This window comes from Pontibacter litorisediminis (assembly GCF_029360645.1).
GTDB classification, from domain to species: domain Bacteria; phylum Bacteroidota; class Bacteroidia; order Cytophagales; family Hymenobacteraceae; genus Pontibacter; species Pontibacter litorisediminis.
Window position 1 is genome coordinate 283,855 of sequence record NZ_JARDUA010000003.1, and the last position, 57,671, is coordinate 341,525.

The window sequence follows — 57,671 nt, forward strand, 5'->3', positions numbered from 1 at the left end:
TAGCAAGTAACTTTGTTACTGTTACAAAAACTGCTGATTTAGAGTGGGTGAAAATCATCCCGGAGCTGCGCACCTTCCTGAAGTCTTATGTAGAGGCAGGTGGCCCGATTTTTACCGAAGGCTTTTCTGCTGCCAAAGCGGAGCCAGTGGCTGCCGGTAACGGGGAAGCATCAGCCGAGGATGCCGAAATCTCTAAGAAGGTGATCGACCTGCTGGAGAACTATGTGCGCCCAGCCGTAGAGCAGGATGGCGGTAACATCACGTTCAAGTCTTACCATGATGGCGTCGTGACAGTACACCTGCAGGGCTCCTGCAGCGGCTGCCCGTCTGCTACCGTAACACTGAAGGCGGGTATCGAGAACCTGCTCAAGCGCATGGTGCCTGAGGTGAAAGAAGTAGTTGCCGACGGCGTGATGGTATAAGCACTCAAACCATAAAGTTTAAACGCAGCAGCCAGCCTCGTTCAGGGGCTGGCTGCTGCGTTTATAGGGTTATTTTCTGATTATTTCCTGGCGGAGGTGTCTGCTTGTGCCTTTGCCATTGCTCTTTGCAACTGGAACCAAGTTATACTTATTAGCCACAGTTCTTCCATCGCTGGCGCGGGTTTTTTAGACCGTGCTGTTTTATACTTGCTTATCTTCCGCTGTTCCTGACATCCTTGTCCGTTACATTGACTGCTGCTGATTTCCTATTCCGCGTAAACAGTGCTTCGTACTTGCCTCTGTTCCAACCTTTGCTGGTGCAAGCGTCCGCTTCTGCCTTTTCTTAACCTCTACTTTTGCAGTTGAAATCAAGCTATCCGCTAGCGCGAGCTTGTAGCTCGTGCGTTCCCTTTTGCTACAGCATCTCGTAGCTTGAACCAAGCTATCTTTGTTAGCTACTGCTGATCCTACAGACTTACAAGCCTACAGTTGCATAGTATGCTTTGGTCCCCTCCAGGCCGGGAGGCCTCATCTTTGGGCATCGCGCTGTGTTCCCTCCTGCGCCAGGGCGCTGCCGCTTGCGCGGCACCGGATCTCACAAGGCGCTCAACCCAAAGACTGGGATCAGCTTTCGATAGCAGCTGCCTCTGCTATGGATAAGTAATGGCCGTGGCTATTGAAGGGGCAGGGGATGAAAGCGCCTGCGCAAATTCCCCTCCTCTGAACTGGCCAGAGTATGAGTTTATAGCTAGCGATCGTTGCTCTGGGGGTAGGTTCCCCGAATAGCCAAAGCGACAGCGTTGCGACTTGTGCAATGGCAGCTAAAGAACCCGATCTCCAAGTATGGGAAGAAAGGGAAACAAAAAAGCCCGGGGCTACTGCCCCGGGCTTTTTTGTTTATGCTACAGTGGTTCTTAGCGAACTTTATGGGCTACCTGCGGCGTAGCTGCAGGCTGCTTGGTGTTTTCTTCCTTGATGGTATCTACCACAATCGGAGTAGCGATAAATAGGGAAGAATAAGTACCGGCCAATACACCGATGATCATCGCCAGTGAGAAGCCGCGCAGTACCTCACCACCGAACAGGAACAGGATAACCACCACCAGGAACAGAGTCAAGGAGGTAATGATCGTGCGGCTGAAGGTGCTGATAAGGGCTGGGTTAACAACTGCTCTGATGCCGGCGCGCGGGTTATCGCTCATGTACTCACGCACACGGTCGAAAATTACCACGGTGTCGTTGATAGAGAAACCGATGATTGTCAGTACCGCTGCGATAAATACTTGGTCCATCTCATAGGAGATGCCTAGCAGGTGCAGGATTGAGAACACCGCTATGATCATCAAGGCATCGTGAAGGAGGGCTACTACGCCACCCAGCGAGAACTGCCACTTACGGAAACGAATCATCACATACAGGAAGATGCCTACCAGCGCAAGCAGGATAGCGATCAGGGCTGTGTTCTGGATGTCATCTGCCATGGTTGCTCCTACTTTAGAGGAGCTCAGGATCTGCGGGTTCAGGTTGCTGTACTGCTGTATGCCTTGCTCCAGCGCAGCCCTTACCTGCTCGTCCGCCTCGATGCTCTCATCATCAGCCATCCAGCTGGTAATCACTTTCACGCGGTTAGAGGCGCCAAACGTTTTCACCTCCGTGCCCGCCTGCTGGAAATCATCCATCAGGTTAGAGCGGATATCAGAAGCCGGAACTGCCTGATCGAACTCAATCACGTAAGAGCGTCCACCAGTAAAGTCTACGCCCAAGTTTGGACCTTTGATAGCCATGGCAACAAAGCCGAAAGCGATAATAGCAATGGAGAAAGCATAGGCAGGCTTTCTGTACTTCATCACGTCAAACTTCACGTTGCGGAACATCTTGTTGGCAAGCGATGAAGAGAAGGATAGCTTACCTGCTTTCTTGAAGGTGCTCTCCACGAACAGCCTTGAAATGAATACTGAGGTAAAGAACGAGGTAATGATACCGATCATCAGGGTAATGGCGAAGCCTTTTACCGGGCCTGAACCGAAGAAGTACAGGATAAAGCCTACGATGAAGGTAGTTACGTTTGCGTCGAAGATCGTAGAGAAAGCCTTGTCGTAACCGGCATTGATCACTTCGCGCATACCCAAGCCTTTGGCAGCCTCTTCACGCATACGCTCAAAAATCAATACGTTCGCGTCCACGGCCATACCCAGGGTAAGCACGATACCGGCGATACCAGGCAGCGTGAGCGCAGCACCAAACTGGGCCAGCACACCAAGTATAAAGAACACGTTGAAGAGCAGGGCAAGGTCAGCGATAAAGCCGCCGCGCGCATAGTAAGCAATCATGAAGATCACCACGATCACCAGGCCGGCGATAGTTGACAGCAAGCCTTGGTTGATGGCCTCCTGGCCCAGGGAAGGACCTACGATAGCCTCTTCCACGATGCGGGTTGGAGCCGGCATTTTACCAGCTTTCAGAATGTTGGCAAGGTCTTGCGCCTCGTCTACGGTAAAGTTACCGGAGATAGAGGAGTTACCGCCCGTGATCTCGCCCTGTACTACCGGGGCAGAGTACACATAGTTATCCAGCACGATAGCCACCTGGCGGCCAACGTTGTCGCCTGTCAGACGAGCCCACTTTCTGGCGCCTGTCGGGTTCATGGTCATGCTGATCTCTGGACGGCCAGCCTGGTCAAAGTCCTGGCGGGCATCGTTGATCACGTCGCCGCTCAGCGGAGCCTTGCCGTCACGACCTTTCTTAATAGCGTACAGCTCAACGAACTCCTGGCCTGCGTCGCCTACAAGCGGCTTCACACCCCACAGGAACTTCATGTTAGGAGGCAGCATAGAGCGCACCTCGGCACTGTGAAACAGCTGGTTGATGGTGGCCGTGTCGCGCACGTTGGCACCGATACCGCCCGGCATGGCTGTGAACAGCGTCGCCAGCACGCTTCCCTGCTGGTCAAGAGCGGCTGTGTCAGCCTTTGCTACAGCGGCAGTGTCGGCTTTCGCAGCAGCGGCAATAGCAGCAGAGTCTGAACCGGCAGCCTGTGCCAGCACGTCTTCCGCTGCGGTGTCAGCAACAGCCGGAGCTGGTGTAGCGGAGGCTGTAGAGGTGCGCAGTTTCAGTTTACCGGCACGCTGCTGGGCGTCCAGGTACTGGCCTACCTGCATCAGGTATGGGTTAAACTCCTGCGGCGTCCATACTTCCCAGAACTCCAGGTTGGCCATGCCCTGCAACAGTTTACGCACACGGTCAGGGTTGTCAACGCCCGGAAGCTCGATCTGGATACGGCCAGTACCTTTCAGGCGCTGGATGTTTGGCTGCGTTACGCCGAAACGGTCGATACGCGTACGCAGGATGTTGAAAGAGCGGTCGATGGCATCGTCCACTTCAGCCTGGATCACATCGATCACCTCCTCGTTAGAGGACTCGTAGCTGATCTTGCCACGGTTAGCAGTATTTGAGAAGATGCGGCTCAGGCGGCCGTTCGGCTCGATTTCGCGGTAAGCCTCGGCAAAAAGCGTAGTGAAACGCTCCTGGCTGTTACGCTGCAATTCCTGCGCGCGGTCCAGTGCCTTCAGGAAGTTCGGATCTTTGCTGTTGCCAGACATAGACTTGATGATCTCCACAGGCGATACTTCCAGTACCACGTGCATACCACCTCTCAGGTCCAGGCCAAGGCCAAGCTCCTTCTCCTTTACCTCCTGGTAGGTCATGCCCATGAACACGGGCTCTTTCCACATGGAGTCGAGGTAAGTTTGCTTCTTTGCCAGGTCTACGTTGCCTTGCGCGTCAGTGGCGTATGCTTCTGCATCGTTCTGCACGCTGCCGGCAACAAAAGAGAATGACAGAAAGTAAAGGCAGAGCGCCGATACGATCAATGTCAGACCGATAATTAACGATTTGTTCCGCATTGTTTAAGTAAAAGTATGAATTGATTGATAATTGGGTACAATGTATGGTTCTCCCTTGGAGCCTACTAAATAACTATAATACAAGTAGGTGCGTTCCGTTACCTGCCGGATATAGCAGCACGGAGGCCTGAAAAGGCTGAGAGAAGAAAATAGGGAGGAGGCAGCCTACGGAGCGTTGGGCTGAATGGTAATAGGGAAAATACGGGCTGTAAAACCGGCGCCAGGGGGCACGGCTGTGTAAGCAGCGGGCAGAAGCGCTATGGCGGCCAGTGCAAAGGCCGGTTGCTGCGGCAACGGGCCCAGGTCCTGCTGCGGCAGGTTAAGCGCTACAAAAGAGGTCGTGCCTTCCAGCGAGACCTTCTGCTTCACGCGTGTTTTTTCGGCACCAGGGGCAGAGGTTAACGCTGTGTTAGCTGGTTGTGCCGCGCCATTGGCCGACGTATACGCCACCACTTCCTGGCCATTGAGCATGAGCGCCCACAGCAGGGTTACCGACATCAAGAGATGCCTTAGGTGGCTGAATATGTCTTTGGCTTTTGGCATGTATAAGCGCAAATATGAAATCTTTTCTGTTAAAAAAGAAATTTTAACGGTTTACATCAATAAATCGCTTCACATCCTGCTTTTTACCGATAAGCAGCAGGATGTCTGACGGGTAAATAATGGTATCGGCCTTAGGCACCCCGATGATGTGCTCCACCTGCGTCGGCTTGCCGTCCTGTATCTCCTCAAAGAAGCGCTTGATCGTGATCAGGTTGAGGTTATACTTCTCGCGGAGCGATATTTTAGCCACGCTGCGGTTGGCGATGTTACGCGGCGCGTTTATCTCTACGATCTCGTAATTGTCCGGCAGCGGCAGGAAGGTACGGATGCTCGGCTGCAGCAGGCGCTCGGCCACGGTTTTGCCTACCTCACCCTCCGGCGACAGGATCTCCTGCACGCCCATTTTCTCCAGGATGCGGCGCTGTTGCTTGTTGGAGGCGCGGGTGATCACCCGCTTCACGTTCAGTTCCTGCAGGTTGGCCGTTGTGATCAGCAGGGCCTCGAAGTCCTCGCCAATAGCTACTACCACGGCGTCCATATCCTGAATGCTTTGGGCCTCCAGGGCGCGGATGTCGGTGGCATCCAGGGCAACGGCGTAGGCTACCTGGTCTTTGATAGACTCCACATGGTCCTCGTCGTTATCAATGGCGATCACCTCGGCGCCGCGCTCTGCCAGCGTGGTGGCAATGGAGTGGCCGAAGATCCCCAGGCCAATTACCGCGAATTTGCTCCTCATGCTTTTATCTTAGCGTTTAGGTATGTGGTGAGCACCTCCAGCCCGCGCTCAAAGTTGGCGTTGTTCGGGATGATGATGTCAGCATCGTTTTTGTAAGGTTTGATGTACTTCTCGTACGTAGGAGCCACGTGGTGGGTATAGCGGTACAGCACGTCGTCCAGGTCATAGCCGCGCTCCACCTTATCGCGCACAATGCGGCGCTGCAGTTTTATGTACTCTTTGGCGTCAATGTATACCTTTAGGTCCAGCAGGTTGGCGATCTCCTCAAAGTAAAATACAAAGATGCCCTCCACCACCACAATCGGGGCAGGCCTGAACTCCAGCTGGCGCGGCACCACATCCGGGTTGTTGAAGGTGTACTCCTGGCGGTAAATGGTTTCGCCGCGGCTCACTTTCAGGATGTCGTGTGCGTAGGCCTCATCATCGATGCAGGACGGCAGGTCGAAATTGATTACTCCGTTCGGGTCTGCGGTTTGGTGCTCGCGCGGTTTGTAGTAGTTGTCCTGAGAGATCAGGCAAACGTCTTCCGGGGCAAACGAGGTAAGCAGCTTGTTCAAAAAAGTGGTTTTTCCTGAAGCACTACCTCCTGTAATCCCGACGATGAATGGCTTTTGCATAGGAAGCTTTGGTTTCAGCCCACAAAATTAAAACATTAGCAGCTACTTGGCTAATGCAGCGCGTTATTTTTATACTTTCAGGGTTTTCAGGAAGCGTACCAGCTCCTGGGTGGCGCGGCCGCGGTGGCTGATGGCGTTCTTTTCCTCGGCGCTCATTTGGGCAAAGGTGCGGTCGTGGCCGTCGGGCACGAACACCGGGTCATAGCCAAAGCCTTTGTCGCCCTTCCACTCCGTTGCTATACTTCCTGTTACGATGCCTTCGAACTGGTGCTGCTGCCCGTCCAGAATCAGGGTGATGCTGGTGCGGAAGCGGGCGCGGCGGTTCTCTTGCCCCTCCAGGCGCTGCAAAAGCTTGTTGATGTTATCGGCATCGGAGCGCTGCGGGCCGGCATAGCGTGCCGAGTATACGCCCGGCTCGCCGTTCAGCGCCTCCACCTCCAGGCCGGTGTCGTCGGCAAAGCAGCTCACGTTATAGTTGTCCCACACATACTCCGCCTTCTGCCGCGAGTTGCCTTCCAGTGTGTCCTGCTCCTCGGCCAGCTCCTCGTTGCAGCCAATGTCCTGCAGGGTCAGTAGTTCATACTTGCCCTCCAGCATCTGGCTTACCTCGGCCAGCTTGTGGCGGTTGTTGGTTGCAAAGCAGAGTTTCTTCATTTTAGTTATTCGTTAATAGTTGTTCGTTGCTGGTAGTAGGATGCTGAGGGTCATTATACTTCGTTTTGGCCAGCCCTAATAACTGGTAACTATCAACCAGCAACTATTTATCTACAGCAAATACGCTGCTACCTCTTATCTACAGCAAATACGCTGCTACCTCATCTTCCTGTAGCACTACCTGCACGCGCTCGCGCAGGGTGGTGGCCAGCGAGTAGCCGGTGTAGGTGGCGGCGATCGGGTAGAGCGGGTGGTGGCGGTCTATAAGGGTGGCCACCTCTACCTTCTTCGGATTCTGTGGCAGAAAGGCGTTTAACGTGTAGGCCAGCGTTTTGCCGGTGTTCAGCACGTCGTCTACCAGCACCACTACCTTATCCCCCAGGTTTATGTTCTCGGGCTGCAGTTGCACGGGCTCCTCTAGCGGCGTGTCTTTGTTAAGCCTTACCTGCAGCAGTTGCACCTGTAGCGGCGAGATCTGCTGCAATTGTGTGGCCAGCTGCTCGGCCAGGGTGTGGCCGTTAGGATAAATGCCGGCCAGCACCAGCGCCTCCTCCTCAAAGTTGCGCTCGTAGATCTCATAGGCGATGCGCTTTACCTTTTGCTCTATCTGACTGCGGTCCAGTATCAGGCTCTGCTGTTTATGTTCTGGTGTCATAGGGGTTTGCTTCTGGCTTTGGTGGCGCGGCAAATCGCGCCGCTAAGGCAAAATTAACAAGATATTTAGATTGGCCGCGGCTTTTGCCGGATGCATAAAATAATTTGGCTCATAGCGTTTTACTTTCAAATAATCTTATTAAATTTGCAGTCCGATTCAGAAATTAAGGTTAAATAACGTTTACGATAATGAAAAAAGGCATTCACCCAGAGTACAGACAGGTGGTTTTCCAGGATATGACCAGTGATTTCAAGTTCATCACTCGTTCTACTATGACTTCTGATGAGACTATCACTATGGAAGATGGTAAAGAGTATCCTGTAATCAAAGTGGAAGTTTCTTCTGCCTCTCACCCGTTCTACACTGGTAAAAACATCTTCGTGGATACTGCTGGTCGTGTGGAGAAATTCAACACGCGTTACAAGAAAAAATAAGCGGTTTATTCCGGTTAAAACGTTTCAAGAGAAGTCTTTCTGTCATTGTGGCAGGAAGACTTTTTCTTTTATCCCCCTCCCCGTAAACAAGCCAAACCTGTCTTTTAGCCTGCTGTTGTACGAACACGCATAACCGTATTGCCTAAATCATAAAATATTGCTGTGTGTGGCGGCTTTTATGCACTATTTTGAAGGAAAGCTTATATTTTTGCACCATGAATATCATCCTTTTTGATGACCCGGTAATCCGGCAGGACCTGTTGCCACTGACCTTTACCAGGCCGGTGGCCGAGGTGCGCGTGGGCATATTGACCATTGCCGAGAAGTGGGCGAAACACTTAGGTGGGCCGGTGGCTTACCTGACGCAGCCATACCTGCAGGCGAAGTATAAAAACGGCAACGGGGAACTGTATATCAATGGCGCTGCTATACCCGACGCTGAGTTGGCTGCCGCCGTGCGTGGGCTGGAACCCGGCCAGGCGCTGTACCATGATAACCTGTTGCTGGCGCTGCACAGCAGCGGGCAAACTTTTGCCACGCCGCAGGAACTGGCAAGCCACTCATCCGCTAGCCGGCAAGCCTATAGCAGCGACTGCACCGTCATCCGGGATGTGTGGAACATTTTCCTGCAGAACGGCAGTCAGATCCGCAGCGATTACGCTCTGGTAACCGACGGGCGCCAAAGCCAGCCGGTGGACGATAAGTACACCATGGTGTATAACGAGGAGAACATCTTTATTGAGGAGGGTGTGAAGATTAGGGCGGCTATACTTAACGCGGAGAACGGGCCCATTTACCTGGGCAAGAACTCGCAGGTGCACGAAGGCGCGGTGATCAAAGGGCCGTTTGCGCTGGGTGAGGAGAGCAACGTGAACGTGGGCGGCAAGATGCGCGGCGACGTGAGCATTGGCCCCTTCTGCAAGGTAGGCGGTGAGGTGGCGGCCTCGGTTATCTTCGGCTATACCAACAAAGGCCACGAAGGCTACCTGGGCAACTCGGTGCTGGGCGAGTGGATAAACATCGGTGCCGACACCAATACCTCGAACCTGAAGAACAATTACGCGGAGGTAAAGATCTGGAACTACGCCAAAGGCGGCTTCAAGAACACCGGCCAGCAGTTCTGTGGCCTTATCATGGGCGACCACAGCAAGTGCGGCATCAACACCATGTTTAACACCGGCACGGTGGTAGGCGTGAGTGCCAACATCTTTGGGCCGGGCTTCCCGCGCAACTTCATCCCTTCGTTCAGTTGGGGTGGCGCGGCCGGCTTCGAAACGTTTCAGATGCGCAAGGTGGTAGAAGTGGCCGAGAAAGTGATGGGCCGCCGTGACAAGCAGCTAGACCAGACGGAGCGAGACATTCTCAACCACATTTTCGAGGAGACCCAGCAGTACCGCGTCTGGGATAAAAAGGCGTAGGCCGCTCTCGTAAAGTATAAAAGGGACAAAAGACCATGGAGTTGCACTGCAATTGCTGTCTTTTGTCCCTTTGTCTTTTATCTTTGTGATAACTATCAACTCATAACCCCAAACGTGCAGTTCTCTCAGATCATAGGTCATCAGGAAGCAAAAGCTTTGTTGCTCAAATCGGTGCAGCAGAACCATGTGGCGCATGCGCAGCTGTTTCTGGGGCAGGAGGGAAGCGCGAACCTGGCCCTGGCGCTGGCCTATGCCACCTACATCAACTGCGAGAACAAGCAGCCCGATGATTCATGTGGAACATGCGGCAGCTGCGTGAAAATGAACAAGCTGGTGCACCCCGACTTTAACTTCGTGATGCCCGTAACGGCTACAAAATCGGTAAGCAAGGATGCCCTGAGCAGCAAGTTCATGAACGAGTGGCGCGAGTTTATACTTGCCAGCCCCTACCAGGGCCTCAACGAGTGGATGCAGCACATCGGGGCAGAGAACAAGCAAGGCATTATCTCGAAGGACGAAAGCCGCCAACTGGTAAAGCTGGTGTCGCTGAAGGCGTTTGAGGGCAACTACAAGATCGTGGTGATCTGGCTGCCCGAGCTCATGCACCCTTCTGCGGCCAACGCTCTGCTGAAGCTGCTGGAGGAGCCGCCTGCCCAGACGCTGTTTCTGCTGGTGGCGCAGTCGGCGGAGAAGCTGCTGGCTACCATTACCTCGCGTACCCAAATCATGCAGGTGCGCAACTTTACCGAGCAGGAGGTGGTGCAATATGTGCAGCAGAAGTATAACCTCGACCCTGACCGTGCCGCGCAGGTGGCGCAGTTGGCCGAGGGCAACCTGAACGCCGCCGCCAAGCTCACCAGCGAGATCAGCAGCGACTACTTCACCTTCTTTACCGACTGGATGCGCCACTGCTACAGCTATAAGTTTAACCACCTGGTGGAGATGAGCGAGGAATTCCAGAAGCTGGGGCGCGAGAACCAGAAGAACTTCCTGCTCTACGCGCTCAACCTGTTCCGGAAGGTGATGCTGTACGGGGTGGATGCCTCGCTGATCGCTTTTCTGCCGCCGGCCGAGCTGGACTTCGTGCAGAAGTTCTCGAAGGTGATAACAGGCAACAACGCCGGCGAACTGGCCGAGGAGCTGAACCAGGCGCATTACCACATCGAGCGGAACGCCAACCCAAAGATGGTGTTCGTGGATAGCTCGCTACAGATTGCCGGCTACCTGCGTAAAGGGTAGCTTAGTTGTTGGTTATTAGTTGCTCGTTATTGGTGTTAATGGGGCTAATGATTTCCCTACCTGGAGGGGGTAAGGAGTGGGTTTAGAGGAACAGTTGCAGTATAAAATCCTCTTGTCATTCTGTTAAGAAACTTGTTGGAAGGGAGGTTAAGCCTTTGCTATTTCCCCCAAGGCTCTTTCAGGGATGACAAAAGCGTAAATATAAGGTTGGTTTGAGGAGGGCTGGAAAGCAGCTTCCGGCCTGACCTTTGACAAGTATAAACAGAGGCACTGCAGAGCAGCCTCACAGTAAAGTATAACATGGCAGAGAACATAACAGACAAGACGATACGCATCGGAACACGGGGCAGCAAACTGGCCCTGTGGCAGGCTAACGCGGCGGCGGAGAAGCTGCAGGCTGTAGGCCTCAAAACAGAGATCGTGATTTTCAGTACCAAAGGCGATCAGATCCTTGATAAATCCCTGGATAAGCTGGGGTCTAAAGGAGTGTTTACAGAGGAGCTGGAGATTGCGCTGCGCAATGGCGAGGTGGAGATAGCCGTGCACAGTGCCAAGGATGTGCAGTCTACCATCCCAGAGGACCTGGAGCTGGTGGCCTTTATGGAGCGCGAGAAGGTGAACGACGTGCTGCTCTCCCTGAACCCGGACTTCCAGCTCGGGCGCGACAGCAAGGCGGTGATCGGAACCTCCTCTACCCGCCGTAAGGCGCTGCTGAAGCAGTACTACCCGAACGTGACAACAGTGGAGTCGAGGGGAAACCTGCAAACACGCCTGCGCAAGCTGGAGGAGCAGGGAATGGACGCCCTGATGCTGGCCTTTGCCGGGGTGCACCGCATGGAGTATGACAACCTGATCGTGTATACTTTTCCGGAGGATGAGTTTGTGCCAGCCGTGGGGCAGGGCAGCGTGGCCATTGAGTGCGCCAAGAACCTGGAGCCCGAGCTGAAAAATGCCCTGAAGCAGGCGCTGAACCATGCCCAGACGCATGTGTGCCTGCTGGCCGAGCGCGCGTTTCTGCGCACCATGGAGGGCGGCTGCAGCATTCCGTCTTTCGCGCTGGCAAGGCTGACTGATGAAGGGGTAAGTATAACCGGTGGTATCGTGAGCCTGGACGGCAAAACGCTGCTGCAGGAGACGCTGGAGGGCCCAACCGGAGCGGCGGCGGAGATGGGTGAGGAACTGGCCAACATCATCCTTGGCCAGGGCGGTGCCGACATCCTTAAAAGTATCAGAGCCGAGAGAGGGGAGTAGGCTCCCTTATTCTTTGGTAACATGAAGGGGCCGCCTGCACAATGCAGGCGGCCCCTTCATGTTGTTTTAAGGAGTAGGTTAAGCCTTGGCAGCCTCGGCCTCTGTTTTTACAGCCTCTTTCGTAAGCGGTGTGTTGTTGTCAGAGCGGGCATAGGCCAGGAAGTCGATCATCTCGCGCTTCACAACCGGTGCTAATAAGTACAGGCCCACCATGTTCGGGATGCTCATGGCAAAAAGCATGGCATCCGAAAAGGCCACCACACTGCTAAGCTGCATGGGAGCTCCCAGCACCACAAAGGCACAGAAAAGTAGCTTAAAGCTGATATCGGCGGCCTTGTTGTGGCCAAACAGGTAAGTCCAGGACTTCAGGCCGTAGTACGACCAGGTGATCATGGTAGAGAAGGCGAAAAGTATAACCGCAGCGGCCAGGATCATCGGGAACCAGTCGATAACGGTGGCGAAGGCCGTGGAGGTAAGCGCGATGCCGTCGCCGGCCGCATTCATTTCATAGGCGCCTGTCACCACAATTACCAGCGCCGTCATGGTGCAGACCACCACCGTGTCGATAAACGGTTCCAGCGAAGCCACGAAACCTTCCGTTACCGGGACATTGGTTTTAACGGCCGAGTGCGCGATAGAGGCCGAGCCGATACCCGCCTCGTTAGAGAACATACCACGGCGAAGGCCTTGGATCATGACACCCACCAGGCCGCCACCTACCGCCGAGGCGGAGAAGGCACCCTCAAAAATCGCCGTAAAGGCAGCCGGAATAAGCGTGAAGTTAGAGATAAGCACAATAATGGCCGCCACGATGTAAATGGCGCACATCAGGGGCACTACTTTCTCGGTTACGCGGGCAATGCTCTTCATGCCGCCCAGTATCACCAGGCCCACCAGCACGGCCATGATCAGGCCGAAGATCCAGGCGTTGCCGTCCCCGAACCAGGAGCCAGCCTCTCCGCCGGTCACGGCGATAAACTGCTGGGTAGCCTGGTTGATCTGGAACATGTTGCCTGCGCCGATCGCGCCGCCAATACACATGATGGCAAAGAAGGCCGCCAGGAATTTGCCAAGGCCAGCCATGCCCCGCTCTTTCATCCCCTTGTTCAGGTAGTGCATCGGGCCTCCGGACACGGTGCCGTCGGCATGGTGGTCCCGGTACTTAACGCCCAGCGTGCAGGATACGAACTTCGACGACATGCCCAGCAAGCCCGCCACAATCATCCAGAACGTGGCGCCCGGTCCTCCAAGTGAAATGGCGATGGCCACACCGGCAATATTGCCAAGCCCCACCGTGCCGGAAACAGCAGCCGTCAGGGCCTGGAAATGGGTTACTTCGCCGGGAGCATTCTCTTGGCTGTACTTGCCTCGCACGATGTCCAGTGCGTACTTAAAGCCTCTGATGTTGATGAACCCGAGGTATAGGGTGAAGAACACGGCACCCAGCAGCAGCCACACCAGGATGAGCGGGATACCGTAGCCGGCAACAGGCAGTTCATAGAAAATAATATCAGAGATAAACTGTGCTGCAGGGCCAATGGCCGCGTCGATTTTTTCGTCTACTGTAGTTGGTGCCTGGGCAAAAAGGGTGCTACAGGCCCCCAGACTGAGCGCTGCAGAGAGTAAGATTCTTTTCATCTAGATAGGTTAGTTGATTAGTCACTTTCCTTAAATTAAACTATTTCTGCTGCCAATGTAAAGTTTTAGCCCGGATTGCCTCTGTCAGTTCATTAAAAGAGCCATATAATGCAATATCTGATGAGCGGCTGTTATAGAAGGCGGTGCTACCTTATACGTGCGGTAAAGCCCGTGCCGGCAGTACCAGTAGCAGAAAAAGGTGCTAAAATATAAACAAGTGCTAAAAAGGCTTAAATTTGGAATCCTGCTGACTACAGCCGGGCATTACAAGAACCCAAACCGACATTAACACAAGAATGAAAATGCTAAAGTATGTAGCCTCCGCTCTGCTACTGGCCCTGCTGCTGCCGCTGGCGGTGCTGGCCCAGAAGCCAAAGGGCAAAGACCAACTCGTGACTATCTCCACGCCGCAGGGCGACATCAGGCTGGTGCTCTTCGACGATACTCCGCAGCACAAGGCCAACTTCCTGAAGCTGGCGAAGGAGGGTTTTTACGATGGCACCACTTTCCATCGTGTGATAGACGGTTTTATGATACAGGGCGGCGACCCCAACACCAAGGACGACAACCCGCGCAACGACGGAGCCGGCAGCCCCGGTTACACGGTTCCGGCGGAGATCAGCGCCACCCATAAACATGTGCGCGGCGCTGTGGCGGCCGCCCGCCAGGACGACCGCGTGAATCCTTCGCGTGCCAGCAGTGGCTCCCAGTTCTACATTGTGGAAAACCATGACGGCACCCCGATGCTGGACGAAGTATACACTGTGTTTGGGCAGGTGGTGGATGGCTTGGACGTGATTGATAAGATTGCCGAACAACCAACCGATGGCCGCGACCGCCCACTGTCAGACATCAAGATGAAGGTGACGGTGGAGGACGTGAAGAAGAAAAAGATCGCCAAGAGGTATAACTACAACTACAATACCCAGACACTGGAGAAAAAATAACACATGAAGCGCATTCTGATTACCGGCTCTAACGGGCTGCTGGGCCAAAAGCTGGCCGAACTACTGCTGCCGAAGCAGGATATTGAGCTGCTGGCCACCAGCCGTGGCGAAAACAAACTGGCCGAGCTTTACCCTACCCTGCCGTTCCGAAGCATGGACGTGACGAACGAGGGGCAGGTGGAGCAGGTGGTGAGCGAGTTCCGCCCCACGCACATCATCCACACCGCCGCCATGACCAACGTGGACCAGTGTGAGAACGACCGTGATGGGGCCCTGCTGCTGAACCGCGATGCCGTGCAGTACCTGGTAAACGCCTGCGAGAAGTATGACGTGCACCTCATCCACGTGAGTACCGACTTTATATTTGACGGCGAGAACGGGCCATACGACGAAGAAGCGGAGGCAAAGCCGGTGAACTTCTATGGTGAGACGAAGCTGATGGCCGAGGAGATCGTGAAGCAGGCAAAATGCAGGTGGGCCATATTACGCACCGTGCTGGTTTACGGCGTGGTGAACGACCAGGGCCGCACCAACATTGTGCTGTGGGTGCGCGACAGCCTGCAGGCGGGCAAAGTGATAAAAGTCGTGACAGACCAGTTCCGGACGCCAACGCTGGCTGAGGACCTGGCCATGGGCTGCTGGCTGGCCGCCGAGCATGATGCCGAAGGCATTTACCACATCTCCGGCTCCGAGATGCTTACCCCATACGACATGGCCATGCAGGTAGCCGATTTCTTTGCCCTGGACAAAGCCCTGATCGATAAAGCAGATAGCAGCACCTTCTCGCAGCCGGCAAAACGGCCACCCCGCACCGGCTTCATTATCCGCAAGGCGGAGACAGAACTGGGCTACCGCCCGCATGCATTTGCGGAGGGCATTCGCCTGGTGGCAGAGCAGGCGGCAAGGCAAAATTAGCTTTGTTGCCATAACATTAAAAATATGTGATTTTTAATGCAGCTATCCAAACCATTACCTATATTGTACGCTTAAATTTCAGCACATTACGACCAAACACCTTTATACAAGACCAACACCTTAATCAAACTAAACTAACTAAACACTTCTACCTTCTTTATGAGTGCTAACAAAGAATCCTGGGGCTCACGCGTCGGCCTGATCCTGGCAATGGCCGGTAATGCCGTAGGCCTCGGAAACTTCCTACGCTTTCCGGTGCAGGCGGTGCAAAATGGCGGCGGCGCCTTCATTATCCCTTACCTTGTCTGTTTTCTGGTGATGGGTATCCCCCTGCTCTGGATCGAGTGGTCTATGGGCCGCTTTGGGGGCAAGTACGGAAACCATTCCACGCCTTACATTGTGGATACCATGGGCAAGCACCGCCTCTGGAAGTACATTGGCGTGTTTGGTATCTGGACCAACATTGCCGTGGCCGCATACTACTGCTACCTGGAGTCCTGGACGCTCTCCTATGTATTTCACTCCATCCGAGGCACGTTCAATGGCCTGGACCAGGAAGGCGTGGCGGCGTTCTTCGACACCTATGTGAGCATCGGCGACTCCACCTTAGGCATCCCCTACGAGGCCGTGGTGTTCTACCTTATCTGTTTGCTGCTCAATACCTGGATCCTGTCTAAGGGCCTGTCGGGCGGCGTGGAGCGTGTAGCCAAAATCGGCATGCCGTTGCTGATCCTGTTCGGCGTATTTCTGGCTTACAAGGGCTTTACCATTACTGCCGGAGAAGCCGGTGCAGTGAACGACAGCTCCGTGGGCCTCAACTTCCTCTGGACTCCGGATTTCGATGAGCTGTGGTCACCAACGGTTTGGTTGGCTGCAGCCGGCCAGATCTTCTTCACCCTGTCGGTAGGCATGGGCACCATCCACTGCTACGCTTCTTATGTAAGGTCCAAAGATGACATCGCCCTGAACGCCATGTCGGCTGGCTGGATGAACGAGTTTGTGGAGGTCGTGCTTGGCGCCTCTATCCTGATTCCTATCTCGATCGGCTACCTGGGTATAGACAGGGTTACCGAGTTGGTGCAGTCCGGTGGCCTGGGGCTTGCGTTTAAAACCCTGCCGTTCCTGTTTACGCAGTGGGGTGAGGTGCTGGGCGCCGTTGCCGGTGTGATGTGGTTTGGCCTGCTGTTCTTTGCCGGCATCACCTCGTCGCTGGCCATGGGTACGCCATGGATCGGCTTTCTGCAGGATGAGTTTCAGTGGAAACGCAAGCCGGCGGCCTGGTCTTTCGGCCTGATCGTGCTGATACTGGGAATGCCTACAGTGCTTTTCTTCCACTATGGCGTGTTTGATGAGTATGACTACTGGGCGGGCACCGTATCGCTGGTTGTGTTCGCTCTGGTGGAGACGATCCTGTTTGCGTGGGTGTTTGGTATGGACAGGGGCTGGCGCGAGATCACATCCGGTGCCGATATCAAAGTGCCTAACTTCTACCGGTATATCATCAAGTTCGTTACGCCGCTGTTGCTGCTGTGGGTGTTTATCGGCTCGCTGGTAACGCCGAAGGGCGGCGATTGGGGCAAGGCTCTTGCCGGGGACTGGGTGCTGGACGATAGCTCCATCATCAACAAGATCAAGAACTCGAACCTGAAGCGCCAACTGGCAGAGGCCACAGACCCAGCCGTGATAAACCAACTGCAGGAAACACTGTTCTTTGTGAATGCCTCGCGTATACTGCTGGTGTCCGTGTTCCTCGGCATTGCGGCACTGGTTTACATTGCGTATAAAAAAAGAGTTAGGGAAGGAAGAATCTAGGAAACTATGAATACAGCTGCACTTGTTGTGATGCTCGGAACCATGCTGTTGGTTACCAGCCTGATGATATACTTTTTCACGCGTGTACTGAACGCGCCACCTAAGCCGGAGCCGGACTCATACCTCGACAACGACGATGAGCCTGGGCGGCAGGTACAACCGTAGACTTTATACATGAACAAATTAAGGCACTGGATACGCAGAAACTTTGGCTTTTCGCAGCGCGAGGTAAATGCGTTTCTGGTGCTACTCACCTTACTGGTGCTGCTTTCGGCGGCACCTTTTCTTTTTAGCAGGGTTTATACGTCGGAACCCGAATTCGTTTCTGCCCGGGACCGCCAACTGCTCGACAGCCTGGTGGCGCAGCTGGAGGAAAGGCAGCCGGAACGCACCAGCAAGTATAGTTTGCCTACCGTGTCGCTGCGGCCTTTTAACCCGAACCAGCTGACGGTGGAGGAGTGGCAGGCCTTCGGCTTACCCAAATGGCTGGCGCAGCGCATTCTTAACTATCGCAGCAAAGTAGGGGACCTTACCTATAAAGCAGAGCTGGGGCGTATCTATGGCCTCCCAGATTCTGTTTTCCAGCGGCTGTACCCTTACATTGATTTACCGGAGGAGCGCCCTGCTAAGTATAAACGCTCTGCGAGTATAGCCACGCGGCCTACACCCCAGCCGGAGTGGCACACCAATAAACGGGAGAAGTTTATACTTGCCCCTTTCAACATCAACACCGCCGACACCACGCAACTGAAGCAGATCAGAGGCATTGGCAGTAAGTTATCGGCACGGATCATAAAGTATAGAAGTGGCTTAGGCGGTTTTCACAGTGTAGAGCAACTGCGAGAGGTATACGGGCTGCAGCCGGAGGTGGTAGACAGCCTGCACAAGTATACCTTTGTGCCCAAGGCCAACACCGTGCAGCAACTAAGCATTAACACCGCCTCCGCCGAGGAACTGCGGGCACATCCCTATGTTTCCTCCAATGTGGCCAGGGCCATTGTAGCCTACCGCGAGCAACATGGCAAGTATAGCCAGTTGGAAGATGTGCGGCAAGTGAAGCTGATAACGGCAGAATTGTATGAGAAGCTGCGCCCATACTTGGCGCTGTAGGAAGGTTGAGCACCTTGAGTTTTAGCGTGGCGACATGCTGGTGTGAATTAGGAGCTAGTGAGACTGGGTTTGTGCGATCATCAACCTAGCCCTTAAACGGGGGCGGGAGTTTCTGTAGCACCGGGTCCAACTACCCCTACCACTCCTTGGCTAAGGAGGGGAGCCTGTAACTGCTTTGGTTAAGGTATAAGCGCTGTGGCTTTGGCTAGGCAGGTGAACCCACTCCTAACCCCTCCGAGGAGGGGAATCTCCGCAGGTGTAATCATCCCCAGCCTCCTTCCAAGGGGGACCTCTGCTAGAGGTAGGTAAAAGTCAATGTGCTATAGTAGCGGCGGCTACCGAAATGATACCTAATCTTTGGGTTGAGCGCCTATGCGAGTTTTTCTGGAGGCGAGGCAGCCCGAGGCACGAGGGCAGGAAAAGCTCCCAGCGCGATGCCCTTATCGAGGGCCCCTACCCCCAAGACGAGCCCGCTCGGGCTGGAGAGCACCAAAGCCAGAGATGCAACAATTTAGGTTGTAAGACTGAGGATGAACAAAGGCTAGTAAGAATAGCTTGCTTCCTGTAGCAGGGGGCAGGGGCTAATAGAGGCACAAGCGGACGCTTGCGCCAGAGAAGTATAAGGTATAGCCACAGCAAGTATGGCTCTGCGAGCCAGTCGAGTCACAGACTCAACACCCTGGCAAGGCACAAGTCCAAAGACTTGCGCCAGAAAGAAAAGGCAAAGGCACAAGCATCAACTTGTGCCTTTGCCTTTGTCTACACTACGACGTAAAAGCCTTTGCCTGAATGAATGTGTAGAAGAAAACAGCATTAGGGTTCTTGGCGACAATATGCATCTCCTCTTTCACCTTATCGGCCAATTCCGCATCCACATAACCGGCATCCAGCAGCTGCGGCAGTCCGCTTAGGAGCAGCTCGGTCCAGAAGCCGATCATCTCGGCACGCTTGGCAGGATTGCGGTTGTCGAGGTGGTAGGTTTTGGTTTCGGTAGTAATGCGCTGGTAGCCTACCGACTGCAGCAGGTTGCCTAGCTTGGCACCCACAAACGGATCGCCGCCCAGGTCATACTGCAGGTCATTGAAGCGCATCCAGTACTGCAGTACGTTCGGCGAGTAAGGCTCCACAAAGAAGCTGGAGTTCAGTACCTCCGTAATCACAATAGGGCTGCCCGGCTTCAGCACGCGCCGCACCTCTGATAGCACCCGCGCCGGCTCCGGTATATGCTCTAGTACCCAGCACAGGAAAGCACCGTCAAAATCAGCCTGAGAGGTAAAGCTCATGTCCATCGCGTTCTCCTTCAGCAGTTCGTAGCGGTCGGTGGCGTAGGGTATCGTGGACAGGTATTTCTGAGCCTGCGCAATTTGCTTCTCAGAGTAGTCGATGCCTGTTAAGTGCAGGTGCGGGAAGCGGCGCAGCAGAATCTCCGACTGGGCTCCTACGCCACAGCCCACTTCCAACAGCTTGGTTACGGTAGAGAAATCGATGTCGGAGTAGATCTTGTTCTCCATGAACCGCGCCTGCTTGTACAGGCGGGTCTGCTCCTCCGGAGAATAGCCGTGCAGGTATTTTTCTTCTGATGATTCTTTTGATGCTGCTACCATGTGTGATGCTACTTTAAGATAATCCGAATACACTTAACCAACTACCGGGGCATAGGTTTAAAGCTGCGCGTTGCTTAGCAGGGCCTTTGCCTTTTCCAGCACCTGTTGCTCGCTTTTGAAGGAAAGCATCCCGGCAGCCTCCGCTATGGGTACCCAGCGCGCCTCGTTCACCTCCCAGTCGTGCTCTGTTATGTTGCCAGAAGTATAGCGCAGCAAAAAGAAGTGCACAAACTTGTGGAAGCGCACCCGCTGTTTGCCTTTGTCGCCTACGTACCAATACTCTATGGTGTCAATCTTTTGGAGGAGCTCGGCGTGAATGCCCGCCTCTTCGCGTACCTCGCGCACAGCCGTGGCCTCCGGCGTCTCCCCGGCATCCACAATGCCTTTGGGCAGCTGCCACCGCTGCTGCGGCCCCACCGATATAAGCGCCACCTCCACGCCCGCTTCTCCCGCACGATAGGCCACCCCACCGGAGGATACCTGGTCTACGGTACTGAGTTTGGGCTTATTGGTGTCTGCTGGAGTAGGCATGGTGCAACGCATTAAAGTATAAACTTTATACTTGATGCACCGGGGCAAAGGTTTACTTTGCCTGCGTTACGGCCGGTTGCGGCTGTGGCTTCTGCTGGTCGTTTAGCCAGAGCAGGGTAGCGTTATAGGCCATGTCGTGCACGCCTACATAGAGCACCAGCTTCACATTGTCGGATTTGCGGCTAAACACCACCTCCGGGTCTGAGGCGCCAAAATAAGGGTCGTCAGCCTGGCCCTGCATGTCTTCCGGTATGGCCTGCTCCTTCACAATATAGGCCATGTCCTCTTTCGAAATGGTGTCGGCGGGAGCAGCCAGAATGTTGTAGGCGCGGATAGAGTGGCTCGGCGGCACCAGGAGGTCGTTTATGCCGTGGGCCAGAAAGATCGGTACCTCTTTGGCCTGGTGAACCTGGGTGCTGGGGCTGCGCTTCTTGCCTTCTTCCTCGGCCGGTGTGCCCGGCAGCGGCTCACCACCCAAAGCGGCTATGATTTGCTTGTTATACTTGCGGTGCGGATAGTACAGGTTAAAGTCGTACCACTCCGGAATATCGAATACAGGCACCCAGGCTGCCACGCCGGCCCACAGTTCGGGGTGGCGGCTGGCTGTCACCAGTGCGGTCATGGCGCCGCCCGAGGAGCCTACCAGGTATACCCGCGAAGAGTCGATATCGGCATGCTGCATGGCATAGTCTACCGCATCCACAATATCCTGCACGGCCATATCAGAGGCCATGGCCTCGGGGTGCTCAAACACACCGCGGTAGTTGGGTTGAATAAAGGCCCAGTCATACTTCTCGGCCCAAAGCGCAAACGGGATGGAGGGCACCTGCAGGTACCCGCTGCTCCAACTGTGCAGCACTACCAGCAGCGGCTTTTTGCGGCTAGACTTAGATTCGTAAAACAGCGCCGGCTCTACCTTTCCGTCCATCGTGGACTTTATCTGCACCACCTCAATGTCCTTCAGTTCCTTTTTCCAGTCTTCCAGACTCTCGTCGCCTACGTTGCCGGGGTACTGTTTGGTAGTGGTATATCCTTCTAAGGGCGCAATGGGAGGGATGGGTTTGTCTCTGTTACAGGCGGCAAATAAAAGGCATAGCAGCAAAGGGAGCAGAAGTTTTGCTGGGCGAAAGTCTATCTTCATCAAAGTTCTTTTATGGGGTACAAAGGTATAATTTGGATGCAATAAGTGAGTTGGCTATACTTCTAGAAAAACTGTATCTCAGTAAAAATGTTGCATCGGGCCATGCAGGAGCGGCAGGAGCAGGAGCAAAAAAGGGTGAGTGATCTGTTATTGCCCTGTATCGGTTTCCTCGTGCCCCAGTGCAAGGCCTGTATTGGCAAGCAGGTAAGCCATGATGGCGGAGTACTCCTCCTGGCTTACCTCATGAAAGTTGTCAGAGGTGTCCCACACCCTGCCGTCGGAGAAGCGGACTTTGTAGTGCGGCTCTGCTTCCACTTCGTTTTTCGCGTTGCGCTTGTACTCATAGTGCGTTATGGACTCGACTTGCTGCATCGTGTACTCCTGCGGGCTGAGCGAGCCGAAATCATCCACCACAATCCGTTCGCCTTTTATCTCTTTGTACCAGCCCAGGCCCAGCACGGATATTACCACTCCGGCAAGCAGGCAGCCCCTGCTCAGGAACCGGACAACCTTATAGCCGTCAAAGCCATACTTCCGGTTGGTGTACTCCAGGTATACCGGGTACTCCTCCTTCAGCATCAGGCGGTAGAGCAGTTCCATTGGCGGCATAAATAACGCAATGCCGAAGCACATGCCCGGCGCCAGCCAGAAAGAGGCTGGCGGGTAAATGGCAAAGTCTGCCTCCCGCCCCCGGAAGTATACTTCCTGCACGTCGTTGCCCAACAGGTAAAAAACATAGCAGATAGCGCCTGTGAAGAAGAAAAGCGGGATAAGGGAGAAGACCTCGTAAATTTTATACTTGTACTCGTTTACCAGCAGCAGCTTATCGTAATCCCTTACGGGTTTCGGCGTGGCGGGGAACAGGAACGGCAGCAGCAGGAATATAACTGCGGATAAAACTGAGGCTAGCATGGGAAAGCTAATAAGTGGCTGCAAGATAATTTCTTCCGTGTAATTTCTCCTTTCCAACTCTGATTAAATCCTACTAACTTGCTTAAATGGCTTAGACTTTCCGAAAGCTTCTTTCGTTAAGGGGGCAGTACATCATGAAAGACATCCTCAAAAACTATAGACGCAGGCTTCTTAACCTCGGCTCCGGCAACAGGGCCCTGGTCTTGCTGCGCCTGTACCGGGAGCTGCACCTGGATGTGGAGGCGCTGGATTTCGTGAACGGCAAGCCGGCTTTTGAGGTGCTGGAGAAGCTGCTGAGCGGCAAGAAAAAGATACTCCTGAGCCCTTATGCCGACAGCCGCCACGCGCCTGTGGCCGCTGTGAGTCGCCGCCTGCGCTTTATCAAGCGCAAGGCCGAGATGATTTTTGAGGAGCGCGGCAGCCGGGAGCTATACTTAGGCTGGCCCTTTGTACACGGCAAGTTTTCCGACGGTACGGCGGTGCGGAGCCCGCTGCTGTTCTTCCCGGTGAAGCTGCAGGTAAACGCAGCGCAGGAGTGGGAGCTGCAGCCCGACGAGGCGCAGCCGCCGCAGTTTAACCAGAGCTTCCTGCTGGCTTACGCGCACTACATGGGCACCCCGCTGGCCGAGGAGCTGTTGGAGCTGGACCTGAGCACCCTGCCGCAGCACCCGCTGGAGTTCCGCACCCAAGTGTACGAACTACTGAAAGAGCAGCAGCTAAGTATAAACGCGGGCCGCGAGTTCTTCGGCGACAAGCTAAAGCGCTTTACAGATTATAAGAAAGCCGATTACGAGGCAGACTATAAACCGGGGCAGCTTGAGCTGGAGCAGGAGGCCGTGCTGGGCATCTTCCCGCAGGCAGCTTCTTATTTACTCACAGATTACGATGCGCTGCTGGAGCAGGGCGAGCTGCAGGAAATGGAGCAGCTGTTCGGCACGCCCGAGGAAAGTATAAACGGGAGCACGCAGGCCCAGCATACCTTCACGACCTTTGCCCTGGATGCGGCGCAGGAGGCGGCGCTGCAGGCGGTAAAGCTGGGGCAGTCGGTGGTGGTGCAGGGGCCGCCGGGCACGGGCAAATCGCAGCTTATCTGTAACCTGGTGTCGGATTTTACGGCCAGGGGCAAGAAGGTGCTGGTGGTGAGCCAGAAACGCGCCGCCCTGGATGTGGTGCATAAGCGGCTCTCGCAGCAGGGGCTGGGCGCTTTCGCTGCCCTCGTGCACGACATCAACGCCGACCGCAAAGCTATTTTCAACCAGCTGCGCGAGCAGATAGACCGGTTGGACGAGTATAAAAAGCAGAACCTAGCGCTCAACAGCATCTACACCGACCGCACTTTTCTGGAAGTGAGCCGCGGCATCAACAAAAACCTGGAGAAGCTACAAGCTTTTAAAACAGCCCTGTTCGACATGAGCCGCTGCGGCTGGTCGCCTAAGGAGCTGTACTTGCGCAGCAGCCTACAGCAGCCGCACATTCCGCTCCATTCATACTTTAAAAACCTGACCGCCGAGACCGTGGCAGAGTTTCTGCCACGCCTGCGCCAGTACTTGCAAAAAGCCATATCCTGGCAAAAGGAGGACTTTGTGTGGAAGGAGCGGCGCAGTATGGAAAGTTATACTTTTCAGGAGCGGCAGGAGCTGGAGCAGGTGATCGCATCTTTGCCAGAAGAGCACGCCAGGCTGCAGCAAAGCATCCATGACCTGAGCGGTTATGCGTTCTCGCTGGAGGAGCTGCCAACCTATACCTCAGCCCTAGAGAAAATAAGCAGGCTGCAGGAGTTGCTGGCGCAGGAGGAAGTGCTGCAGGCGCTTCAGCCCTTGCTGCAGCGGCAGGCGGAGCCCAAAGAGCTGCAGAAGCAGCTGGTGCGGCTAAAGGAGCTATACTTAGTTTGCCCGGCCCCGGACGCAGCCATTGCCACCGAGGACTTGGTTTCGGTGCGAGCGGCTGTGGCCAAGTATGAGGAGCAGCAAAATCAACTGATCAAACGTATTGCTTGGGCTTTCGCCCCCGAGAAGCAGCTGCTGAAAAAGGCGCTGGCCAAGTATAAGCTGGAGCTGAATGAGGCAGGAATGGGGGAGCTGCAGCGGCGCCTGGTGCTGCGCCAGCAGGCGGTAGAGCTCATGCAGGGCATCAACCAACGTATTAAACTGGGCCTGAAGATAACGCAACAGCCCAGTGAGGTGCTGCAGAAGCTAAAGGCCGTGGAGGAGGCCCTGCAGGCCCAGAAACTGCTGCGCCAGCTGCATCAGGAGCAGGTGCTGCACGAGAAGCTGTTAAGCATCGTACAGCTACCGGAGCACCTGCAGGCGCTCACGCAAAGTATAAACGAGGCCGAGGCAAGGTATAAACTGTGGCTGGAATGGCTCACGGAGGGGCAAATCTCAAGGCTAATACAAGACGAAACTTATAAAGAAGCCCTGCTGCAGGAGCTGCCGGAGGTGTTTGAGCACCTGGTGGCTTTTGATGCGCTGCTGACTTCCTTCACCGGGCCCGAGCGCAAGGTAGCCGAGCTGCTGCAGGAACAGGGTATAAAAACGGCAGAGGAGGGCGAGGCGCTCCTGCTCAACAGCCTTTACCTGGCCTGGCTGCACGAGCTGGAGGGGCAGCACCCGGAGCTGCGCATGCCTAGCAACGGCGAGCTACAGCGGCTGGAGGAAGAGCTGCAACTACTGCTGCAGCAAAAGCAGGCGCTGAGCCAGGAAATCGTGCTGTCGCGGCTCCGGGAGCAGGCCTATAAGGACATTGAGGTGAACCGATTGGGAAACCCAGTCACCTACCGCCGCCTGCATGCACAGGTGAGCAAGAAGCGCAGCCTCTACCCGCTCCGCAAGCTTTTTGCCCTGTTCTCCGAAGAAATGCTGGACCTGGTGCCCTGCTGGCTGGCCTCGCCTGAGACGGTGTCGGCGGTGCTGCCGCTGGAGCGGTGCTTTGATTTGGTGATTTTTGACGAGGCCTCGCAGTGCTACTCCGAGACAGGCATTCCCGCCATGCTGCGCGGCAAGCAGGTGGTGGTGGCCGGCGATGCGCAGCAGCTTAAGCCTTCCGATATTTACCGCGCCCGCTGGAACGGCGCGGATGGAGAAGATGAGGTGGAGGAACTGTCGGCAGAATCCTTGCTGGAGCTGTGCGGTTTATACTTGCCGCAGACCATGCTCACGCAGCACTACCGTAGCCGCTATCCGGAACTGATTGAGTTCTCGAACCGCTATTTCTACAAAAACAAGCTGGAGCTGATTCCGGAGCTGCTGGATGCCAACGCGCGCCAGCCGGCCATCACGTTTGTGAAGGTGCATGGGCTGTGGCAGGATAACCAGAACCTGCCGGAGGCGCAGCGGGTGGTGGAGCTGGTGCTACAGTGCCTGCAGGCCGGGCAGGAGGAACTGGGCGTGATCACCTTTAACTATAACCAGCAGATGCTGGTGCAGGACCTGCTGGAGGAAGCGGCCCAGGAGCAAAACATCACCATACCTGCCTCCGTGCTGGTCAAGAACATCGAGAACATCCAGGGCGATGAGAAGGAGGTGATCATTCTATCGGTGGGCTATGCCCCGGACGACAAGGGCCGAATGGCGATGCAGTTCGGTAGCCTGAACCAGAGCGGGGGCGAGAACCGCCTGAATGTGGCCGTTACCCGCGCCAAGCAGCAGGTGGTAGTGGTCAGCAGCATCCGGGCAGAGCAGCTGCAGGTAGAGCACACCACGCACGCCGGACCAAAAGTGCTGAAAGATTACCTGCACTACGCGCAGCAGGTCAGCCGCCGCTATTTCGAGTATGAGCCGAAGCAGGAAAGTATACCGCCGCAGGTGCCGCTGCTCAAGGAAGTGCTGGCCCGGCAGGTGCCGTACCTGAAACCCGAGGTGCCTTTCGCCGACCTCACTTTGGTAAAGGAAGCGGCTTACCAGGGCGTGGTCCTCACCGACGATGACCTGTACTACAGCGCCCTCTCGGTCCGCCACACGCACGCCGATATTCCGCTGCTGCTACGCCAGCGCCACTGGCCGTACAAGCGCGTCTACAGCCGCCAGTTCTGGGAGAAACCCGAGAAAACGGCAGAAGAAGTTAGAAAGGTTAAAAGTTAGAAAGCAAAAGTATAGAACACTTTGCTGGCGAACGAATCGTATCGGGTTGCTTTTGCTTCAGCAAGTATAGATTAGTAGGTGGGCACAAGCGGACGCTTGCGCCAGAAGCTGCTGTTATACTTTCATTATCCGACTCCGTACAGACTTCCTAATCTTCTAACTTTCTAACTGAACTCTCTAACTCCCAGACTCTCTAACCCCTAAACTCCCCAGCCCTTTGCTCTACAAGATCTTCACCGTCTACGTCTATTTTCAAACGCTTTTCTGCGGATGCGGGCCTGACAGGCGCAACGGTGGTTTCGAGAAGCCGGATTTCAAGTATAAACTGGAGCGGATAACACGGCTGGACGGGCAGATGCAGGAAAGCTCCGGCCTTGCCCATGCTTCTGACAGCACTTTCTGGACCCATGGCGACAGCGGCACGCCGGCGGAACTGTACCGGTTTAACTTAGAAGGCGAGCTGCTGCAAACGCTGCCGCTGGAGCTGCAAAACCGCGATTGGGAAGAGCTGGCTGAGAGCGAGGAGCAGCTCTACATCGGCGATTTCGGCAACAACCTGAACAGCCGGCAGGACCTGCAGATCCACATGCTCAACAAACAAGACTATACTTTAGCGGGCACTTTATACTTCTCCTTTGAGGACCAGGAGGCCTTTCCGCCGGACAAGGACAACCAGCATTTTGACCTGGAGGCTTTTTTCTATTACCAGGACTCGCTGTACCTCTTTACCAAAAGTCGCGGCAACAACATGCAGGTAAAGCTTTACACTTTGCCGGCGCGGCCCGGCACCTTTGTGGCGCGGCTGCAGGAGAGGTTGCCTGTCAGTGCCATGGCCACGGGTGCTGCCATCTCACCGGATGGCAAGCAGTTTGCCATACTTGGTTATGGAAAAGTATACCTGTTTGAGGTGCAGGACGGCCACATCAACCTAAGCGGTAGGCATTATTGCCTGAAGGTAGGCAGAACGGGCCAGGCCGAGGCTATACTTTACACCTCAAACAACCAGCTCCTCATCACCAACGAGAACGGCAAGCTTTTCCGGCTCACGCTTCGCAACGACTAAGGCAGCATACCTGCCCGGATACGAAATAGGAACAACCTTTTTCTTGGCGCTTAAGTTAAGTTTTAAAGAATTAGGAAGATAAAACTATGCATACAACAATATTAGTAACAGGCGCCACAGGCACGGTAGGCCGTGAGGTGGTAAAGCAGCTGTCAATGCTGAGTGGCGAAATACGGGTGCGGGCCGGCGTTCATTCAATTATCAAGGGCGAGAACCTGAAGCGTTTGCCGGGGGTGGAGATCGTGGAGATAGATTTTGAGGAACCGGACTCGCTGCACGCCGCCTTCACGCACGTGGACAAGGTTTTCCTGATAACGCCCTTTGCCGCAGACCAGATACAGATGGCCAAAACGCTGGTTGATGAAGCCAAGAAGGCAGGTGTGAGGCACATTGTAAAGCTGTCGGTGATAGGGGCTGATGCCACGCCGGGGTTGGAGCTGGGGCGCTGGCACCGGGAGATTGAGAAGTACATCGAGGACAGCGGCATCAAGTATACTTTTCTGCGGCCAACTTCCTTTATGCAGAACTACATCAGCTACAGCGCAGACAGTATAAAGCACGAAGGGAAGTTTTATGGGGCCACCGGCGATGGGAAGGTGGGGTATGTGGATGCGCGGGACATCGCTGCTGTTGGCGTGGAGGCGCTTACGAAGGATGAGCACATCGGCAAGGCCTATGATATAACTGGAGGGGAGGCACTGTCTAATTACGAGGTGGCGCAGCTATTGGGCGAGGTGACAGGCAAGCGGGTGGATTACATTGATGTGCCCGATGCCGCCGCCAAGAAAGGCATGACAGACCACGGCGTTCCGGATTTTATGGCCGATGCGATGATAGAGGTTTACAGAGAATACAGGGAGGGCAAAGGCAGCGAAACCACTGACACCGTAGAACGTGTGGCGGGGCGCAAGCCGCACACCATGCGGCAGTTTCTGCAAGACCACAAAGATTGCTTTGTGTAAGCTTGCCCTTTCCCGGTTTTTTGAGAGAACATAAAAAATCCCCTCCTGAAAACAGGAGGGGATTTCTTTTATAGCCAGTTTAACAGCTATTATTCATCCAGGTTGCGGTAACGGTCACTGCGGCGTGTCTGGTAGCGATCCTGATCTCTGTCGGAGTCGCCGCCATAGCCACGGTAGTTCTCGCGGGAGCTGGAGCCGCGGTTATCGCTGTAGTAGGATGTGCTGCTGTCCATGGAGCCATAACGGCTGTCATCGCCGCCGTAGCCGCCCTGGCCATAGCCACCTTCACGGTATCCGCTCTGGCCGTAACGGTTGCTGGAGGAACCTCCTTGCATGCCGCTGCCCATGCCACCTCTCGATGAGCCGCCGTAGCCGCCCTGCATGCCGCTGCCATAGCCACCGCTCATACCTTGGCTTCCGCTGCCGGAGCCGTAACCATAGCCACCGCTCATGCCGCTGCTGTAGTTGCTGTCGCCGTAGCCGCCTCTGTCTCTGTCAGAGGATCTGCCTTGCGAGCCATAGCTGGACCCGCCACTGTAGCCTTGGCCATAGTCGCTGCCTTGCGAGCCATATCTGGCGGAGCGGTCAGAGCTATACTCATCATTGTAAGAGCCTCCTCTGGAACCATAGCCCCCCTGGCTGCCGTAGCCGCCCTGCATGGAGCTCTGGGAATCCCAGCCGCGCTGTGAGCCGCGGTCGTCTCTGTCGTACTCGCTCATGCCTCTGCTGGAGCCGTAGCCCATGGAGCCGTAACGGTCTCTGTCGCCGTAGCCACCCTGCATGCTGCTTCTGCCAGAACCTGAGCCTGACATGCTGGAGCCATAGCCCTGCTGTCCGCTGCCGCTGTAGCCTCCGCCCTGGGAGCCACCGAAGCTCTGGGAAGAGGAGCCATAGTTGCCTTGACCTTGAGAGCCGTAGCCACCGCCCTGCTGACCATAGCGGCCCATGCCTCCCTGGTCATTCATTCTGCCGTAATCGCTGCGGCCGCCGCCCATGCTGCCTGAGCTGCCATAGCTGGAGCCCATGTCCTGTGAGCCGTAGCCCATGCGCTGCTGGCCTTGGTTGTGGCTGCTGTAACCCCCGCCATAGTTGCCGTAGTTACCGCTTCGGCCACTGTCGTAGCTGCCGTAACCACCCTGCGAGGAGTTGCCTTGCGTTCCGAAGGCGCCGGACGTGCCGCCAGAGATCATGCCGCCCTGTCTGTCACCTTCTCTGTCCTGGTAGCCACCCTGCATGCCGCCTCTGCTGGCACCGAAGTCCTGGTCCTGGTAACGGGTGCGGTTACCTTCCATGCCGCCCTGGCTGCCGTAGTTGAAGCCGCCTTCAGAGCCCTGGCCTGAGCCATAGCGCTGGCTGCCGTAGTTACCCTGTGCGCCATAGCCGCCCTGCTGCGAGCCGTAGCTGCCGCCCTGTGAAGAGCCGTAACCCCCCTGCGAGCCCTGGCCGCCGTAGTTGCTCTGTGAGCCATAGTCGCTTTGATAACCATAGCCGCTCTGCCCGCCATAGTTGCCGTGCTGCGAGCCGTACCCATAACCGCCCTGGCTGCCATAGCCTTGGTTGCCCTGGCCTCCCCAGTTCTGGTCCTGGTCCTCCCGGTTCTGGCCCTGACTGCCCTGCGAAGAGCTGCCTGACATGGAGCCGTAGTTCCCGTAGTCAGACAGGTTGCTGTTGCGGTCAGAAGAAGAGCCGGAGCGGCTACCTGTGTTAGAGGAAGAGGTGCTGCTGCCTGATTTAGCAGATGTGCCGGTGTTCGATTTACCCTCTTTATTAGAAGTAGAGCCAGACTTGGCTTTTGTAGTGGAAGACTTGCTTGTGGAACCGCTGGTCTTGCTGCCAGAGGAACTGCTCTTCGGTGTTGAGCTGGAGCTGCCTGTAGTGGATCTGCCGCTTGACGTGTTAGACGATGTGCCTGATGTAGAGGAAGAGCTCGGCGTCAGGCTGCTCGATGAGCTGCCTGATGTATTGGAATTCTGGTCCGTACTCTGGTTTTTCTCAGTGTCTTTCATAGTTCTGATCTCCTTAGTTAATGGTTGATGTTTATTAAGTTTGTTGTTCCCGGTTAGTCTCATCCGGCCCCGTCGGGAGCAAATTTCCGGCGTCGGATTTATGTTGCCGATACCTTAAAAGTTTCCGTAGTAATAGCGGTTTTTAAGTGTAACAGAACGTTTTAGCTATACGAACCATGGGGCACATGGTTATTGCTATATTGCACTGTAGCCCTTCTAAACTACTATCGCAGCTGGCGTGCTGCCTGGGGTGGCGGCGCCTGCAGAGGACGTGCCCTAATCTTGGGGCCGCACCGGGGCAAAGTATAAACCAATCGAAACCACGGGCAGAGGAGGAGTGGCGGCGGGCGCGGGTAAGTGCCTGATGGTGTTTTTGTTGTTTATTTAACAGGATGTTTGCTACTAATCCGGAAGTTATACTTACCTTTGTTCATAATTATTAATTATCATTATAATGAAGACAGGTAAAGTAAAATTCTTTAACGTATCAAAAGGTTTCGGTTTTATCGTTGATGACGAGACTAATCAGGAGATCTTCGTGCACCAGACTGGTCTGACTCACGAGATCCGCGAAAACGACCGTGTATCTTATGAAGTTAAGGACGGTAAAAAAGGTTTGAACGCTATCAACGTAGAGAGAATCTAAGTTATAGGCGCTATCAATAGCCAGCAGGCATTGTAAAAGTCTTTTACCCGCTCAGAAACCTGAGCGGGTTTTTTATTTGCTGCTGGTGTCATTCTGTTTTTCCTGGCTGCGCTCCTTCCCCTTCTCCAGCCCCTCCTGAATCAGCTCGTTTGCCTCCTGCTTGTCCTCCGCATCGGCATGTGGGTGCTCCTGCTCGTGCTCGCGGTGCGGTTCGTAGTTCAGGGTGATGAGAATGGGGAAGTGGTCAGACCCGAATTTGTCCAGGCGGCGCAGGTTCACCAAGCGGAACTGCGGGTCGTAGAAAACGTGGTCGAGGGGGTAGCGGAAAACAGGGATATGGGCGTTGTAGGTATTGTAAAAGCCACGGCCTACGCGTGGGTCTATCAGGCCGCTGATCTCTTTAAACAGCTTGGTGGTTTTAGACCAGGCCACATCGTTTAGGTCGCCGGCCACCACGGCAGGGTAGGGGGCCTTTTTAGCCTGCTTGGCCACTAAGAGCAGTTCAGCCTCGCGGGGCTCGGTGTTCAGCATGAGGCGGGGTGGCTGCGGATGCACGGTGAACAGGCTAAACTTATCGCCGCTCGGCAGCTCTACCACCGTGTAAAACGATGGTATGTCATCCTCCACCAGGAAGCGTATTTCGTGGTCGTGCAGTTTGTTCTTGCTCCAGAACAGCATGCCGTAGGTGTTTTCCAGCGGCTTTTTAATAGAGTAGGGGTATTTCTCGTCAAGCAGCTTACAGACGTGGTCGTGCCAAGCCTGGTCCGGCTCGTTCATGATGACCATGTCAGGGTGCGCCTCTATCACCCGCTCCAGAAACTTGTCATACTCCCGGTTCCTCATCCGCACGTTTGCGATCATCAGGGTAAAGGCATTGCTTGGCTTTTCCTGCTCCGTCCGCAGCGCCTCCACCTTCACTACCGGCGTGAAGTGAATGATGAAGCGAAGCTCGTTAAGTATGGCAAGCGCCCAGATGAGCAACATAGCGTAGTCCGCGGGCCCCTGCGCGCCATACATTGCCTCATAAGCCACCAGGACCAGTGTTAACAGGATGGCAACGTGCAGGCGCGGGAAGTCCAGCACCCGTATCCACCACAGTGTCGAGGAAATGAGGGGCAGAAAAGAGAAAAGCGTGAAGGTAAAACCAAGTATGATCAGTGTGGTCTGCATCTATCTATAAGGGCGTTTGTTGCGGATGTATCTGCATTACTATTTTCAGCAGGTAATTGTTGCCTGTGCTTCATTCTACGAGTTTGTACCCAACCAGATAAGGTTATACTTGGTAGCGCCAAAATAAAACTGCCCCGGCTGGCCATACGCTGGCTGCCGGGGCAGTTTTATTTTTAAGTCAGGCTCGCTCCTTACCTGTCCTCTGAGTTGGCGGCCACACGCACCCCCACGGCCAGAATGTTTGGCAGCGGGTCGCGCCGCATGTACTGGGTCAGCTTTAGCCTGTATGTGCCCTGCTTGGCAAACTTAACGTTGTCGAGCGCCAGGGCCTGCAGGTCGTAGGTGTCGCTGGAGCCGCTGCCAAGCGGTTTCCCCGTTTTAGAGTCCATCAGCAGCAACTCATGCAACTGAGAGGAGAGCTGGGTACTGTCGGGGCCTACCAGTTGGTGGCGCAGGTACAGGTTATAGTAGTCATACTTCAGGTTATAGCGCACGTTAAAGTATACATCGTACACTTGTGTGGTATCCTTTATCTCAAATTCGAAAACGGGCGCATTGTCAATCTGCCAGTTGCCATCCGGCATGTTAACGTTCTGCTCATACACCCGTGCCGGGTCGCAGGCGGAGAGCAGCAGCACGAGCGCCGCTGCCCACACCCTTACAAGTTTATGCATCAGTGCGTGGTGGTTTGTTGCCTTGGTCTGGTTTCTTGCCTCTGAACGGCTTGCGGGAGCGCTTCTTAGGGCGCTGCCCGTCGCCTTGGGGCTGCGCTCCTGCCTCTGGCGCAGGGCCAGCAGGTGCTTGCGCCTCGGGCTTAGGGCCTTGGTCGCGTTTCTCGCGGCGCTCCCTTGGCTCTCGCCGCTCCCGTGGCTCCCTGTTCTCGCGCGGCTCATTTCCTTCCTGGCCCTCTTTGCTTTTGGTTTTGTTGCGAGGCGGGCGCTGGCGGCGTGGCCGCTGCTCCTGCTCGGGGCCGTCCTGGGGCTGTGCCTGTTGGCGCGGCTGCTTTTCCTTTTTCGGCTGCGCAGACTCAGCTGGTTTCTCCTGTTGCTGCTCTCCCGTGGCGTTGCCGCCTACGGATTTCTTCTTCTTCTTTTTCTTCTTCTTTTTAGCCTTGAACTTGTCATCGAGGCGCTCCAGGCTTCCTTCTACCTGCGCCACAAACTCGTTCTGCTTCGGCTCCTCCACCGGCTCCGTCAGCAGGGTCTCCACGGCCACTCCTTTAGCGTTCAGCTCCAGGATCTCCTGCACACGCTCCACCGGCACCGGGTACCAGTTATTGTCGCCCTTGTAGCCAAACCACATCATGCGCTTAAAGATGTCGGTCTTCTGCAGTATGGCGTCTCCCTGCTGCGTCTGTAACGGGCGGTTCACCGTTGGGATGTCCTTCAGGGCATCCATATACGTCTCCAACTCATAGTTGAGGCAGCATTTGAGGCGGCCGCACTGACCGCTCAGCTTGCTTGGGTTCAGCGACAGGTTCTGGTAGCGTGCCGCCGTGGTAGATACGCTCTTAAAGTCGGTGAGCCAGGTAGAGCAGCAAAGCTCCCGGCCGCACGACCCGATGCCGCCCAAACGGCCCGCCTCGTGGCGCAGGCTTATCTGGCGCATCTCGATGCGTATCCTGAACTCCTCGGCCAGCTTCTTGATCAGGTCCCGGAAATCGACGCGGTCATCGGCAGAGTAAAAGAACGTGGCTTTACTTTTATCGGCCTGGTACTCCACGTCCGAGAGCTTCATCTTGAGGCCGAGCTGCTGAATGATCTCGCGGCTGCGGTACATGGTGGTGCCTTCCTGGTCGCGGGCCTCGTTGAACTTCTCCATGTCGCGCTCGGTGGCAATGCGGTAGATGGTGCGGATCTCCTCGTTGTTATCCACTTTCTTCTTGAGCATCTGCAGGCGCACGAGCTCCCCCTTCAGCGACACGAAGCCAATGTGGTGGCCGTTCGGCACATCCACCACCACGGCATCGCCAGTGGTCAGGTCCAGCCGGTTTATGTTTCGGAAGAAGTCCTTGCGGCCTCCCTTAAATCTTATCTCTACAATATCGAACTCCTCAAACGACGTGGGTATCTCCATGTCGCTGAGCCAGTCGAACACGTTTAAACGGTTGCAGCCTCCCGTGCTGCACCCGCCGTTGCTTTTGCAGCCACCCGGCTTGGAGCCGGCGGTCGTGCTGCATCCGCCACTAGAACATGAACTACATCCCACAATAGTATCTCCTTATATATAGCCAGTATAAAGCTGGGCTAATTCTTGTTTTCTAAATCAGTTAATTAACAAATATACTAAAATTTTAGGCTTTTGCTTTGGTGCCTCCTAAATGTACAAGCTTGGCAACAAAGCTTTGCTGCCATTGGTGCCGTAAGCAATGAGGCTATTTACGAAAAAAGGCCCATATTGCTACATGCTGAGAAACAAAGCATCACCCGGGTGCCAGTCTCTTAAACAGCCCCCGCGGGTCTATGAAGCAGGCAAAATGTAGCGGCCTCGGGTAAAATAAACATTTCTTTCCAGGCAGGCTATATTATTTTCTTGCTGCCGTACACCAATCATAAACAAAGAGAAGAGCATCATGCCGATCTTCCGACTATCTTTCCTTACCGCCACAGATCTGCCGCAGGTACGCGAAACGTTCCTTGAGGCCTTTGCCGACTATGTGGTGCCTGTGCAGCTGAGCCAGGAGCAGCTTAGGGACAAGGTGGAGCGGGAGGGAATCCTGCCAAGTTTCTGCGTGGGGGCCTTTGTGGGGGAGGAGTTGGTGGGGTTTATACTTACTGCGCTGGGAGAATGGCTGGGAAAGCCAACGGCCTACAACGCCGGAACAGGTGTGGTGCCGAGGTACAGGGGCCATGGCCTGACACAGCAGATGTATGCTTTCCTGCTGCCGAAGCTGCGCGAGAGCGGTGTGGAGCAGTGCCTGCTGGAGGTGATCGAGGGCAATATGCCCGCACTTAAGACGTATGGGAAGATAGGCTTCAATTTCACCCGCGCCCTTAGCTGCTTCAGGTCTACGAAGGAGGAGCTGCTGCTAGGGCAGTGGCAGCCTGAAGGCGTAACTATTTCGGAGAAAGCGCAGTTTGATTTTGAGGCCTATAGTTGCTTCTGGGATGTGAAGCCGACCTGGCAGAATAACATCGACTCCCTGAAGCGCAGCAAGGGACAGACAAAGACTTTGGTAGCCTGCAACGCGCAGCAGGAGGTGGTTGGGTATATCTCCTTTTTCCGTAAGAATGGGGCGGTGGCGCAGCTGGCGGTTGGCAGGCAATGGCGCAGGCAGGGGATTGGCACGGCGCTGCTGCGCGAAGCTGTACGCCAGGTAGAGGGCCCGGCTGTGATGTTCCTCAACATAGAGGATACGGCGACAAGTATGGTTCCATTCCTGCAGGGGCGGCACATGAAGCTGCTGCTCAAACAGCATGAGATGCGGATGCCGATTGTGCAGGTATAAAGCTGTGCTGCGGCAGGTTTAATGCGTACCTTTGCCGCTTCATCTAAACTGACTTAACTATGAACATGGCGTGGTTTTACCTGGTACTGGCAGGTATCTGTGAAATTGGCTGGGCCTTCGGGCTAAAGTATAGCGAGGGATTCACCAAGCTTGGGGTTAGCATCGTAACCGTTGTCGTGATGATCCTGAGCTTTGTGCTGCTCTCGCAGGCGATGAAAACGCTGCCGCTGGGAACAGCTTACGCGATCTGGACCGGCATTGGCGCCGCCGGAACCGCCATACTTGGCATCCTTTTCCTGAACGAGCCCCGTGACCTGGTGCGTATCCTCTGCATTTTGATGATTGTGGCCGGTGTGGTGGGGCTAAAGGTGTTCTCAGGCGCGAAATAAACTCACTGCATCAGGTATACTTCTGCCGTGCTTTTCGTGAAGAGGTAAAGGCGCTTATCCCCTACCAGTGCCGAAATATACTCCTGCTGCTGCGGGAGTGCCAGCAGGCGCGCCTTCTGCGTGTACAGGTCCAGGAAGTACAATTTACCGTCCCTCACAAAATAGAGCTCATTATTGCGGAAGCCGATATGGCGCAGGTTGGGGTAAGGTAGCGTCCGTTTATAGTTGCCCAGGTTGTCGAACACCAACACACCGCTGTTATAATCGAGTAGGTATACCATGTTCTGGTACTCGCGCAGCTGCCGCACGTCAAACTGCTCACGGTTCAGCAGCAGGTTGAGCGGTGTTTCCACGGTTACTTGCCGCATGGCGGGGTTTAGTTTGCTAAGGGTGAGGCTTGTCTCGTCGAAGAGCCAATAGCCCAAATCACCGGCAGGGGCCGCTACCTTGGCCGTGCCCTCGTACTGCAGGTCCAGCAGGTCGGTGGTGCTGATGGGGCGCAGGAAGCGGTCCAGCAGCGTGATTTCCTGGCTGCCTTCGTAAAACAGCGCAATCTTCATGGGGTTCCAGGCATGGATGCTGCTGATGCGGCCACGGGCAGGAGGGGAGTAGGTGTCCACCGGCTGGCCCGCAGGGTTCAGGCGCAGCAGGTTCAGGCGCTCGTCCAGTAAGTACACATACCCGTTGCGGTCTTGGGAGATGGTGGTGGGGGAGCTGATGCCCAGGCTGTGGCTATAGGTGAGCACCGGCGCCTGCAGCGTGTCCTGCGCCTGCGCCAGCAGCGGTGCCAGCAGTGCCAGCCAAAGTATAAGTATGGTTTGTTTAGCCTTCAAAGGTCTTCAGTTCCAGTTTCTCGCCGTCATACACACCGTAGGTGCAGAAGTTTACCCACTCGCCCAGGTTCACATACTTGGCTTCCTTACCAATGGGCATCTCCAGGGGCAGGTGGCGGTGGCCGAACACGTAGTAATCGTGGTGCTGCTGCTCTTCTACCTCCTGGCTATACTGCACCAGCCACTCGCGCTCCCCGAAAAACGCCTCGTCCTTTTTCACGTTGCTGATGCGGCTCCTCTTAGACCACATGTTTGCAATTCCAATGCCAGTGTTGGGGTGAATGCGGGCAAAAAGCCACTGGCATAGCTTGTTGTCAAACACCTTCTTCAGCAGTTTGTAAGTATGGTCGCCGGGGCCCAAACCATCGCCGTGGCCAATGTAAAAGGTCTTGTCGCCAATGTTGGTGGAGATAGGCTTGCGGATGATCGGAATGCTGAGCTCTTTCGGGAAATAGTCGAACATCCACATGTCGTGGTTCCCCGTGAAAAACAGCACCGGCAGACCGGCGTCCGTCAGTTCGGCCAGCTTGCCCTGCAGGCGCACGTAGCCTTTGGGAATGGCATGTTTGTACTCAAACCAAAAGTCGAAGATATCGCCCAGCAAAAGTATAGCGGCCGCATCCTGCTGCGCCATGTCCAGCCACCGCACAATTTTTTTCTCGCGGGCCAGGCTGCTTTTGGCATCGGGCACACCTAAATGGAAGTCGGAAGCGAAATATACTTTTTTGCCAGGCGCCAGCTCGTTAATGCGGAAGGTCATCTATCAGGAACAAGACTAACTGCTTAGGGCCATGGGCGCCCATCACAAGGGTTTTTTCAATGTCGGCGGTGCGGCTCGGGCCACTCACCAGCGATACCATCGAAGGGAAGTTTTCTTTATACTTGTCGCGCACGCGCTGCAGGCCATCCTTGATATCCGGCACCAGTTGGCTGGCTTTGGCTATGACCATGTGCGTGGCCGGGTAGATGCTCAGGCGGCGCCCACCGGCATTGGCTGAGCTCACCAGGATGCTGCCGGTGCGGGTAATCAGTGCCTCGCAGGTGGTAAGACCGGCCTCCACGCCTTGCACAAAAGCCTCCTCATCGGCTATAAAGTCGATGCCCGCCTGATGAATGGCGTTTTGCAGGTTAGGCTCCCAGACGCACAGGTGCTGCAGGTTCTGCTCCTTTTTGTACACATACAGCTGGTCGAAGAAATCCTCCTCGTGCTCGCAATACACAAACACCCCGGCGTTTTTGATGAAGTTCTCGGCAAAGACGATCGACATATCCTCCAGCGCCACCTTCTCGTGCAGCGGGGAGGTAAAGTCTGGGGTAGGAGGCAGAAAAGGCGCCGACTTAGCCAGCGCCTCTCTTACTCTTCTTAAAACTATTTCTTTGGATTTTGCTTCGTACATGCCTGGTTAGATCAAGCTGTTCTCGAGTTTACATTATCGCGCTCAGCGGCGGAGCTGCCGTTGTTGCCTAATGGCGTACCGGGCACATTGCCTTCTTCCTGCTCCGGATGCTGTGTCTGGCCAAGCTCCACAGGGTGCTGCTGCTCCACCTCGCTCTTTGTCTGGCTACGGTCGGTACCGGCAGTGTGTGCCTGGTACGTTGTCAGCGAGTCGAACGGGCGTGGGCCCACCAGGCGCTCCAGGTCACTTTGGAACAGGATCTCTTTCTCCAGCAGTTCCTGCGCAATTATCTCCAACTCGCGGCGCTTGTCAGAAAGCAAAGCCTTGGTGCGCTCGTAAGCGCTGTTGATGAGTATGCGCACCTCCTGGTCAATGGTTTCGGCAGTAGCCTCAGAATACGGCTTGTTAAACGTCATCTCAGACTGCTTCGAGTCGTAGAACGACACGTTGCCGATCTTTGAGTTCATACCGTACATGGTCACGATGCTGTAGGCCATCTTGGTGATACGCTCCAAATCACTCAGTGCGCCGGTTGATATCTTGCCGAACACGATCTCCTCCGCGGCACGTCCACCCAGGGCCATACACATCTCATCGATAAGTTGCTCCGTGGTATACAGGAACTGCTCTTTTGGCAGGTACTGTGCGTATCCCAGCGCAGCCACGCCACGCGGCACAATACTTACTTTCACCAACGGGTCGGCGTGCTCCAGGAACCAGCCGGCAATGGCGTGGCCAGCCTCGTGGTAGGCCACAATCTTTTTCTCTTCCGGAGAGATGATCTTGTTCTTTTTCTCCAGACCACCGATCACGCGGTCCACCGCGTCGTTGAAGTCCTGCTGGTCCACCGCCTTTTTGTTACGGCGGGCGGCGATCAGCGCGGCCTCGTTACACACGTTGGCGATCTCGGCACCGGCAAAGCCTGGTGTCTGGGCGGCTAGTTTCTTCGCGTCCACGTCTGGAGCCAGCGTAAGCGGGCCCAGGTGCACTTTAAATATCTCGGTACGGCCGTTGATGTCTGGCTTGTCGATGCTGATCTGGCGGTCGAAACGGCCAGGGCGCAGCAAGGCAGAGTCCAGCGTGTCAGGGCGGTTAGTGGCGGCAAGTATGATTACACCGGAGTCGGTGGCGAAACCGTCCATCTCCACCAGCAGGGAGTTCAGCGTGTTTTCGCGCTCGTCGTTACCGCCCGGGGTAGCACCACGGCTACGGTGACGGCCAATCGCGTCAATCTCGTCGATAAAGATGATACAAGGCGCTTTGGCCTTCGCCTGCTTAAACAGGTCGCGCACACGCGCCGCACCCACGCCCACAAACATCTCCACAAAGTCGGAGCCCGACAGGGAGAAGAACGGAACGTCGGCCTCGCCGGCTACGGCCTTGGCCAATAAGGTTTTACCGGTGCCCGGAGGGCCTACCAGCAGGGCGCCCTTCGGTATTTTACCACCTAGGATCGTAAACTTGGATGGGTTCTTCAGGAACTCCACGATCTCCTGCACCTCTTCTTTCGCCTCCTCCAGGCCAGCCACATCCTTAAACGTGATCTTTACCTTGTTCTCTGCGTCAAAAAGGGCGGCTTTGGACTTGCCGATGTTGAAAATCTGACCACCCGTGCCGCCCGAGGTTACACGGCGCATCAGGAACCAGAAGCCAAACAGCAGCAGGATCAGAAAGCCCCACTGGAAGAAGAAGTCAGCAAAACCGGTTCTTGTTTCCGGAGTGAGCGGCACCCGCTGCTCGCGCGGCACACCCTCCTGCAGTTTGTCTAAGTCTTCTTTAAAAGACTCCGCAGAGATTACCTGGAAGTGGTAGTGCGGGCCCTGGTCCATGGTAAGCATGCCACGGTCGTTGAGCTCGGCTTTATACTTTTCGTTCTGGAGGGCCTCTCTCTCAAGGTAGACTTCCACCGTCTTGCCATTTACAAGGGTGAGCTTGTCCACGTCACCGCTCAGCAGCATCTCCTCAAAGTCCTGTTGCGTGGTCTCTATGGATGAATTGCTCTTGTTCAGGTAAGTCAGCCCAAAGATAAGCAGGATCAACACAGCCAGCATCCACAGCTGCATGGTAGGGCGCGGTGGCGTGTTGGGTATGATCGGCTTTTTCTTTTTGTTGTTGCCTTTATTATTTTTTTCTGCCATTGATAGTTTGAATGTCGATTGTATGGGAAACAAGGGGCTGGCGTTAAAAGTTTTTATGCCTCGCCCCAGGTGTTAGACAGACTCCACGTGCTCTATCTTGGCGTCGCCCCAAAGCTCCTCCAAAGCATAGAACTCACGCTTGTCTCTCAGGAAAACGTGTGCCACTACGTCCACATAGTCCAGCAGCACCCACTCTTTGTTAATGCGGCCTTCGGTTTGCCACGGGTTCTGGCCAGTTGCCTTGTGCACTTCTTCCTCTATGGAAGAGGCAATGGCATCGAGTTGTGTGTCGGAGGTTGCGGATGCTATTACGAAGTAATCTGATACAGCGTTTTTCAGTGATTTAAGGTTCATCACCACTATATCGGAAGCTTTCCTCTCCTGCATGCCCTTCACTACCAGCTCTGCCAATATGTCGGAAGTAGCCTCAACCTTGGTTTCTTTCATTTGCGCTCGTTAAATTTGATGTACAAAAGTATTAAATTCTCCTCTAATTATATGTTGCCTAATACGCTGTTTATGGGCCAACAGCTGCTTTTTATCGCAGCCTGTGCCTCCACTAACTCAGAGGCCCAGCAACTTCTTATCAAAAATGAAGCCACAGAAGGCTGTGCCGTCATCACGCACCACCAAACCCAGGGGCGCGGGCAGCGGGGCAATTCTTGGGAGGCGGAGCCGGGCCAGAACATTACCCTCTCTGTTATCCTGTCACCTTCCTTCCTGACCGTGCGCCAGCAGTTTTACCTCAACATGGCCGTGTCACTGGCCGTGCTCGACCTGCTCCGCGAGCAGGGCCTGCAACAAGCCCAGGTAAAATGGCCCAACGATTTATTCTTTGAAGATAAGAAACTTGGCGGGATTCTGATAGAAAACACTATAAATAGTCACTCTTTACAACACAGTATCGTCGGGATTGGTTTAAATGTGAACCAGACGCGCTTTGCTTCTCCAACGGCTACTTCTATGGCTAACGTATGCGGCCATGCTTTTGATCTGGAGAAAGTGACGGCGCGGCTGTTGGAGTTGCTGGAGAAACGCTACCTGCAGCTGCGCAACGGCCACAACGCCCGCCTGAAGTATGAGTACCTGCAGGGCCTGTACCGTTACCAGGAGCTGCACCCATTCCGAATCGGCCATGAGCAGGTGCTGGGGCAGATTCAGGGTGTGGACGAAAGCGGCCGCCTGGCCGTGCAGATCGAGCAGGAGCTGCGCTACTTTGACTTTAAAGAGATAGCGCATGTGGTGTAAACACCCAGCATCAAAAAGGCGGTGAGATATATCTCACCGCCTTTTGCCTCTTTATACTTGCATACTTTCGGTTACTGCACGATCAGCTTTTGCACCTGCTTTTCAATGGCGCCCTGCATGTGCACATAGTATAAGCCTTTCGGGATGTTAAGCTCGGCTATGCTTAGCCGCAGCTCGTGCGTGCCGGGGGCTACCTCCTGCGCATAAACCGTGCGGCCGTTCCTGTCCATGATCTTTAACTGAGCGGCACTGTTGCTGTTCAGGCCGACGTGCACATAGTTGCTGCTGGCGGGGTTAGGGTATACTTCCATGCTTGCGCTGGCAGCTGCCGCCCGGTTGCTTACGGCTACCACTTTGCTGTATTCAAATTGGCCGTCAAAGTCTACCTGCTTCAGGCGGTAATAGTTAACGCCGGGCTCGGCCGCTCTGTCGCTGTAGCTGTAGGTTAGTTGTGTGGCGGAGTTGCCGGCGCCCGCTACCTCCGCTATCTTTTCAAAGCTTCTGCCATCCTGGCTGCGCTCCACCTCAAACTTCTCGTTGTTGTTTTCCGATGCCGTGGCCCATTCAAGCGCGATGCCGCTCTGGGTAGCTTTACCTTCAAAGGAGAGCAACTCCACGGGTAGAGGGGTAATCGGCTCATCTTCACAGCTGATCGTGTTCAGGCCAGCATTCTCAAACACCCCGCCGGCAGTCATCGTCAACTGGAAGTATGGCTCCAGTTCGTAAAGGTCGCTGGGAACGATAACGGAGAAGAGGTCGGTGGCCCCGCTGGCGTAGCCGTTGGTGTTCTGTGCCTCAAAGGTGATCATGTTCGCCTCCTGGTCCACGGCCACCTTATACTGGTAATTCATGCCCTTGTACACACCACCGTTGGTCATGCCGGCCACACTTAACGGGTCTGGGGTATCGGTTGTCTCAATGGTAATGCTGCTAACATTCTCGTCTGCCAGGTTCCGGACCATCAGGTTGACGGTGGTCGTGCCATCGCCATTGTCCTCTGCACCGGCAAAGGCAAAGCTGGCGTTGTCGCGCTCTACCACGCAGGCATCAGGGCTGGTAACCGGGCTGCAGGCACTCAGGTCGAATACCACTTGCTTGCTCTGAGTAATGTTGTTTCGGTTGCCGTTGGTGGCTCCTCTCAAGGTGGCACGCACCCGCATGGTGGAGAGTGCCTCAAAGTCAGCCGCTGTTAAGTTAAAGCTAAAGGTGTCGATCGCTCCGCCGGTAAGGGAGTAGGTTTGCTTGGCGTTAAACTGAATGGCATTGAATGGGGTTTCCACCTCATTAGGCCCCTGCTGGCTGGCAAAACCGTTTCTTACGCGGTATTTAGGGGCATCCTCGTGGTAGATGCTGGCTGGCCCTGCTGCCTCAGATCCTTCTGGAAGCTCAAAGGCGATGTAAGCCAGTTCGTCGCAGTTTACCTGTAGGCCAAACTGCACCTGTACCAGGTCTGCTTCCAGCTGCGTGGCGCCAAAGTACTCAAAGGTATAGCATTCAAACTCCTGCACACAACCGCCGGTCGGCGTTGGGCGTTGGGCCTGGGCCCAGTTGATAGATGCGAATAAAATGAGAGCCAATAAAAGTATATATCTTTTCATGTTGTGCTTGATTTGAGGTAATAAAAAATACAACTATGTGTGTTAATATCTTAACGGAGTAGTAGGAATGTAGTTGCACTGTTTTATTGTACATTGTGAAGTAAGTGATTGCACTGATGCCGGAGCGGAAGTTCTTTAATATTCTGTTTTGGCTTGCTGTAGCGATTTGTTGAAGCTGCTGAACCCTGGTGGTGTATTGTGTTGATTTGGATTTAGCTACGAGGTTTACGTGGGCAGAGTGTGCTCTTTTAGATTCCTGTTTTAGTGAATAATGCTATTGTTGGGGCTTGTCTTGGCAACACGCTCCACGTTTTGGCAGCGGAAAGCATCCAACTAGTGGCCACGGGATGATAAACAGGAATAGTTTTTGATAGAGAAAGTGAAGGAGAAAGTGAAGGAGGGAGGAGGCCAGAGTGTATTGGCCTCATTCACAAATATTTTGAAAATTTAATTTACAGGTATGGCATTTTCGACTATCTTTGGTTTGCAAAGTCGAAAGTGTAGTGGCCAATACTATAACATCAAGACGCTTTAATATATGAGAATTTTTACAAGATTGATATTAGTGACTGCCCTTGTTAGCGCCCACCTGGTGAGCGTGGCCGGGGTGACCCCAACATATAAAGGTGGAAACACACTATGGAAGCTGATGCCTGAAAAAGCGGCACAAGTGTCAGTGTCGGCTAACAATGCCCGGCCGGCTTTTGTAGCGAAGGAGGACCATACCTGTTCAAAAATCTATGCCTCGGCGGTAAGCCAGGTGTTCCACGTGGTGGAGAAGAAGCAGACGAAGAGCATGTACGCGAATGTTACGCTGGCTGCCTTTGCCCCGGGCAATGACCTGAAGTCGTCGCTGCCGTCTATCAATGCTTACCCGAACCCATCACGCGGCTTTACGCGGCTGGCGCTTAACCTGCCGGGTAACGACAACTATAAGATCCGCATTTCCAACACCATCGGTAAGGTACTGGCGGTGCAGGAAGTTGCCCCGGCCGATAGGGCCAGGGTTGATCTGGACCTGACAAGCCTGCCGTCGGGCGTGTACTTCTATAGCCTGCTGGTGAACGGCAAGACGGTAGAGACAAAGCGCCTGGTGCTTCAGAAGTAGAAGGCTCAGCAAGCAGCGCATATTATACAAAGCCGGCCATTGTGCCGGCTTTTTCATTACAAACTTTTAAAAGTAGCCAGCCGCTTTGTTTAATTTATTATTTTCGGGGCTGAATCAACTAAAGCTATGACGGATTATCGGAAGATAAATAACCTCGTGGGCTGGGTCGTGTTCCTGATCGCGACAGCCGCTTATGTGCTAACACTGGAGCCTACTGCCAGTTACTGGGATGCCGGTGAGTTTATAGCCTGTTCATATAAGTTGCTGGTGCCGCACCCTCCGGGGGCTCCGTTCTACCTCCTGATGGGCCGGCTGTTCTCTATGTTTGCCTCCGATGTCACGCAGGTGGCCTGGTGGGTGAACCTGCTCTCGGCACTGGCCAGCTCCTTTACAGTGCTGTTCCTGTTCTGGACCATCACTATACTTGCCCGTAAGGTGCTCGTGAAGGAAGGCGCTGCGCCTACCAAAGGAAACATCCTGCTGATCATGGGAAGCGGCGCCGTGGGTGCGCTCGCATATACTTTCTCCGACTCCGCCTGGTTCTCGGCGGTGGAGGCAGAGGTGTATGCCATGTCATCGTTTTTCACAGCCATTGTTTTCTGGGCCATGCTGCGCTGGGAGGCCAAGGTGGGCGAGGCGCACTCCGATAAATGGCTTATACTTATTGCGTACCTGGTGGGCCTCTCCATCGGCGCTCACTTGCTGAACCTGGTAACCATCCCGGCACTCGCCTTTATTTACTATTTCCGCCTGTACAGGCCGAATTTCTGGGGCGGTGTGGCGGCTTTTGCCATCAGCGCCCTGGTGGTGGTGGCCATCCTTTGGGGGGTTATCCCTGGCCTTCCGTCGGTGGCAGGCTGGTTCGAGGTGCTGTTTGTAAATGACTTCAGGCTGCCCTTCGGGACGGGGATCATCTTCTTCCTGGTGCTGTTCGTGGGCGCGCTGGTGTTTGGCATCCGCTATTCCATCAAGCAAAACAACCGTGTGCTCAACACGGCGCTGCTGAGCCTGGCCTTTGTGCTGGTCGGCTACTCCTCTTACATGATGATCCCGATCCGCTCTTCCTATGAGCCGACCATCGATGAGAACGACCCGGACGATATCCTAACCTTCGTTTCTTACCTGAAGCGGGAGCAGTACGGTGACCGTCCGCTGCTGTACGGGCCGCAGTACAATGCCCAGCCTGTAGGCCAGGAAGAGGGCGCGCCGCGTTACGTGAAAGGCAAAGACCGCTACATCGTGGCCGGCAGAAAGGTAGAGCCGGTTTACGACTCGAAGGATAAGGTGCTGCTGCCGCGTATCTACAGCGATCAGCCGCAGCATATCGATGCCTATAAGAAGTGGGTGGACCTGCAAGAGGGTCAGACGCCGACATTCGGCCAAAACATGAGCTTCCTGGTGAACTACCAGCTGGGCTTTATGTACTGGCGCTACTTCCTGTGGAACTTTGTGGGGCGCGAAAGCGATGTGCAGAACGCCGGGGTGCTGTGGTTCGGCAAGAACGACCCGAATGCGCCGGAGCGCGTGCTGGAGAGTGAGGCCCGCAACTGCTTTTACCTGCTGCCGCTGCTGATAGGCATACTTGGCCTGATTTACCACGTGCGGAAAGATGAGAAAGATGCCTTCATCATTGGGTTGCTGTTCTTCTTTACGGGCATGGCCATTGCCCTGTACCTGAACCAGCCGCCAACCGAGCCGCGTGAGCGGGACTATACTTTTGCCGGATCCTTCTATGCCTTCAGCATCTGGATAGGATTGGGTGTGCTGGGCCTGGCAGACCTGCTGGGCAGGGCGCTGAAGAACTCTACGAGCCGTGCCGCTGTGGCCACAGTTGTCGGCTTGCTGGTGCCGGGCATCATGGCTGCCGAGGGATGGGACGACCACGACCGCTCCGACCGCTACCACTCGGTAGACTCGGCTAAGAACCTGCTCGACTCCTGCGCCCCGAATGCCATACTCTTTACCAACGGCGACAACGACACGTTCCCGCTGTGGTATGTGCAGGAGGTGGAGGGCTACCGCACCGACGTGCGCGTGGCCGTGCTCAGCTACCTCAACACCGACTGGTACATCGACCAGATGATGGACCAGTCCTACAAATCGGACCCGTGGCCGCTGACCCTGGGTATGGAAAGTTACCGTCAGGGCACCAACGACTTCCTGCCATACATGGAGCGCCCGCAGGTAGCCGCCGGTATCGACCTGAAGCAGTACATCAGCCTGATCAAGCAAAACCACCCAGCCCTGCAGGCGCAGTACACGAGCGGCACGCTCCTGACCATGCCGACGCGCAACTTCTTCCTGAACATCGATAAGGAGAAGATCGACAAGATGAACATCGTGGCGGCCGACCGGGAGGATCAGATCGTGGACCGCATGCAGTGGACGATCACCAAATCGCTGCTGGAGAAAAAGCACCTGGTGATGCTGGACCTGCTGGCCACCAATAACTGGGAGCGCCCGATCTACTTCTCTACCACCGTGAACAGCGCCGACTTCATCGGTCTTTCTGACTACTTCCAGCTGGAGGGCTTGGCATACCGCGTGGTGCCTGTGAGGGCCGGCGAGGACGAGGCCGGAAACGTGAACAAGGAGGTGATGTATGAGAACATGAAGGAGTTCTCTTTCCGCAATTTTGACCGGGAGGACATCTTCTACGACGAGAACTACTACCGCTTCTCGGCCAACGCCAGAGACAAGTTTGCCACGCTGGCTGCCGCTTACCTGGAGGACGGAAACGAGGCGCGTGCCAAAGAACTGGTAGATCGCTGCTTTGAGGTGATGCCGCTGGAGAGCGTGCCTTACGATTACTACACGCCGCAGTTCATCCCAATCTACGCTGCCCTGGGTGAGACAGAGAAAGCCACCGAGCTGCTCGAACACATGGCGCAAGGGTCGCAGAAGTCGCTGGACTATTATTTTGCCAAAGGCTCGCTCTTCGACCAGGAGATACAGGTGAACATGATCATTCTGCAGCAACTGGTGGGCACGGCGCAGCAACTGGGCCTCGACGAGAGGGCAGCCCAGCTGGAGCAACAGTTCAGGCAATACCTGCAGCGCATGCGCCGCTAAACAAAATAAGGAAATTAGCAGTACAAAAACCCGGGTTGCCCAGTGGCAGTCCGGGTTTCGCTTTTTAAAATATCCTACTTATACTTGCTTTAAGATGAGATACTTGTGTTTGTTTATGCTATGCCTCTTGTGTAGTTGCGGGGGCAGAAGCAGCTACAGCAGTTACAGCAGCCCGGCTCCTGCCCAGGCAAGCCCGCAGGTGATGCCTGAGATTATAATGCAACACGCCTACTATGCGAGCAACGATAGCCTGCACCTGCTGCTGAAGTTCGAGGATGCGCGCCAGGTACTGGATATACTACAGGCGGCTTCCTCCTACGAGTACGCCGTAAGGGCCGGCGCAGGAGAGCGGGACGCCGTGATCGTGGCGGACTCCGTGAACCTGCCTGACAGGAAGATAACCGATGTGGAGGGACAGCTGCACGTGGCGTTAGCGCTACCGGGGCGTGCGGTGCAGGAGCCGAACGTGTTGCACCTGAAAGTATGGCAGGTGCTGTCGGGGCAGGAGCGGATGGGCGTGGAGTTCAAAGTCCCGCTGGCCAGCGCCATGATGCAGAAAGGCTACCTGCTCACCACCAGCACCGGCAAGCCACTCTACCAAAACTATATCACGACATCAGATAAGCTGCTGGTCAAATCATTCGATGCCGGCAACACGTTTATGCCTGTCAACCGGTTCGAGCTGGACTTCATGCCTGCGGCGCCACCCATGAGCCTGAGCAAGCCGGCAGTGTCCCGTACATTGTCTGTGGCAAGCACGGATACGCTTACGGCTTCTGATACATTAACCTTCCAACAGGAGGGGCTATACTTGTTTAACCCGGAGTCAGTATTCGCAAGGGGCATTTTGGTGCTGCCGGGCAAATACCCTTTTGTGACCAGAGCCGAGGAGCTGGTCCCGCCGCTGATCTACCTCACCACCTCGCAGGAGCGGGACGCGCTCTTTAAAGCTGCGGATCCTAAGGCCGCTGTGGATGCGTTCTGGCTGGAGGTGGGCGGCAATGAGAGCCGGGCCCGTGAGCTGATCCGTACCTACTACAAACGCGTGGAGATGGCCAATAAGCTGTACACAGCACACAAGGCGGGATGGGCCACCGACCGGGGCATGATCTACATCATCTACGGAAGGCCGAGCAGCATCAGCCAGGTAGGGCCGAACATCACCTGGATCTACCGCGAGTCCGACACCTCGCCTTACATCAAGTTCGTTTTTACCAAAAAAGAAAATAACTTTACTGAAAATTATTATGAGCTGATACGGCGCCGTGAGTACGAGGACAGCTGGTACAGCTCAGTTGCAAAATGGAGAGCAGGAAAGACAAATTTGTAGGCAACCGCTACGGAGGCCCCAGAACACCCAAAGAAGATAAAACCGAGATGATTTTCGGCTCGCGTCCCATACTGGAGGCGCTGATGGCCGGAAAGGAGCTGGAGAAGATATTCCTGCTGCGCGGTGCCCGCAACCCCACCACCGATGAGATCGTGAAGCTGGCGAAAGGACGTGAGGTGCCGGTGGTAACCGTGCCCGCAGAGAAACTGGACAGGCTGACGCGTAAGAACCACCAGGGCGCCGTGGCCATGATATCGCCGATTTCTTACCAACCGTTGCCTGAGATTGTTACGGCGCTATTTGAGCAGGGGCGCAACCCGCTGCTGCTTATACTAGACCGCGTGACCGACGTGCGTAACTTTGGCTCTATCGCCCGGAATGCCGAGTGTATGGGGGTGGATGCCATTGTGATTCCTAGCCGTGGCGGAGCGCAGATAAACGCCGATGCCATGAAAACCTCGGCCGGGGCCCTTAACCTGGTGCCCGTGTGCCGCGAGCCGAACCTGAAAAATACGATCGACTACCTGAAGGACTACGGGTTTCAGGTGGTGGCCTGCACCGAGAAAACCGAGCACCAGCTTACCGATTATAGCGTGGACATGGTGGGCCCGACGGCCATACTCATGGGCAGCGAGGAGGACGGCATCTCGCCGGAGTACCTGAAGCGCGCCGATGTGAAGCTGCGCATCCCGCTCATGGGGCAGATCGGTTCGCTGAACGTGTCGGTGGCGACAGGCATTATACTTTACGAGGCCATGCGCCAGCGCCTGAAAGACAGCGGCTACTCCAGCCTCAACAAGCTGGAGCCATTATAGGCACGTGCCGCAAAGTATAAATCTATACTTTTGAGCTGGCGCGATTCCCGAAAATCGTGGCATAAGATAGTGTGGAGTCCCCGGCTCGCAGACCCGGCGGTATTGGCAGGGGCAAGTGCTGGAGACTTGCACCAGTAAGTGCAAAATAAAAAAGGCTATGAAGCGGATCGTCTCCGGCTCATAGCCTTTTTATACTTTATGAGGCCGGTGTTAAATATACTCCGGGCCCTTCTTGGACTTGGCGTCGGCCACAAACTCTTTCACCTTCTGCTCCTCGTCCTTGCGGCAGATCATCAGCACGTTATCGTACTCCGCCACGATAAAGTCCTCCAGCCCCTGCAGCACCACCAGGCGGTTCTTAGGCGTCTTCACGATGCAGTCTTTGGTGTCGTAGAGCATCACGTCTCCGTCGATCACGTTGCCGCTCTCGTCTTTCTCGTTTATCGTGTAAAGCGAGTTCCAGGTGCCCAGGTCAGACCAGCCGATGTCGGCCAGCAGCACATACACGTTGTCTACCTTCTCCATAATGCCGTAGTCTATCGAGATGTTGCGGCACTGCGAATAAGCACGTGTGATAAAGTTCTGCTCCTCAGGGGAGTTATAGGTTGTCACTCCTTCCTCAAACACCTCCGAAACCTCCGGAAGGTACTGGTGGAAAGCCCTTAAGATGCTTTGCACGTTCCAGATAAAGATGCCCGAGTTCCACACGAAGTCGCCGCTCTCCAGGAACATCTGCGCCAGCTCCAGGTTAGGCTTTTCGGTAAAGGTCTTCACCTTCTTTATCTTGGAGCTTTCGTCATCGATGTACTGGATATAACCAAAACCCGTATCGGGGCGGCTTGGGGTAATACCCAGGGTAATCAGCACGTCATCCTGGGCAGCGGCCTGCAGGGCGTCTTTCACTACCTCGGTAAATACATCCTGCTTCAGCACCACGTGGTCGGCAGGCGTTACCACCAGGTTGGCCTTTGGGTTCAGCTGCGCGATCTTATAAGAGGCGTAGGCAATGCAGGGGGCCGTGTTGCGCCCCACCGGCTCGAGCAGGACCTGGTTGTCAGACAGCTCCGGGAGCTGCTTCTTTACAAGTGCCTCATAGTCCTTGTTGGTAACTACAAAGATGTTTTCGGGTGGGCAGATGTCGGCAAAGCGCTGGGCTGTGGTTTGCAGCATACTTTGGCCGATGCCGAGCACGTCGTGAAACTGCTTCGGGTAATTGGTGCGGCTGTAAGGCCAGAAGCGGCTTCCGATGCCACCGGCCATGATCACCACGTAGGTGTTGTTGTCCATGTTTATACGAGTCCTTCTTTGAGTAAATCGTGGAGGTGAATAAAGCCCTCGAATTTACCTGATTTTGTGACAATGAGTTGCGTTATGCTTTTCGCCTGCATGATGGCCATGGCCTCAGCGGCATAGCTCTCCGGTTCTATGGTAAGCGGCGAAGGCGTCATGATGTCAACGGCGGTGATGCCTTCCACCTTTTCATACTTGTTCAGCATGCGGCGCAGGTCACCGTCGGTAATGATGCCAACCAACTCCTCAGAGCCGTTTCGGACTACTGCCGTGGCTCCCAGGCGCTTAGACGAAATCTCAATAATAATCTCCCGGAGTGTTGCGTTCTCCTTTACGCGGGGCGACTCATTTTGGGTATAAATATCTTCTACCTTCAGGTAAAGGCGCTTGCCCAGTGAGCCGCCGGGGTGCAGCGTGGCGAAATCGGAGCTGCTGAAGCCGCGCGCCTCCAGCAGGCTAACGGCCAGGGCATCGCCCAGGGCCAGTGCCGCCGTGGTGCTGGTGGTAGGGGCCAGGTTGTGCGGGCAGGCCTCGCGCTCCACGTTGGCGTTAAGTATAAAGTCGGCGCTTTGGGCCAGGTAAGAGTCGGTGCTGCTAACAAGGGCTGCCAGCTTAGAACCTTTCCGCTTGAGCAATGGTACAAGTACCTTGATCTCAGGCGTATTGCCGCTCTTGGAGATGCAGATCACAAAGTCCTCCGGCTGGATCATGCCCAGGTCGCCGTGTATGGCGTCGGCGGCATGCATAAACAGGGCAGGCGTGCCGGTGGAGTTAAGGGTGGCCACGATCTTCTGGGCGATGTTGGCGCTCTTGCCAATTCCCGTCACCACTACCCGGCCCCGGATCTGCAGAATGGCTTTGACGCACTCTTCAAAACCTTCGTCGATAAAATCTGCCAGTCTGGCGATTGCCTCGGCCTCGGCAGTTAATACTTTTTTTGCGGTAAGAGCTATATTATTAAGGAGATTCAAGTTAAATTTGTGTTAGGGCACTCTTTTGGAGTGCGTTGCAACAAGATTAAATTTTTGCAAGATTTCATGTCTATTCAACAAGAGGTAAATCTCAAGAACAAATTAAAAGAAGTTTTTGGGTATAATCAATTTAGGGGAAACCAGGAGCTGATAATAAACAATATTATCAACGGCAAGAACACCTTTGTGATTATGCCTACAGGCGCGGGCAAGTCGTTGTGTTACCAACTTCCTGCTCTTTCTTTACCGGGCACAGCCATCGTTATCTCGCCGCTCATCGCCCTGATGAAAAACCAGGTAGACCAGCTGAATGCCTTCGGAGTGAACGCTCACTTCCTGAACTCCACGCTTTCCAAATCGGAAACAAACAAGGTGAAGAAGGAGACGCTGGCCGGGGAAGTGAAGTTGCTGTACGTGGCGCCGGAGTCGCTGACCAAAGAGGAGACCGTGGAGTTTCTGCGCGCCTCCAATATCTCTTTTGTTGCCATAGACGAAGCCCACTGTATCTCAGAGTGGGGCCATGATTTCCGTCCGGAGTACCGCCGCATCCGGGGCATCATCGACCAGATCGGCAACCTGCCGATCATCGCGCTCACGGCCACGGCCACGCCAAAGGTACAGCTCGACATCCAGCGCAACCTGCAGATGGACGAGGCCTCGGTGTTTAAGTCTTCGTTTAACCGCACCAACCTCTACTATGAGGTGCGCCCGAAGCATAACACCAAGAAGCAGCTGATCCAGTACGTGAAGAAGCACAAGGGCAAGAGCGGCATCGTGTACTGCCTGAGCCGCAAGAAAGTGGAGGAGATTGCCGAGCTGCTGCGCGTAAACGATATCAAGGCGCTGCCCTACCATGCCGGCCTCGACGCCAGCATCCGCATGGCCAACCAGGACGCCTTCCTGAACGAGGAGGCGGACGTGATTGTGGCCACGATTGCCTTCGGTATGGGTATCGATAAGCCGGATGTGCGCTTCGTGATCCATTACGATACACCAAAATCGATCGAGGGGTATTACCAGGAGACCGGACGTGCGGGGCGCGACGGCCTGGAAGGAAATTGCATCATGTTCTACAGCTATGACGACATCGTGAAGCTGGAGAAGTTCAATAAAGACAAGCCCGTAACAGAGCGCGACAACTCCAAGCTGCTGCTGCAGGAAATGGCCGCCTACGCCGACTCGGCGGTGTGCCGCCGTAAGCAGCTGCTGCACTACTTTGGTGAGACCTTTGAGAAGGACTGCGGCTTCTGCGATAACTGCCTGCACCCGAAAGAGCGTTTTGAGGCGCAGGAAGAGGTGTTGCTGGCGCTGAAGGCGGTGCAGCAAACAGGCGAGCGCTTCGGCATCGACCACATCACGCACGTGCTTACGGGCCTGCGCAACCAGTACGTGACCAGCTACGACCACGACAAACTGGAGGTGTTTGGGGCTGGCAAGGAGCAGGACGCGCAGTTCTGGAGCTCTGTACTGCGCCAGATCCTGCTGTCTGAGTACCTGGAGAAGGATATTGACAGCTTCGGTGTAATCAAGCTCACGCAGAGAGGGGAGGACTTCATTAAGGCGCCGCAGGCAATCCAGCTGACCAAGGACCATAACTACGACCAGGAAGTGAAGGAGGACGAGGAGAAGGAGGAGGCGCAAGCCTCGGCCGGCCACGACGAGGTGCTGTTCGACATGCTGAAGAACCTGCGTAAGAAGCTGGCCAAGGACAAAGGCCTGCCGCCTTACGTACTGTTCCAGGACCCGTCGCTGAAGGAGATGGCCACGGTGTACCCGACCACCCGCGACGAGCTGGCGCACATTGCCGGTGTGGGCATGGGCAAGGTGCAGAAGTTCGGCAAGCCGTTCCTGGACATGATCAGCAAGTATGTGGAGGAGAACGACATCGTGACGGCCGCCGACGTGGTGGTGAAGACGACGGTGAACAAGTCCAAGATCAAGATCTACATCATCCAGCAGATAGACAAAAAGGTGGACCTGGAGGAGATCGCCTCTTCCAAAGACCTGACCATGCCGGAACTGATCGAGGAGATCGAGCACATCTGCTACTCCGGCACCAAGCTGAACCTGAACTACTACATCAATAATATTCTGGATCAGGAGCGCCAGGAGGAGATCTACGATTACTTCATGAACGCCAGCACAGATAACATTGCGGTGGCCCTGAAAGAGCTTGGCACCGATGATTACACGGAAGAGGACCTGCGCCTGATGCGCATCAAGTTCCTGTCGGAGTATGCCAACTGATTTGAGGCAAGTATAGAATATGAAAGCGGCCGTGTTTGATCGGCCGCTTTTTCTTTTACCAGCCTCTGAAGTGTAAGTCAGAAGTATAAAGAACTAAAGTGCTGCGCAGACAAGTATAAATCTTTAACTTCGCAGGAGAGTACAGCAATCAACAATAAGAAACCTAATTATGAACGTACTTGTGATAGGGTCTGGTGCCCGTGAGCATGCCATCGCCTGGAAACTTAGCCAGAGCGAGTTCTGCGACCAGGTGTTTGTGGCGCCGGGCAACGCCGGCACCGCAGAGTTTCATACCACGGCTGCCGTAGATATCCACGACTTTGAGGAGTTGGGCAAATTCGCTGCCGACTTCAACATCATGATGGTGGTGGTAGGTCCGGAGAACTCACTGGTGGAGGGCATCCACGATTACTTTGCGCAGTCGGATTACCTGAAGCATATCCTGGTGATCGGGCCCAAGAAGGCCGGTGCCATGCTGGAGGGCAGCAAGGACTATTGTAAGTCCTTCCTGCAGAAGTATAGCATCCCTACGGCGCGTTACCAGACCTTTACCGAGGCCACTTTCAAAGAGGCAGTGGATTACCTGAAGCAGCAGAGCTTCCCGACCGTGATCAAGGCCGATGGCCTGGCGGCCGGCAAGGGCGTGATCATTGCCCAGGACTATGAGGAAGGCTTTGACGCGCTGGAGGCCATGCTGCGCAACAAGCGCTTCGGCAACGCCAGCAGCAAGGTGGTGATAGAGGAGTACCTGCAGGGGATAGAGGTATCGGTGTTTATCCTGACTGACGGCAAGGAGTACGTGCTGCTGCCGGAGGCGAAGGACTACAAGCGCATCGGTGAGGGCGACACGGGCCTGAACACGGGCGGTATGGGGGCCATCTCCCCGGTTGCGTTTGCCGACGAGGCCTTTATGCAGAAGGTGAAGGAGCGCGTGATTGAGCCGACGCTGCGCGGCATGCAGGCAGAACAGCTGGATTACTCCGGCTTCCTGTTCATTGGCCTGATGAACGTGAACGGCGACCCATATGTGATTGAGTACAACGTGCGCCTCGGGGACCCGGAGACGGAGGCCATACTGCCGCGCATCAAGTCAGACCTGTTTATGATGTTCAAGGCGCTGCACGACCACACACTGGGGGCGTACAAGCTGGAGATAGACCCGCGCACGGCCACCACGGTTATACTTGCCTCCGGCGGCTACCCGGAAGGGTATGAGAAGGGAAAGGAAATTACAGGCCTGGAGAGCGTGCCTGAGGATGTGTTGGTGTTCCATGCCGGCACCTCGAAGGTGAACGGCAAGCTGCTGAACAGCGGCGGCCGCGTGTTTGCTGTTACCGCCCTGGGCGATACCATGGAAGAGGCGCTGGCAAAGGCCAATACCGCCGCAGAGGCCATCACCTGGCAAGACCGCTACTACCGCCGCGACATCGGGTTTGACCTGGGTAAGCTGAGCGTATAACAAAGCATAAATAGTATAAAAAGAGAGGGGCGGCAGATAACTATCTGCCGCCCCTCTCTTTTTATACTATCCTGAGCTTAGCAATAGGCTTCAAACGCGCCTTGCAGGTTCTCCACCACACGGTTCAGGTCGTTGCCCTCAATGTGGTAGCGCTCGATCATGTGCACCAGCTCGCCATCTTTGAACAAGGCAATAGAAGGCGAAGACGGAGGGTAGGGCAGCATGAACTCACGTGCCTTAGCGGTGGCTTCCTGCTCCATGCCGGCAAAAACCGTCACCAGTTTCGCAGGCTTTTTCTCAGAGGCAGCCACGGCCATCTTCACAGCGGGGCGAGCCTTGGATGCGGCACAGCCACATACAGAGTTTACGGCCAGCAGCACAGTGCCTTCAGATTTTACCGCCTGCTCTACTTCCTCTGGGGTCATCAGTTGCTCAAAGCCGGCAGAGGTAAGGTCCTCACGGATAGGGGCAACCATATATTCAGGGTACATTGCCATAGTTAATCGGGTTAAATGTTTAATACGGTGCAAAGTTAACAAATCCTCGCCACAAAAGATACAGGCTGTAGAAGGCGAATCCTGTACCTGCTTGCGCACACCGGTTAACAAAAGAAAAGGCATAAAGTTTTGTATTGTTCAGGGCAAATGCGGCTGCGGCACAACATCTGTATCCTTGCTAAAGTATAAGAAGTTAAGCCAGCTATAGTGCGGTTCTGCACCAGGCATGAACCGCGCTTATTGAATTATACTTATACAATTTGTTTTACGCCTGTGTAGGTTTCGCTTCATCGGGGGCGATGGCCACTCGTTCGCCCGGGCAAAACCTATAAGCGCATAAAAAAAGGTTGCCATGATGCCGTTACACCCTTATGCCCGAAATGCCTCAGTGCGCTACTTCTACCTGCCTGGCAGCAAAGAGCGGAGCGCAGAGGTCATCCAAGTGCTTAACAGCAGGTCTGAAACAGTGAATGTGCCCATGCGGGAGGAGGACGTTGAGCTGGAGGCGTTCTTTGCGCGACCCTTATCAGCACGGGAAGCGGAGGCATACAAGCAGGCCGAGACCTGGAAGATATTTTCCTCCTGGGAGGAGCTAAGGCACGACCATTTTAAGTTCGGGCTCTCCGATGAGCAGATGGAACAGGTCCTGCGGTTCAGAGGGCGCTTTGAGCTACAGGAGGAGATGGCAGCCTGAAAACTCACAACTTATTTTAAAGTTAAAAAGAGGCCGCAGGAGCGTTTAAAATAGCTCCTGCGGCCTTTCGCCTTTCCTGTGCTTACTCCTTGCCTGTAAAGTCTAAGGTGTGGAAGAAGCTGACCTGTAGGGTGTGGTTGTGCTCAAAAACCTGCCCGTTGGCTTTCTGCACGAGTTGGTTCAGATAACCTAGCTCCAGCGAAGCAGTGGTGCTGAATTTATACCCCAGCGCGGCGTAGGCCCTATTCTGATCAAAGATGTTCTGCCTTACGTTCTTGCCGAAACCAACAAACACTTCATCGTAAGCTGCCAAAAAGAATTCCTTTGGCTCCAAGGTAGTGCCTGCCAAGGGCATGGTGGCCTTTAGCATATAGCGGGCGCGGTTTAGGTAGGTATAGGCGGAGGCGCCCGGCTGTTTTACCCAGCGCTGCTCCAGGCGGTAACGGTGCCCCAGGCCCAGGCGAGCCAGGTTGCCCTTAAGCTGTAGCTGCTGGTAAATGCGCTGTTCTGGAAATTTGTCGGCCACCGGGTAATCGCCGTAAGGGTGGGTCTCGATGTAGCCGTAGCCCAGTGTGAACATGGCGTTGGGGGCCAGGTCATAGTTTATGCCCGTGCGCACAAGCAGTTGCTGCGGGTCCTGGAAGGTGTTGTGCCGGCGCAGCTGCAGTTCGGCATGCACGCCCCATTTTTCGGCAAACTTGTGGTCGCCGAAGTACATGTACCAGCCATT

Annotated in this window: 49 protein-coding genes (2 of these 49 only partly in view); 24 read left to right on the plus strand and 25 right to left on the minus strand. The window is 55.0% G+C overall.

Features of this window, described 5'->3' with window-relative positions:
- On the plus strand, window positions 1–422 hold the 3' portion of the coding sequence (locus tag PXG97_RS11210) for a NifU family protein (RefSeq protein WP_276497838.1). It extends 193 nt beyond the left edge of the window; the window shows 422 of its 615 coding nt (coding positions 194–615); its start codon lies beyond the left edge, outside the window; it ends in the stop codon at window positions 420–422.
- A gap of 914 nt (window positions 423–1,336) precedes the next feature.
- Here the strand turns inward: PXG97_RS11210 and secDF are convergent.
- The 6 genes from secDF to PXG97_RS11240 all read right to left on the minus strand — a co-directional run bounded on the left by secDF (window position 1,337) and on the right by PXG97_RS11240 (window position 7,529).
- Complete coding sequence (secDF, locus tag PXG97_RS11215; protein ID WP_276497839.1) at window positions 1,337–4,324, minus strand: protein translocase subunit SecDF; 2,988 nt, start codon at window positions 4,322–4,324, stop codon at window positions 1,337–1,339.
- Between the two features lie 165 nt (window positions 4,325–4,489).
- Window positions 4,490–4,867: an RNA methyltransferase gene (locus PXG97_RS11220; RefSeq protein WP_276497840.1), complete on the minus strand. Its 378-nt coding sequence runs from the start codon at window positions 4,865–4,867 to the stop codon at window positions 4,490–4,492.
- A gap of 43 nt (window positions 4,868–4,910) precedes the next feature.
- A complete protein-coding gene (locus tag PXG97_RS11225; protein ID WP_276497841.1) occupies window positions 4,911–5,603 on the minus strand; it encodes a potassium channel family protein in 693 nt (230 codons plus the stop codon).
- Window positions 5,600–6,220: a uridine kinase family protein gene (locus tag PXG97_RS11230; RefSeq protein WP_276497842.1), complete on the minus strand. Its 621-nt coding sequence runs from the start codon at window positions 6,218–6,220 to the stop codon at window positions 5,600–5,602. Before PXG97_RS11230 ends, PXG97_RS11225 begins: the two co-directional genes overlap by 4 nt.
- Before the next feature lie 69 nt (window positions 6,221–6,289).
- Entirely contained in the window at window positions 6,290–6,874 is a 585-nt protein-coding gene (locus PXG97_RS11235; protein ID WP_276497843.1) for a non-canonical purine NTP diphosphatase, read from the minus strand.
- Window positions 6,875–7,013: 139 nt separating this feature from the next.
- Window positions 7,014–7,529: a phosphoribosyltransferase family protein gene (locus tag PXG97_RS11240; protein ID WP_276497844.1), complete on the minus strand. Its 516-nt coding sequence runs from the start codon at window positions 7,527–7,529 to the stop codon at window positions 7,014–7,016.
- 188 nt (window positions 7,530–7,717) lie between these two features.
- Here PXG97_RS11240 and PXG97_RS11245 point away from each other — a divergent pair, with 188 nt between their 5' ends.
- The 4 genes from PXG97_RS11245 (at window position 7,718) to hemC (ending at window position 11,871) form a co-directional block, all read left to right on the plus strand.
- On the plus strand, window positions 7,718–7,963 hold the full coding sequence (locus PXG97_RS11245; RefSeq protein ID WP_073853987.1) for a type B 50S ribosomal protein L31: 246 nt from the start codon (window positions 7,718–7,720) through the stop codon (window positions 7,961–7,963).
- A gap of 215 nt (window positions 7,964–8,178) precedes the next feature.
- Window positions 8,179–9,381 (plus strand): GlmU family protein, encoded by a 1,203-nt coding sequence (locus PXG97_RS11250; RefSeq protein ID WP_276497845.1) that lies wholly within the window; start codon window positions 8,179–8,181, stop codon window positions 9,379–9,381.
- Between the two features lie 114 nt (window positions 9,382–9,495).
- Window positions 9,496–10,620 (plus strand): DNA polymerase III subunit, encoded by a 1,125-nt coding sequence (locus PXG97_RS11255; protein WP_276497846.1) that lies wholly within the window; start codon window positions 9,496–9,498, stop codon window positions 10,618–10,620.
- 300 nt (window positions 10,621–10,920) lie between these two features.
- Complete coding sequence (gene hemC, locus PXG97_RS11260) at window positions 10,921–11,871, plus strand: hydroxymethylbilane synthase (protein WP_276497847.1); 951 nt, start codon at window positions 10,921–10,923, stop codon at window positions 11,869–11,871.
- A 78-nt stretch (window positions 11,872–11,949) separates the two neighbouring features.
- Here the strand turns inward: hemC and PXG97_RS11265 are convergent, their stop codons facing one another.
- Complete coding sequence (locus PXG97_RS11265; RefSeq protein WP_276497848.1) at window positions 11,950–13,509, minus strand: alanine/glycine:cation symporter family protein; 1,560 nt, start codon at window positions 13,507–13,509, stop codon at window positions 11,950–11,952.
- Window positions 13,510–13,805: 296 nt separating this feature from the next.
- Between PXG97_RS11265 and PXG97_RS11270 the strand changes: the two genes are divergently transcribed.
- From PXG97_RS11270 to PXG97_RS11290, 5 genes are all read left to right on the plus strand, one after another.
- Window positions 13,806–14,456 carry a peptidylprolyl isomerase gene (locus tag PXG97_RS11270; RefSeq protein WP_276497849.1) on the plus strand — a complete coding sequence of 217 codons (651 nt, stop codon included), beginning with the start codon at window positions 13,806–13,808 and terminating at the stop codon, window positions 14,454–14,456.
- A 3-nt stretch (window positions 14,457–14,459) separates the two neighbouring features.
- Entirely contained in the window at window positions 14,460–15,371 is a 912-nt protein-coding gene (locus PXG97_RS11275) for an SDR family oxidoreductase (RefSeq protein ID WP_276497850.1), read from the plus strand.
- 159 nt (window positions 15,372–15,530) lie between these two features.
- The gene (locus tag PXG97_RS11280; protein WP_276497851.1) at window positions 15,531–17,183 is read left to right on the plus strand and encodes a sodium-dependent transporter; all 1,653 of its coding nucleotides are present in this window, start codon (window positions 15,531–15,533) and stop codon (window positions 17,181–17,183) included.
- A 6-nt stretch (window positions 17,184–17,189) separates the two neighbouring features.
- Window positions 17,190–17,348, plus strand: coding sequence for a hypothetical protein (locus PXG97_RS11285; protein WP_276497852.1), 159 nt, complete (start codon window positions 17,190–17,192; stop codon window positions 17,346–17,348).
- Window positions 17,349–17,357: 9 nt separating this feature from the next.
- Window positions 17,358–18,293 carry a ComEA family DNA-binding protein gene (locus PXG97_RS11290; RefSeq protein WP_276497853.1) on the plus strand — a complete coding sequence of 312 codons (936 nt, stop codon included), beginning with the start codon at window positions 17,358–17,360 and terminating at the stop codon, window positions 18,291–18,293.
- A 764-nt stretch (window positions 18,294–19,057) separates the two neighbouring features.
- Here the strand turns inward: PXG97_RS11290 and PXG97_RS11295 are convergent.
- From PXG97_RS11295 to PXG97_RS11310, 4 genes are all read right to left on the minus strand, one after another.
- Complete coding sequence (locus tag PXG97_RS11295) at window positions 19,058–19,897, minus strand: class I SAM-dependent methyltransferase (protein ID WP_276497854.1); 840 nt, start codon at window positions 19,895–19,897, stop codon at window positions 19,058–19,060.
- Between the two features lie 57 nt (window positions 19,898–19,954).
- Window positions 19,955–20,428 (minus strand): NUDIX hydrolase, encoded by a 474-nt coding sequence (locus PXG97_RS11300; protein ID WP_276497855.1) that lies wholly within the window; start codon window positions 20,426–20,428, stop codon window positions 19,955–19,957.
- 52 nt (window positions 20,429–20,480) lie between these two features.
- A complete protein-coding gene (locus PXG97_RS11305) occupies window positions 20,481–21,569 on the minus strand; it encodes an alpha/beta hydrolase family protein (RefSeq protein ID WP_276497856.1) in 1,089 nt (362 codons plus the stop codon).
- A 147-nt stretch (window positions 21,570–21,716) separates the two neighbouring features.
- Window positions 21,717–22,481 (minus strand): hypothetical protein, encoded by a 765-nt coding sequence (locus tag PXG97_RS11310; protein ID WP_276497857.1) that lies wholly within the window; start codon window positions 22,479–22,481, stop codon window positions 21,717–21,719.
- A 134-nt stretch (window positions 22,482–22,615) separates the two neighbouring features.
- Here PXG97_RS11310 and PXG97_RS11315 point away from each other — a divergent pair, with 134 nt between their 5' ends.
- From PXG97_RS11315 to PXG97_RS11325, 3 genes are all read left to right on the plus strand, one after another.
- Window positions 22,616–26,560, plus strand: coding sequence for an AAA domain-containing protein (locus PXG97_RS11315; RefSeq protein WP_276497858.1), 3,945 nt, complete (start codon window positions 22,616–22,618; stop codon window positions 26,558–26,560).
- Window positions 26,561–26,777: 217 nt separating this feature from the next.
- Window positions 26,778–27,623 (plus strand): hypothetical protein, encoded by an 846-nt coding sequence (locus tag PXG97_RS11320; RefSeq protein WP_276497859.1) that lies wholly within the window; start codon window positions 26,778–26,780, stop codon window positions 27,621–27,623.
- Between the two features lie 86 nt (window positions 27,624–27,709).
- Window positions 27,710–28,585, plus strand: a complete 876-nt coding sequence (locus PXG97_RS11325) for an SDR family oxidoreductase (RefSeq protein WP_276497860.1) — start codon at window positions 27,710–27,712, stop codon at window positions 28,583–28,585.
- An 89-nt stretch (window positions 28,586–28,674) separates the two neighbouring features.
- Here PXG97_RS11325 and PXG97_RS11330 read toward each other — a convergent pair whose 3' ends face one another.
- Window positions 28,675–30,591 carry a hypothetical protein gene (locus tag PXG97_RS11330; protein ID WP_276497861.1) on the minus strand — a complete coding sequence of 639 codons (1,917 nt, stop codon included), beginning with the start codon at window positions 30,589–30,591 and terminating at the stop codon, window positions 28,675–28,677.
- Window positions 30,592–31,045: 454 nt separating this feature from the next.
- On the opposite strand from PXG97_RS11330, the gene PXG97_RS11335 reads away from it, so the two are divergent.
- On the plus strand, window positions 31,046–31,237 hold the full coding sequence (locus PXG97_RS11335) for a cold-shock protein (RefSeq protein WP_276497862.1): 192 nt from the start codon (window positions 31,046–31,048) through the stop codon (window positions 31,235–31,237).
- Between the two features lie 72 nt (window positions 31,238–31,309).
- Here the strand turns inward: PXG97_RS11335 and PXG97_RS11340 are convergent, their stop codons facing one another.
- From PXG97_RS11340 to PXG97_RS11350, 3 genes are all read right to left on the minus strand, one after another.
- Window positions 31,310–32,407 (minus strand): endonuclease/exonuclease/phosphatase family protein, encoded by a 1,098-nt coding sequence (locus PXG97_RS11340; RefSeq protein WP_276497863.1) that lies wholly within the window; start codon window positions 32,405–32,407, stop codon window positions 31,310–31,312.
- A gap of 191 nt (window positions 32,408–32,598) precedes the next feature.
- Window positions 32,599–33,081 (minus strand): gliding motility lipoprotein GldH, encoded by a 483-nt coding sequence (locus PXG97_RS11345; protein WP_276497864.1) that lies wholly within the window; start codon window positions 33,079–33,081, stop codon window positions 32,599–32,601.
- The gene (locus PXG97_RS11350; protein ID WP_276497865.1) at window positions 33,074–34,504 is read right to left on the minus strand and encodes a PSP1 domain-containing protein; all 1,431 of its coding nucleotides are present in this window, start codon (window positions 34,502–34,504) and stop codon (window positions 33,074–33,076) included. Before PXG97_RS11350 ends, PXG97_RS11345 begins: the two co-directional genes overlap by 8 nt.
- Before the next feature lie 475 nt (window positions 34,505–34,979).
- Here PXG97_RS11350 and PXG97_RS11355 point away from each other — a divergent pair, with 475 nt between their 5' ends.
- Both PXG97_RS11355 and PXG97_RS11360 read left to right on the plus strand, forming a co-directional pair.
- A complete protein-coding gene (locus PXG97_RS11355) occupies window positions 34,980–35,855 on the plus strand; it encodes a GNAT family N-acetyltransferase (RefSeq protein WP_276497866.1) in 876 nt (291 codons plus the stop codon).
- 59 nt (window positions 35,856–35,914) lie between these two features.
- Complete coding sequence (locus PXG97_RS11360) at window positions 35,915–36,244, plus strand: DMT family transporter (RefSeq protein WP_276497867.1); 330 nt, start codon at window positions 35,915–35,917, stop codon at window positions 36,242–36,244.
- 2 nt (window positions 36,245–36,246) lie between these two features.
- Here the strand turns inward: PXG97_RS11360 and PXG97_RS11365 are convergent, their stop codons facing one another.
- From PXG97_RS11365 to rsfS, 5 genes are all read right to left on the minus strand, one after another.
- Window positions 36,247–37,077: a hypothetical protein gene (locus tag PXG97_RS11365; protein WP_276497868.1), complete on the minus strand. Its 831-nt coding sequence runs from the start codon at window positions 37,075–37,077 to the stop codon at window positions 36,247–36,249.
- A complete protein-coding gene (locus PXG97_RS11370) occupies window positions 37,067–37,837 on the minus strand; it encodes a UDP-2,3-diacylglucosamine diphosphatase (protein ID WP_276497869.1) in 771 nt (256 codons plus the stop codon). Before PXG97_RS11370 ends, PXG97_RS11365 begins: the two co-directional genes overlap by 11 nt.
- Window positions 37,821–38,474, minus strand: a complete 654-nt coding sequence (locus PXG97_RS11375) for a LutC/YkgG family protein (protein WP_276497870.1) — start codon at window positions 38,472–38,474, stop codon at window positions 37,821–37,823. The genes PXG97_RS11370 and PXG97_RS11375 overlap by 17 nt, the downstream gene beginning before the upstream one ends.
- A gap of 11 nt (window positions 38,475–38,485) precedes the next feature.
- On the minus strand, window positions 38,486–40,612 hold the full coding sequence (gene ftsH / locus PXG97_RS11380; protein ID WP_276497871.1) for an ATP-dependent zinc metalloprotease FtsH: 2,127 nt from the start codon (window positions 40,610–40,612) through the stop codon (window positions 38,486–38,488).
- A 72-nt stretch (window positions 40,613–40,684) separates the two neighbouring features.
- Window positions 40,685–41,059, minus strand: a complete 375-nt coding sequence (gene rsfS, locus PXG97_RS11385) for a ribosome silencing factor (protein ID WP_276497872.1) — start codon at window positions 41,057–41,059, stop codon at window positions 40,685–40,687.
- A 51-nt stretch (window positions 41,060–41,110) separates the two neighbouring features.
- On the opposite strand from rsfS, the gene PXG97_RS11390 reads away from it, so the two are divergent.
- Window positions 41,111–41,860, plus strand: coding sequence for a biotin--[acetyl-CoA-carboxylase] ligase (locus tag PXG97_RS11390; RefSeq protein ID WP_276497873.1), 750 nt, complete (start codon window positions 41,111–41,113; stop codon window positions 41,858–41,860).
- Window positions 41,861–41,931: 71 nt separating this feature from the next.
- Here the strand turns inward: PXG97_RS11390 and PXG97_RS11395 are convergent, their stop codons facing one another.
- The gene (locus PXG97_RS11395) at window positions 41,932–43,458 is read right to left on the minus strand and encodes a T9SS type A sorting domain-containing protein (protein WP_276497874.1); all 1,527 of its coding nucleotides are present in this window, start codon (window positions 43,456–43,458) and stop codon (window positions 41,932–41,934) included.
- A 565-nt stretch (window positions 43,459–44,023) separates the two neighbouring features.
- On the opposite strand from PXG97_RS11395, the gene PXG97_RS11400 reads away from it, so the two are divergent.
- The 4 genes from PXG97_RS11400 (at window position 44,024) to rlmB (ending at window position 49,783) form a co-directional block, all read left to right on the plus strand.
- Window positions 44,024–44,566: a T9SS type A sorting domain-containing protein gene (locus PXG97_RS11400; RefSeq protein WP_276498264.1), complete on the plus strand. Its 543-nt coding sequence runs from the start codon at window positions 44,024–44,026 to the stop codon at window positions 44,564–44,566.
- A gap of 126 nt (window positions 44,567–44,692) precedes the next feature.
- Window positions 44,693–47,638, plus strand: a complete 2,946-nt coding sequence (locus tag PXG97_RS11405) for a protein O-mannosyl-transferase family (protein ID WP_276497875.1) — start codon at window positions 44,693–44,695, stop codon at window positions 47,636–47,638.
- 202 nt (window positions 47,639–47,840) lie between these two features.
- Window positions 47,841–48,968 carry a GWxTD domain-containing protein gene (locus PXG97_RS11410; RefSeq protein WP_276497876.1) on the plus strand — a complete coding sequence of 376 codons (1,128 nt, stop codon included), beginning with the start codon at window positions 47,841–47,843 and terminating at the stop codon, window positions 48,966–48,968.
- Window positions 48,941–49,783 (plus strand): 23S rRNA (guanosine(2251)-2'-O)-methyltransferase RlmB, encoded by an 843-nt coding sequence (gene rlmB / locus PXG97_RS11415; protein ID WP_276497877.1) that lies wholly within the window; start codon window positions 48,941–48,943, stop codon window positions 49,781–49,783. Before PXG97_RS11410 ends, rlmB begins: the two co-directional genes overlap by 28 nt.
- Before the next feature lie 210 nt (window positions 49,784–49,993).
- Here the strand turns inward: rlmB and PXG97_RS11420 are convergent, their stop codons facing one another.
- Together PXG97_RS11420 and PXG97_RS11425 are read right to left on the minus strand one after the other, a co-directional pair.
- The gene (locus PXG97_RS11420) at window positions 49,994–51,070 is read right to left on the minus strand and encodes a mannose-1-phosphate guanylyltransferase (RefSeq protein WP_276497878.1); all 1,077 of its coding nucleotides are present in this window, start codon (window positions 51,068–51,070) and stop codon (window positions 49,994–49,996) included.
- 2 nt (window positions 51,071–51,072) lie between these two features.
- A complete protein-coding gene (locus tag PXG97_RS11425) occupies window positions 51,073–52,044 on the minus strand; it encodes a KpsF/GutQ family sugar-phosphate isomerase (protein WP_276497879.1) in 972 nt (323 codons plus the stop codon).
- A 66-nt stretch (window positions 52,045–52,110) separates the two neighbouring features.
- Here PXG97_RS11425 and recQ point away from each other — a divergent pair, with 66 nt between their 5' ends.
- Entirely contained in the window at window positions 52,111–54,291 is a 2,181-nt protein-coding gene (recQ, locus tag PXG97_RS11430; protein ID WP_276497880.1) for a DNA helicase RecQ, read from the plus strand.
- 169 nt (window positions 54,292–54,460) lie between these two features.
- Window positions 54,461–55,750: a phosphoribosylamine--glycine ligase gene (purD, locus tag PXG97_RS11435; protein ID WP_276497881.1), complete on the plus strand. Its 1,290-nt coding sequence runs from the start codon at window positions 54,461–54,463 to the stop codon at window positions 55,748–55,750.
- A gap of 77 nt (window positions 55,751–55,827) precedes the next feature.
- Here the strand turns inward: purD and PXG97_RS11440 are convergent, their stop codons facing one another.
- Window positions 55,828–56,241 (minus strand): BrxA/BrxB family bacilliredoxin, encoded by a 414-nt coding sequence (locus tag PXG97_RS11440; RefSeq protein ID WP_276498266.1) that lies wholly within the window; start codon window positions 56,239–56,241, stop codon window positions 55,828–55,830.
- Window positions 56,242–56,599: 358 nt separating this feature from the next.
- Between PXG97_RS11440 and PXG97_RS11445 the strand changes: the two genes are divergently transcribed.
- On the plus strand, window positions 56,600–56,941 hold the full coding sequence (locus tag PXG97_RS11445) for a hypothetical protein (protein ID WP_276497882.1): 342 nt from the start codon (window positions 56,600–56,602) through the stop codon (window positions 56,939–56,941).
- A gap of 82 nt (window positions 56,942–57,023) precedes the next feature.
- On the opposite strand, the gene PXG97_RS11450 is transcribed toward PXG97_RS11445, so the two are convergent.
- On the minus strand, window positions 57,024–57,671 hold the 3' portion of the coding sequence (locus tag PXG97_RS11450) for a DUF2490 domain-containing protein (protein ID WP_276497883.1). The gene runs 111 nt beyond the window's last position; the window shows 648 of its 759 coding nt (coding positions 112–759); its start codon lies off the right edge, out of view; its stop codon occupies window positions 57,024–57,026.

Excerpts from the sequence above, each read along its gene's own strand:
- secDF (WP_276497839.1), bottom strand. The coding sequence starts at position 4,324 with ATGCGGAACAAATCGTTAATTATCGGTCTGACATTGATCGTATCGGCG.
- PXG97_RS11220 (WP_276497840.1), bottom strand. The coding sequence starts at position 4,867 with ATGCCAAAAGCCAAAGACATATTCAGCCACCTAAGGCATCTCTTGATG.
- PXG97_RS11225 (WP_276497841.1), bottom strand. The coding sequence starts at position 5,603 with ATGAGGAGCAAATTCGCGGTAATTGGCCTGGGGATCTTCGGCCACTCC.
- PXG97_RS11230 (WP_276497842.1), bottom strand. The coding sequence starts at position 6,220 with ATGCAAAAGCCATTCATCGTCGGGATTACAGGAGGTAGTGCTTCAGGA.
- PXG97_RS11235 (WP_276497843.1), bottom strand. The coding sequence starts at position 6,874 with ATGAAGAAACTCTGCTTTGCAACCAACAACCGCCACAAGCTGGCCGAG.
- PXG97_RS11240 (WP_276497844.1), bottom strand. The coding sequence starts at position 7,529 with ATGACACCAGAACATAAACAGCAGAGCCTGATACTGGACCGCAGTCAG.
- PXG97_RS11245 (WP_073853987.1), top strand. The coding sequence starts at position 7,718 with ATGAAAAAAGGCATTCACCCAGAGTACAGACAGGTGGTTTTCCAGGAT.
- PXG97_RS11250 (WP_276497845.1), top strand. The coding sequence starts at position 8,179 with ATGAATATCATCCTTTTTGATGACCCGGTAATCCGGCAGGACCTGTTG.
- hemC (WP_276497847.1), top strand. The coding sequence starts at position 10,921 with ATGGCAGAGAACATAACAGACAAGACGATACGCATCGGAACACGGGGC.
- PXG97_RS11265 (WP_276497848.1), bottom strand. The coding sequence starts at position 13,509 with ATGAAAAGAATCTTACTCTCTGCAGCGCTCAGTCTGGGGGCCTGTAGC.
- PXG97_RS11270 (WP_276497849.1), top strand. The coding sequence starts at position 13,806 with ATGAAAATGCTAAAGTATGTAGCCTCCGCTCTGCTACTGGCCCTGCTG.
- PXG97_RS11275 (WP_276497850.1), top strand. The coding sequence starts at position 14,460 with ATGAAGCGCATTCTGATTACCGGCTCTAACGGGCTGCTGGGCCAAAAG.
- PXG97_RS11280 (WP_276497851.1), top strand. The coding sequence starts at position 15,531 with ATGAGTGCTAACAAAGAATCCTGGGGCTCACGCGTCGGCCTGATCCTG.
- PXG97_RS11285 (WP_276497852.1), top strand. The coding sequence starts at position 17,190 with ATGAATACAGCTGCACTTGTTGTGATGCTCGGAACCATGCTGTTGGTT.
- PXG97_RS11290 (WP_276497853.1), top strand. The coding sequence starts at position 17,358 with ATGAACAAATTAAGGCACTGGATACGCAGAAACTTTGGCTTTTCGCAG.
- PXG97_RS11295 (WP_276497854.1), bottom strand. The coding sequence starts at position 19,897 with ATGGTAGCAGCATCAAAAGAATCATCAGAAGAAAAATACCTGCACGGC.
- PXG97_RS11300 (WP_276497855.1), bottom strand. The coding sequence starts at position 20,428 with ATGCCTACTCCAGCAGACACCAATAAGCCCAAACTCAGTACCGTAGAC.
- PXG97_RS11305 (WP_276497856.1), bottom strand. The coding sequence starts at position 21,569 with ATGAAGATAGACTTTCGCCCAGCAAAACTTCTGCTCCCTTTGCTGCTA.
- PXG97_RS11310 (WP_276497857.1), bottom strand. The coding sequence starts at position 22,481 with ATGCTAGCCTCAGTTTTATCCGCAGTTATATTCCTGCTGCTGCCGTTC.
- PXG97_RS11315 (WP_276497858.1), top strand. The coding sequence starts at position 22,616 with ATGAAAGACATCCTCAAAAACTATAGACGCAGGCTTCTTAACCTCGGC.
- PXG97_RS11325 (WP_276497860.1), top strand. The coding sequence starts at position 27,710 with ATGCATACAACAATATTAGTAACAGGCGCCACAGGCACGGTAGGCCGT.
- PXG97_RS11330 (WP_276497861.1), bottom strand. The coding sequence starts at position 30,591 with ATGAAAGACACTGAGAAAAACCAGAGTACGGACCAGAATTCCAATACA.
- PXG97_RS11335 (WP_276497862.1), top strand. The coding sequence starts at position 31,046 with ATGAAGACAGGTAAAGTAAAATTCTTTAACGTATCAAAAGGTTTCGGT.
- PXG97_RS11340 (WP_276497863.1), bottom strand. The coding sequence starts at position 32,407 with ATGCAGACCACACTGATCATACTTGGTTTTACCTTCACGCTTTTCTCT.
- PXG97_RS11345 (WP_276497864.1), bottom strand. The coding sequence starts at position 33,081 with ATGCATAAACTTGTAAGGGTGTGGGCAGCGGCGCTCGTGCTGCTGCTC.
- PXG97_RS11355 (WP_276497866.1), top strand. The coding sequence starts at position 34,980 with ATGCCGATCTTCCGACTATCTTTCCTTACCGCCACAGATCTGCCGCAG.
- PXG97_RS11360 (WP_276497867.1), top strand. The coding sequence starts at position 35,915 with ATGAACATGGCGTGGTTTTACCTGGTACTGGCAGGTATCTGTGAAATT.
- PXG97_RS11370 (WP_276497869.1), bottom strand. The coding sequence starts at position 37,837 with ATGACCTTCCGCATTAACGAGCTGGCGCCTGGCAAAAAAGTATATTTC.
- PXG97_RS11375 (WP_276497870.1), bottom strand. The coding sequence starts at position 38,474 with ATGTACGAAGCAAAATCCAAAGAAATAGTTTTAAGAAGAGTAAGAGAG.
- ftsH (WP_276497871.1), bottom strand. The coding sequence starts at position 40,612 with ATGGCAGAAAAAAATAATAAAGGCAACAACAAAAAGAAAAAGCCGATC.
- rsfS (WP_276497872.1), bottom strand. The coding sequence starts at position 41,059 with ATGAAAGAAACCAAGGTTGAGGCTACTTCCGACATATTGGCAGAGCTG.
- PXG97_RS11390 (WP_276497873.1), top strand. The coding sequence starts at position 41,111 with ATGTTGCCTAATACGCTGTTTATGGGCCAACAGCTGCTTTTTATCGCA.
- PXG97_RS11395 (WP_276497874.1), bottom strand. The coding sequence starts at position 43,458 with ATGAAAAGATATATACTTTTATTGGCTCTCATTTTATTCGCATCTATC.
- PXG97_RS11405 (WP_276497875.1), top strand. The coding sequence starts at position 44,693 with ATGACGGATTATCGGAAGATAAATAACCTCGTGGGCTGGGTCGTGTTC.
- PXG97_RS11410 (WP_276497876.1), top strand. The coding sequence starts at position 47,841 with ATGCCTGAGATTATAATGCAACACGCCTACTATGCGAGCAACGATAGC.
- rlmB (WP_276497877.1), top strand. The coding sequence starts at position 48,941 with ATGGAGAGCAGGAAAGACAAATTTGTAGGCAACCGCTACGGAGGCCCC.
- PXG97_RS11420 (WP_276497878.1), bottom strand. The coding sequence starts at position 51,070 with ATGGACAACAACACCTACGTGGTGATCATGGCCGGTGGCATCGGAAGC.
- recQ (WP_276497880.1), top strand. The coding sequence starts at position 52,111 with ATGTCTATTCAACAAGAGGTAAATCTCAAGAACAAATTAAAAGAAGTT.
- purD (WP_276497881.1), top strand. The coding sequence starts at position 54,461 with ATGAACGTACTTGTGATAGGGTCTGGTGCCCGTGAGCATGCCATCGCC.
- PXG97_RS11440 (WP_276498266.1), bottom strand. The coding sequence starts at position 56,241 with ATGTACCCTGAATATATGGTTGCCCCTATCCGTGAGGACCTTACCTCT.
- PXG97_RS11445 (WP_276497882.1), top strand. The coding sequence starts at position 56,600 with ATGATGCCGTTACACCCTTATGCCCGAAATGCCTCAGTGCGCTACTTC.